The organism is Pseudoxanthomonas sp. LH2527 (assembly GCF_022539275.1).
Lineage (GTDB): Bacteria > Pseudomonadota > Gammaproteobacteria > Xanthomonadales > Xanthomonadaceae > Pseudoxanthomonas_A.
In genome coordinates, this window is the sequence record NZ_JAKZBW010000009.1 from 1 (window position 1) to 57,322 (window position 57,322).

A 57,322-nucleotide genomic window follows, 5' to 3' on the forward strand; every position below is an offset into this window, starting at 1 on the left:
GGGAGCGGACCGCTTCCCATTGCATCCCGCACTCCCGGACCCCATCCATGAAGCCGACGTCCTTCCTGCTTGCCGCCACTGTCCTGATGAGCACCCCGATCACCTCCGCGCTTGCCGCCAGCACCACCCCGCCCGACGTGGCGAAGAAGCCGCATGTCGTGAAGGCGCCGCACGGCGCCGAGCGCAACGACGAGTACTACTGGCTGCGCGACGACAAGCGCGAGAACAAGGAGATGCTCGCCTACCTCGAAGCCGAGAATAAGTACACCGATACGGTGATGGCGCCGCTGAAGCCGCTGGAGGACACGCTCTACAACGAGGTCGTCGCGCGCATCAAGCAGGACGACGCCAGCGTGCCGTACCGCGAGCGCGGCTGGTGGTACTACGCCCGCTTCGTGACCGGCAAGGACTACCCCGTGCACGCGCGCCGCAAGGACGGCCCGGGCGTGGATGCGGTCTCGATCCAGAAGGCCAACGAGGCCGGCGACTTCGCCGGCGAGCAGGTGCTGCTGGACGTCAACGCGCTGGGCGAAGGCAAGGACTACTACAGCGTCGGCGACTACGAGGTCAGCCAGGACAACCGCCTGCTCGCCTACGCCGACGACACCAACGGCCGTCGCCAGTACACGATCCGCTTCAAGAACCTGGACACCGGCGAGATGCTGCCGGACACGGTGACCAACGCCGAACCGAACCTGGTCTGGTCCAACGATGGCCGCACCCTGTTCTACGTGGACAAGGACCCGGAAACCCTGCTCAGCAAGCGGGTGAAGTCGCACGTGCTGGGCACCCCGGCCAGCCAGGACAAGCTCGTCTACGAAGAGGAAGACGACAGCTTCTACATGGGCATCGGCCGTACCCGCGACGATGAATTCATCTGCATCGGCGTGGAGAGCACGGTGTCCTCGGAGATGCGCTGCACGCCGGCCGCCGATCCGGGCGTGTTCACCGTGCTGGCGCCGCGCGAGCGCGACGTGGAATACCAGGCCGACCACCTGGGCGGCCGCTGGGTGATCCGCACCAATGCCGACGGCGCCACCAACTTCAAGGTCGTCACCGCGCCGACCGGTTCCACCTCGCGCAAGGACTGGAAGGACTGGATCGCACACCGCGACGACGTGTTCGTCGAGGGCGTCGAGCTGTTCGACGGCTTCAGCGTGGTGTCCGAGCGGGCCAACGCGCTGGAAAGCCTGCGCGTGATCAAGGCCGACGGCAGCAGCGACTACATCAAGGCCGACGAAGCCGCTTACTCGATGGGCCTCGCTGCCAATCCCGAAACCGGCACCGACTGGATCCGCTACAGCTACACGTCGATGACCACGCCGGCCACGACCTACGAGATCAATACGAAGACCGGCGAGCGTCGCACGCTGAAGCAGCAGCCCGTGCCGGGCTATGACGCGTCGAAGTACGTGACCGAACGCGTGTGGGCGCCGGCCCGCGACGGCAAGACGAAGATCCCGGTGACGCTGGTGTACCGCAAGGACGTGGCGCGCGACGGCAAGGCGCCGATGCTGCAGTACGCCTACGGCAGCTACGGCTCGTCGATGGACCCGAACTTCAGCATCACCAACATCAGCCTGCTCGACCGCGGCGTGGTGTATGCGCTCGCGCACATCCGCGGTGGCCAGGAAATGGGCCGCGCGTGGTATGACGACGGCAAGCTCTACAACAAGATCAACACCTTCACCGACTTCATCGACGTCACCGACTATCTGGTGAAGGAAGGCTATGCGGCGAAGGACCGCGTCGCCGCGATGGGCGGCAGCGCCGGCGGCCTGCTGATGGGCGCGGTGTCGAACATGGCGCCGGAGAAGTACAAGGTCATCCTGACCCTGGTGCCCTTCGTCGACGTGGTCACCACCATGCTCGACCCGACCATTCCGCTGACCACCAACGAATACGACGAGTGGGGCAATCCGGAAGAGAAGGGCTACTACGACTACATCCTCACGTACTCGCCCTACGACAACCTGCAGGCCAAGGCCTATCCGGCCATGTTCGTCGGCACCGGGCTGTGGGATTCGCAGGTGCAGTACTGGGAGCCGGCCAAGTACGTCGCCCGCCTGCGCGATCTGAACACCAGCAAGGAAACCGTCGTGTTCCGCACCAACATGGAAGCCGGCCACGGCGGCAAGTCGGGCCGCTTCCGCCAGTACCGCGAGCGTGCGGAGATGTATGCCTTCATGCTGGACCAGCTGGGCGTGGCGTCGAAGTAAGCGCGGCGTGTAGGGCATCGGAGAGCCGGGGAAACCCGGCTCTTTGCTTTTCCGGCGCCGTCCGGTGCATGCCACTTCAGGCAGGTGCCGCCATCGCCGATAACCCGGTGGGTGGTCGCGCGAGGATGAGGGGTCATGGCAGGGTGGGGCGCGGGTATCCGGTCGGCACAGCGGGTCTTTGCGCCGTCCACCACGGATTTGCGGTACAAGGTCGCCGTGCATGACACGTCTCCCCCGCCGCCGCGTGACCTGCCCGACGCGCGCCCGGTGCGCTTCCGCTGGGCGTGGTGGTTGCTGGCCTACGCCAGCCTGGGCATGGGCATCGTGGGCGTGTTCGTGCCCGGGTTGCCGACCACCGTCTTCATCCTGATCGCTGCCTATGCCGCGTCGCGGGGCTCCCAGCGGCTGCACCGTTATCTGCTCTCGCATCCGCGCTTCGGCCCGATGATCCACGACTGGCATCTGCATCGCGCGGTCTCGCGGCGCGCCAAGTGGGCGGCCACGTGGACGATGCTGGCCAGTGCGGTGATCCTGCTGGCGCTGATGCGGTGGACCGGTTCGCACCGCTGGTGGATGGTGGCGCTGCCGATCGCCTGCATGGCCGTGGTCGCCGCCTGGTTGTGGCGGCGCCCCGAACCGCCGCGTGCGGCGTAGACGGCCATCGCATTCATCCCGCTGTGGCTATACTCGCGGCATGAACCGGAACGCCCGTCTTGTCCTCGCTGCCGCCCTGATGGCGGTCCTGTCCGCCTGCGGTGCCAAGGGCCCGCTGTTCATGCCGGAGAAGCCGGTGGAAGAAGCGCCGGTGACGCCGGCCGAGCCGGCACCGCCGGCGACCGACAGCGTCCCCGCCGAGCCGCCGATCGATCCGGCCACGGTGCCGGCCACCGACGGGAATGGCTGAGTCTCCGCACGCGCGGTCCACGGTGATGCGTTTCAGCAAGATGCACGGGGCCGGCAACGATTTCGTCGTGCTGGACCTGCGCGATGGCACGCCGCCGCCGGATGCCACGCTGGCCGCCGCGCTGGCTGACCGGCATCGTGGCGTGGGCTGCGACCAGATCCTGACCATCGAGCCGCCGCGCAGTGCGGGCTCTGTCGCGGCGTACCGCATCTGGAATTCCGACGGCTCGCCCTCGCAGCAGTGCGGCAACGGCGCGCGCTGCGTGGCGGCCTGGCTGGTGCGGGACGGCGCCGCCCGCGGCGACACCTTCGTGGTCGACAGCCCGTTGGCCACGCATGCGGTGGAGCGCATCGGCGATGACCGCTACGCCATCGCCATGGGCGTGCCCGAGTTCGTGCCGGCCCGCATCCCGCTGCACGGCTTCGATCAGCCGCGCGGCGAGTACGACGCCGACGTGGACGAAGGCCTGCGGCTGCGCTTCGGTGCGGTGTCGATGGGCAATCCCCATGCCGTCATCGAAGTGCCCTCCGTCGAGGCGGCACCGGTCGCGCATTACGGCCCGCTGCTGCAGCGGGCGCGGCACTTCCCGGAATCGGTCAACGTCGGCTTTGCCGAAGTGGTCGCGCGTGACCGCGTGCGCCTGCGCGTGTACGAGCGCGGCGTGGGCGAGACGCTGGCCTGCGGCAGCGGTGCGTGTGCGGCCGCGGCCGTGCTGATCCGTCGTGGCCGGGTGGATCGCGACGTGACCATCGCGCTGCCCGGTGGCGAACTGCGCATCCGCTGGCCGTCCGACGACGCGCCGGTCATCATGTCCGGGCCGGCGGCATTCGTATTCGAAGGGGAATGGACAGCATGAGCGAGACAGCGGAAAAACTGGGTGCGCACGAGGTCGCGGCGTGGCTGCGGCGGCATCCGACCTTCCTGAAGCAGTTCCCGGACCTGGCGCTGAGCATGGTGGTGCCGCGCGACGAAGGCCCGACCGCATCGCTGGCCAGCTACCAGCTGGAAGTGCTGCGCGACAAGAACCGCGAACTCTCCAAGCGCCTGGGCGACCTGTTCGCCAATGCGCAGGAGAACGAGCGCCTGGCCGTGCGTACCCACCAGTTGGCGCTGACGCTGATGAAGCAGGGCACCGCCGCCGACACCGTGCGTGCGATGGCGGCCTCCCTGGCCGAGGACTTCAACGGCGACCGCGTCAGCATCGTGCTGCTGCAGCCGATCGCCGGCCTGGAGGAAGGCGAGTGGTTGCAGGTGGTGCCGGCGGATAATCCGCACATGGCGCCGTTCCGCGACTGCCTGCGCGACGGCGAGCCGATCTGCGGTCGCCTGCAGCCGGAAAAGCACGTGCTGCTGTACGGGTCGCGTGCCGAGGAAGTCGCATCGTCCGCGCTGTTGCCGCTGCCCGGCATCGGCCTGGTCGCCGTCGGCAGCCGTGACGGCAACCGTTTCTATCCCGGCATGGGCACGCTGTTCCTGCGCATGATGGGCGACACGCTGGTGACGGCGTTGAAGCGGTTCGATGGTTGAGCCGAGGCTCGCCTCTCCCGCCGTCATTCCGGCGAAAGCCGGAATCCATCTTGCCGTTGTCTCGACCTCGAACAGGCCAGCGCAACGTGGATCCCGGCTTTCGCCGGTTTGACGGGTCCTGGACATGTACGCCGTCGCCGACTTCCTCGCCCACCTCGAGGTCGAGCGCCGTGTCTCCGCGCACACGCTGGATGCGTATCGCCGTGATCTCGCCGCGCTGACGGCGTGGGCCCAGGCCCAGGACATCACCGACCTGGCGGACGTGCAGGCCGAGCAGCTGCGCGGCTTCGTGGCCAGCGAGCACCGGCGCGGCCTGTCGCCGAAGAGCCTGCAGCGTCGCCTGTCTGCCTGCCGCAGTTTCTACCAGTGGCTGCTCAAGCATGGCCGCATCGCCGCCAGTCCTGCCGCCGCACTGCGCGCCCCCAAGGCGCCACGCAAGCTGCCGCAGGTGCTGGATGCGGACGAAGCCGTCAGGCTGGTCGAGGTGCCGATCGATGCGCCGCTGGGCAGGCGCGACCGCGCCCTGCTGGAGCTGTTCTATTCCTCCGGCCTGCGCCTGAGCGAACTGTGCGCACTGCGCTGGCGCGATCTCGACATGGCCGGCGGCATGGTCACCGTGCTGGGCAAGGGCAACAAGGAGCGCAAGGTGCCGGTCGGTTCGCATGCGCGCAACGCATTGGTGGAATGGCGGCAGGAGCGGCCGTCGGGCAACGAGGCCTTCGTGTTTCCCGGCCGCGGCGACGGGCCGATCTCGCAGCGCGCCGTGCAGATCCGCATCAAGCAGCTGGCGCAGCGCCAGGGGCTGTTCAAGCACGTGCATCCGCACATGTTGCGGCACAGTTTCGCCAGCCACATCCTGGAATCCTCCGGCGACCTGCGCGGCGTGCAGGAACTGCTCGGCCACGCCGATATCGCCACCACCCAGATCTACACGCACCTCGATTTCCAGCACCTGGCCAAGGTCTACGACGCCGCGCACCCGCGGGCGAAGCGGAAGTCCTGATTGCTGTAGGAGCGACGTCAGTCGCGACCGCGATCCCGGCACACCGGGCGATACACCATCCGCGAGACCGCGCATGATGCGGCCGTCCTGCCTGGGTGGGTTCGGCGGTCGCGACTCACGTCGCTCCTACAACAGCGTCAAACGTCATGCTTGAACCGGGAGGCAGCGTCCCCACCTCTGTGGGAACACCCCGGAGGCCTCCATGGACCCCAGCCAGAATCCCAACGTCTTCCACGCCACCACCATCCTGTCCGTGCGCCGCAACGGCCATGTCGCCGTCGCCGGCGATGGCCAGGTGACGCTGGGCCATACGGTGATGAAGGGCAACGCGCGCAAGGTGCGCCGGCTCGGCCGCGATGGCCAGGTGCTGGCGGGCTTCGCCGGCGCGGCGGCCGATGCGTTCACCCTGTTCGAGCTGTTCGAGGCCAAGCTGGAAAAGCACGGCCAGCTGACCCGTGCCGCGGTCGAGCTGGCGAAGGACTGGCGCACCGAACGCCGTCTCGGCAAGCTCGAAGCGCTGCTGGCCGTCGCCGACAAGGAAACCTCCCTGATCATCAGCGGCACCGGCGACGTCATCGAGCCCGAGGACGGCATCATCGCCATCGGCTCCGGCGGCTCCTATGCGCTGTCCGCCGCGCGCGCGCTGCTGGCGCACACCGAGCTGGACGCGAAGTCCATCGCGGTGGAGTCGCTGAACATCGCCGGCGACATCTGCATCTACACCAACCGCAATGTGGTGGTTGAAGAGCTGTGAGAGAGGCCTTGATTGGCGATTCGTGATTCGCAAAAGCGAACGCCGCGCCGAAACCTCCCAGCTTTCCTTAATCCGCTCTTACGAATCCCGAATCCCCCATGACGAATCCCGGCTCTTCAACCATGACCCCGCGCGAGATCGTGCAGGAACTCGACCGCCACATCGTCGGCCAGCAGGCCGCCAAGCGCGCGGTCGCCATCGCGCTGCGCAACCGCTGGCGTCGCATGCAGCTCGATGACGGGCTGCGCAACGAGGTGATGCCGAAGAACATCCTGCTGATCGGCCCCACCGGCGTCGGCAAGACCGAGATCGCGCGCCGGCTGGCAACACTGGCCAACGCGCCGTTCGTGAAGGTCGAGGCCACACGCTTCACCGAAGTCGGCTACGTGGGCAAGGATGTCGAGCAGATCGTCCGCGACCTGGCCGACACGGCGGTGAAGATGTATCGCGAACAGGCCAAGGCGCGCATGCGCACCCAGGCCGAGGAGCGTGCGGAAGAACGGATCCTCGACGCCCTGCTGCCGCGCCGCGAGGCGGCCGGCGGCAACGGCTTCGGTTTCGGCGCCGCCACGACCACCGTCGACATCGGTGCCGAGCCGTCCTCGAAGGAATCCGAAACGCGGCAGAAGCTGCGCCGCCAGTTGCGCAACGGCGACCTGGACGAGCGCGAGATCGAACTGGAGCTGGCCGCCAACGTCGGCGTGGACATCATGACGCCGCCGGGCATGGAGGAAATGGGCCAGCAGCTGCGGCAGATGTTCTCGAACCTGGGCGGCGCCAAGACCCACAAGCGCACCGTGACCATCAAGGCCGCGCGCCCGCAGCTGATCGAGGAAGAGGCCGCCAAGCTGGTCAACGAGGACGACATCCGCGCCGCCGCCATCGAATCGTGCGAGCAGCATGGCATCGTCTTCATCGACGAGATCGACAAGGTCGCCAAGCGCAGCGGCACCATGAGCGGCGCCGACGTCAGCCGCGAGGGCGTGCAGCGCGACCTGCTGCCGCTGGTGGAAGGCAGCAACGTGTCGACCAAGTACGGCACGGTGAAGACCGACCACATCCTGTTCATCGCCTCGGGTGCGTTCCACCTGGCCAAGCCCAGCGACCTGATCCCCGAGCTGCAGGGCCGCTTCCCGATCCGCGTGGAGCTGTCCGCGCTGAGCAAGGAGGACTTCATCCGCATCCTCACCGAGCCGAAGGCTGCGCTGAGCAAGCAGTACGTGGAGCTGATGAAGACCGAAGGCGTGGCGCTGAGTTTCACCGACGACGCCATCGACCGCCTCGCCGAGATCGCCGCGCTGGTCAACGAACGCCAGGAGAACATCGGCGCCCGCCGCCTGCACACCGTGCTGGAACGGCTGCTGGATACGCTGAGCTACGAGGCCCCCGACCGCGACGGCCAGAGCGTCGTCATCGACCGCGCCTACGTCGATGCGCATCTCGGCGAACTGGTGCAGGACCCCGACCTGAGCCGCTACATCCTGTAGCGTGCGCCATGCGCACGACCGCATGGACCCATCAACACGCGGTCGTGCGCGCAGCGCACGCTACGACCGAGCCGGTACGTCCCGTAGCGTGCGCCATGCGCACGGCCGCATGAACCCATCAACACGTGATCGTGCGCGCAGCGCACGCTACGCATGCGACAATCGCGGCTGTATCCGCTTCCCGATCCGCCATGTCGACGCTGCCGCCGTGCCCCCAATGCCAGTCCGAGTACAGCTACGAGGACGGCGGCCAGCTGGTCTGCCCGGAGTGCGGCCATGAGTGGTCGGCCGATGCGCCGGCTGCCGGCGACGACGTGCGCATCATCAAGGACGCCAACGGCAACCTGCTGCAGGACGGCGACACCGTCACCGTCATCAAGGACCTGAAGGTCAAGGGCTCGTCGCTGGTGGTGAAGGTCGGCACCAAGGTCAAGAATATCCGCCTGGTCGACGGCGACCACGACATCGATTGCAGGATCGACGGCATCGGCGCGATGAAGCTCAAGTCTGAGTTCGTGCGCAAGGCCTGATCCTTGCGCGGTGGTGGGCTCAATCCTCGCCGATATCCTCGTTCCACACGTCGGGATTGGCGCGGATGTAGTCGCCGAGCAGGGTGATGCATTCCTGGCTCTGCAGGTCGATGACGTTGACGCCGGATTCGCGCAGCCACTCGATGCCGCCCTGGAAGGTCACCGATTCGCCGACCACCACGGTGCCGATGTTGAACTGGCGCACCAGGCCGCTGCAGTACCAGCACGGGGCCAGGGTGGTGACCATGATCGTGTCGCGGTAGCGGCGCTGGCGGCCGGCCTTGCGGAAGGCATCGGTTTCGCCATGCACGGAGGGATCGCCTTCCTGCACGCGGCGATTGTGGCCGCAGCCGAGCAGGCGCCCGTCCTGGTGGTACAGCGCCGCGCCGATCGGGATGCCGCCTTCGGCGAGGCCTTGCCGCGCTTCACTGATTGCGGTTTCCAGGAGGGCACGGTAATCGGGAGAAGTGCTCATGGCGGCCTGCATCGAGGGTGTACGGGGGGAACAGGATCATACAGGCGGGGAGTGTGATGCCACGCACGGCGCGCGGGCCGCATACCCGTTAGAACGCGAAGTGCGGTGCGCGGTGCGCGTTCAGGTCAGGGGAGTGGGGATCGTGAAAGGGAAGCTCAACAAGATGTCGCGCGGTGCGCGGATCACGGCGATGCTGGCCGTGGCCTGCGGACTGTCGTTCGCGACCGCGCTGCATGCGCAGACCATCGAGCAGGGCTTGCTGCAACTGGAGTGGGGCGATCCGCCGCCTGCGGCGGCCGGGCAAGCCCGTCTTTCGCCCCGTTTCAATGCCTCGCTGTTGAAGGATGACGGCAGCCGCATTCCGCTCGATCCCGCGCAGGCGAGGCTGGCGGCGGGCGATCTGTATGTGCTGGCCAATCGCCGCGTGGCGGTGGCATTCGCGCCGCCGGGGCGCGTCATGTCGTCCGCGCCCGCGATCCAGGCCATCGTGCCCGCCGATCGCGTCACCCAATCGGCGCCGGTGCATGCGGCCAACGCACGCGTGATGGCGGCTGCGCCGATCAACGGGGTCACCCGCTGGGTGACGCTGATGTGCAAGTTCAGCGATGCCGCGGACGAGCAGAAGGACCTGGCGTTCTTCCAGTCGCAGTACGGCGAAGGCGTCGGCCAACTGGGCCACTACTGGCGCGAGGTGTCGTACAACAAGATCAATCTGGCCGGCAGCACCGCGCACGGCTGGTACACGTTGCCGAGTCCCCGTTCGACCTACGTCACCAAGGTGGACGGCAAGGACAAGGCCGACCTCAACAAGCTGTTCGCCGATTGCGCCTCCGCCGCGCCGGACACCGTCGACCTGAATGCGCCGGTCGGCATCAACATGATGTTCAACGGCGATCTCGACGGGTTCGCCTGGGGCGGACAGAGCTGCGCCACCGTGCGCGGCGCGCGGCTGTGCAAGCGGGTGACGTGGAATCCGCCGTGGTCGTTCCGCAACCTCGCGCCGCTGGCGCACGAGATGGGGCATGGCTACGGGCTGCCGCATTCGGACAACTCCGATGGCGACAGCGATACCTACGACAACCCGTGGGACGTGATGAGCGACAGCTGGAACAACGCGGTGGGCGATGCCACGTATGGCACGCGGCCCAAGCACATCAACATCTTCCAGCGCCACCGCCTGAGCTGGGTGGATGCGGCGAGGCAGCGGGTCGTGCCGCTGGGCGACCTGGCCACGCGCGACATCGCCCTCGACTACGCGCATCTGACCGGCTCGGCCAATGCGCAGATGCTGGTGCTGTCGCTGTCGCCGCAGGCCGATCCGTATGCGACCGTGGTGTACACGCTGGAAGCACGCAAGCGCGAAGGCACCTACGAAGGCAACCTGGCCGGCAACGCGGTGATCATCCACAAGGTGGAGCGGTCGGGCACGGCCTACAGCATCGACGCCGATGTGCCGGCCGCCAACCGCTCCAACAACGAAGGTTCGATGTTCAAGGTGGGCGAACGCTGGGTCACCCCGGAAGCTTCGCACCTGGTGACGATCAAGGCGCAGACGGCGACCGGCTTCGTGCTGACGGTCGGTCCTCCGCGGGTGATGAGCAGTCCGCTGCCGGCGCTGGTGAGACCGGCGGCGGTAAGCGCGCCATCGTCTTCGATCGCCGTGCCCGCCACCTCGGCAACGAACACGGCAAGCGCTCCTCCGCGCCGCGCGACGCCCTCGCGATGCGGCACGCGACGCGATGGAAAGGCGGCGTCCTGCGCGCTTCGCGAGCGCTGATTGGTAGGGGTTTTTCCTACACGGTGCGGGTGAGCCCCACATCGCGCGATGGCGTGGTGTAGGGGGTAGAACGAATGGGGTTCGCAGGCGAATCCTGACCCGCATCCCAGTTCGCAACATCCGGGTGGAAAACGTGTCCTGTCACGTTCCTTGGCCCTCAAGGACTCACATTTGTAGCCGACACCCCCGATGACGGCGTCATTTCGACCCGTCCATCGTGAATGGGGTCGCGCGTGGTCAAGTACCGATCAGCCGACATGCGTCGCAGGGGCATGCGGGTGCTCCTTGCGGCGGTAATGTCGGTGGTGGCATGCGTCTTTCCGAATCTTCCGCTGAGGGCGGAGACGGTGATGCAGGGAACCTTGCAGTTGCAGTGGGCGGATCCGCCGCGGGCGTCGCCGGGCCGCGTGCAGGCGCCACCGCAGCTGGATGCGTGGCTGGACATGGGTCCCGGGCGGCGGGTCGCGCTGGACGTGACGCAGGCAAAGCGGGCAGCCGGTGACCTCTACGCATTGGCCAATCGGCGCGTCGCGGTGTCGTACGCGATGCGTGCGGACATCGCCGCGTCATCCAAGGTCATGTCGGCGGCCAGCGCGCTGCCGTCGATCAGCGCCATCGTGCCGACCGATCGCTTGCCCCAGCGCGCGCTGACGATGGGGGCCGATGGCCGCGTCATGGCCTCCGCACCGGTGCTGGGCGCGACGCGCTGGATCACGCTGATGTGCAAGTTCGCCGACATCACCGCCGAGCAGAAGCCGCGCAGCTTCTTCCAAGAACAGTATGGCAATGCGCCGGGCCAGTTGGGCCACTACTGGTCCGAGGTGTCGTACGGCCAGATCAATCTTGCCGGCAGTTCCGCGCATGGCTGGTACACGCTGCCGAAGCCGCGCGCGGCCTACCTGGCCGATGTCAACGGCAAGCAGAAGGCGCAGCTGTCGGAGCTGTTCGCCGACTGCGCCAACGCAGCCGATTCCGAGGTCGACTTCGCCGGCATCCAGGGCGTCAACCTGATGTTCAACGGCGAACTGGATGGCAATGCCTGGGGTGGCGGTGCCTGCACCACGCTTGATGGTGCCTACGTGTGCACGCGCGTGACCTGGAGCCCGCCGTGGTCGTTCGCCAATCTCGCCCCGCTGGCGCATGAGATGGGGCACGGCTACGGGTTGCCGCATTCCAACAACTCCGATGGCGATGGCGACACCTACGACAATCCGTGGGACGTGATGAGCGATGCCTGGCGCAACGCCACCAGCGACGCCGCTTACGGGCTGTTGCCCAAGCATCCGAACATGTACCAGCGCGAACGCCTGGGGTGGTTGCCCGCGTCGCGCAAGCGCGTGATCGACGCCGGCAACCGCGAGACGCACGAATTCGTGCTGGATGCGGGCAGCGTGCTGAAGACGTCCAATACGCAGCTGGTGGTGCTGGCGCTGCCGTCGCAGCCCGATCCCTACAAGACGGTGATCTATACGCTGGAAGCGCGCCGTCGTACCGGCACCTACGAGTCCAAGCTGGCCGGTGATGCGGTGATCATCCACAAGCTGGAAGACTACGGCATTGCTTACAGCGTCGATCGCGATACGCCGGCGGCGAACTTCTCCAGCAACGAGGGATCGATGCTGAAGGTCGGCGGGCGCTGGAACACGCCCGATGAACTGCACTGGGTGGAAGTCATGTCGGCGACGGAACAGGGCTTCGTGGTGCGGGTCGGGCCGCGGCCGCGCTCCATGAGTTCGCCCGCGCCAGCGCTGGTGCGTCCGGCGAGTGTCGCGGCCTCCTCGTCGCCAGGCGTGCGTCCGGCGGCGCCGACGCCCTCGGTTCCTCCGGCGCCCGTGATCCGCTCGGCAGCCAACCTGCATCGCCGCGCCTGTGGTGCCTTGCCTGTGTTGCTGCGGCGGGCACCGCTGTGTGCCCTGCTGGAACGTTGATCGCGCCATATTCCTGGCGCGCAGGGCGCCGCATCTGCGCACCGCGTCGCACTCGGGTGTGACAGCGACGGAAATTCAGGACACGACTGCATTCGTATTCGTCACGCTGGAGTGCGCAGCGCGACGCACGTGAACGACGACCTGCGTTCCAGAACACGAAACTGCCCGTCGCAAACGCACATCCGCTTGCCGCATTCGGCGTCGCGAGGCGATGTCGGAAGTAGTCGCGCAACAATGCGCGTTTTCGGAGAGTGGAATGTACCCGGGCCGATCGATTCGCGCCGTACGCGCGAACATGTCGCGTGTCGTCGCGTGCCTGTTGATGATGGCCGCGCCGGCGATGGAGGCGCGCGCGGACGAGATCGTGCAGGGTGTATTGCAGTTGCGGTGGGGCGACGCACCGCCGGCGGCACGCGGCACGCCGCGCGCGGCGCATTTTGAATCATGGCTCGATGCCGGACCGGACCGTCGCTACCGGCTCGATGCGGCACAGGCGCGCCGCGCTGCCGGTGATCTGTATGCGCTGGCCAATCGCCGCGTGGCGGTGGCGTACCGTGCGCCGGCACGGGTGAAGGCAGGGGCTGCGGCCACGGTGCCGGTGCAGTCGGCACCGGAGATCAGCGCGATCGTCGCGGCCGACCTTGCGCCGCCCAGGACGATGGCGCGCGGCGATGTGGTGGGTGCTCGCACCGTGACGCCGCAGACGGGCAGCACGCGCTGGGTCACGGTGATGTGCAAGTTCGCCGATGTGCCGACCGAACAGAAATCCCGCGCGTTCTTCCAGGCGCAGTACGGCGATGCGCCGGGACAGCTGGGCCACTACTGGTCCGACGTCTCCTACGGCCGCATCGACCTGGCCGGCAGCACGGCGCATGGCTGGTACACGCTGCCTCGCACGCGGGCCTCGTACCTGTCGGTGGTGAACGGCCGCACCAAGGCCGACCTGTCGCAGCTGTTCGCCGACTGCACGGCACTGGCCGATGCCGACGTGGATTTCCGCGGCGCGCAGGGCATCAACCTGATGTTCAACGCCGAGCTCGATGGCAGCGCATGGGGCGGCGGTGCCTGCGGCACCCTGGACGGCAGCTACCAGTGCACGCGCGCGACCTGGAATCCGCCGTGGGCGTTCAGCAACCTCGCACCGCTGGCGCACGAGATGGGGCATGGCTATGGCCTGCCGCATTCGGACAACACCGACGGCGATGGCGACACTTACGACAATCCCTGGGACCTGATGAGCGATGCATGGCGCAACGCCGTCAGCGATACCACGCATGGCCTGCTGCCCAAGCAGCTGAACATGGTGCAGCGCGACCGGCTGGGATGGGTGGGCGCGGCCAACAAGCGGATCATTGCCGCCGACAATGCGAGCACCCACGACGTGATGCTGGCCTGGGCCGGTGGCGCGGCCACCGACGCGACGCAGATGCTGGTGCTGTCGCTGTCGACGCAGCCCGATCCGTACCGCACCGTGGTGTACGTGCTCGAGGCGCGCCGCCGCCACGGCAGCTACGACGGCAAGCTGGCCGGCGATGCGGTGATCCTGCATGTGCTGGAGGACTACGGGATCGCGCGCAGCATCGACACCGACACGCCGGTGGCGGACCTGTCCAGCAACGAAGGCTCGATGCTGCGCGCCGGCGAGACCTGGCGGACGCCGGACGAGCGGCACTGGGTGGAGGTGGTGTCGATGACGGCCAGCGGTTTTCTGCTGCGCGTGGGGCCGCGCCCACGCGCGATGAGTACGCCGTCACAGGTACTGGTCCGGTCGAACGTGTCGGCAGCGCAGGCGGCCACGCCGTCGGTGAGGACGCCGGTCCCGCCGGCAGCGCCGAAGTCCGTGCGGCAGGCACGCGCACGGACCTGCGACGTGCTGCCGCGCGTGCTGCGCCTGCCCACCCTGTGCGCGGTGCTGGCGCGTTGAGGCATGGGCCATGTCCCTCCGTGCGCCCGCGACACGCTGCGCGCCTTCGACACTCCGCCTGGCGGGGATGCTGCTGGTGCTGGCCTGCCTGCCTGCGGGGGGTGCGGCTCAGCAGATCGTGCAGGGCGTCCTGCAGTTGCAGTGGGGGGATGCACGGCCGGTAGCGGCGGGCGAGCGGGCGGCGCCGCGTTTCGAGGCCTGGCTCGACGTCGGCTCGGGTATCCGCCTGCCCCTGGATACGGCGCAGTCGCGGCGCGCGGCCGGTGACCTGCACGCACTCGCCCATCGCCGGGTGGCGGTGTCGTATGCGTCGGGCCTCCACGGCGGGCTGATCGACGCCATCGTGCCGGTGGACGCGCCGTTCCCGCGCGACGCGGTCCGGCATGCCAGCGGCCGCGTGCTTGCGGCCGCAGCAGTGCAGGGCAGCACACGCTGGGTCACGCTGATGTGCCGGTTCGCCGATGTGGTGGCCGAGCCGAAGCCGCGTGCCTTCTTCCAGCAGCAGTACGGGGCCGAGCCCGGGCAGCTCGGGCATTACTGGTCGGAAGCATCGTATGGCCGGATCGACCTGACCGGCAGCACCGCCCATGGCTGGTACGCGCTGCCACGCGTGCGTGCCGCCTACGTCACCACGGTCAACGGCGTGGCCCGGGTCGATCTGAACGCGCTGTTCGCCGAGTGCACCGCGCAGGCTGACGCCGAGGTCGATTTCAGCGGCGTGCAGGGCATCAACCTGATGTTCAACGCGGAACTCGACGGCCGCGCCTGGGGCGGCGGCGCCTGCGCCACCCTGGATGGCACGTACCGCTGCCTGCGCACCACCTGGAACCCGCCCTGGGCCTTCGCCAACCTGGCGGGACTGGCGCACGAGATGGGGCATGGCTACGGACTGCCGCATTCGGACAACACCGACGGCGATGCCGACACCCACGACAATCCCTGGGACGTGATGAGCGACGCGTGGCGACATGCGACCCAGCATCCCGTGTACGGCCTGTTGCCCAAGCACCCGAGCATGGTCCAGCGCGACCGGCTGGGCTGGGTGCCGGCCGCGCGCAAGCGCGTGCTGCCCGTGGACAACCAGCAGGTGCACGAGATCCACCTGGACGCGGCGGGCCTGCACGATGCTGGTGGCGTGCAGATGATCGTGCTGGAAGGCGTCCCCCAGCCCGATCCCTACCGCACCGTCGTCCATGTCGTCGAGGCACGTCGGCGCGGTGGCCACTACGAAGCCGCGCTCGCCGGCGACGCGGTGATCATCCACGGGCTGCACGATTACGGCATCGCCCGCAGTGTCGATGCGGACGTGCCCGCGGCGGACCTGGCGGCCAACGAAGGCTCGATGTTCAAGCCGGGCGAGGCGTGGAGTACGCCCGATGGCCGGCATCACCTGCAGGTGCTGTCCGCCACCGGTACGGGCTTCGTCGTGCGCATCGGGCCGCGCCCCCGCGTGATGAGTGCGCCGATGCCGGCGCGCGAACGGTCCGTGCTGCCGGCGTCGGCGCCCGCCACGCCCTCATCCACGCAACGCATGCGCCTGCCGCCGCCCGCGGTTCCGCCGCGCATCTGCAGTGCGGAGAAAGGCTTCGCGCGGCCGCGCCCCTGCTTGCGGCAGGTGCGCTGAGCGGCGGGACGGGACCGGCTGGCCGGGGAGTGCGATAATCCGTCCATGAGCGAATCCCCCTACGAACGCGGCACCACCCACTTCGGCTTCCGCGATGTCGCCGCCAAGGACAAGCAGAAGCTGGTCGGCGAGGTCTTCACCTCGGTCGCCGGCAAGTACGACCTGATGAACGACCTGATGAGCCTGGGCATCCACCGGGTCTGGAAGCGCTACTTCGTCAGTACCTGCCAGGTGAAGCGCGGCGATCGCGTGCTCGACCTGGCCGGCGGCACCGGCGATATCGCCGCGTTGCTGAAGGGGCGCGTGGGCGAGACGGGCCAGATCGTGCTGGGCGACATCAACGCCGGCATGCTCTCGGTCGGCCGTGACCGCATGACCGACCGCGGCGTGGTGCAGGGCCTGGAATACGTGCAGTGCAACGCCGAAGCGCTGCCGTTCCCCGATGCCAGCTTCGACCTGGTGACCATTGCCTTCGGCCTGCGCAACGTCACCGACAAGGCCGCCGCGCTGCGCGAGATGCACCGCGTGCTGAAGGTCGGCGGGCAGGCGCGGGTGCTGGAGTTCTCGGAGGTGACCGTGGACTGGTTCAAGCCGGTCTACGACTTCCACTCGTTCAAGGTGCTGCCGAAGCTGGGCCAGCTGTTCGCGCAGGACGCCGGCAGCTACCAGTACCTGGCCGAGAGCATCCGCCAGCATCCGCCGCAGGCCGAACTGCAGGGCATGATGGACGAGGCCGGCTTCGCCCGGACCGGCTTCAAGAACCTGTCGGCCGGCATCGTGGCCATCCATACCGGTTACAAGGTCTGAAGAACGCATCCGGACCCCTGTAGGAGCGCCCTTGGGCGCGATGCTTTTCCATTACCGCCGACAAGAGCATCGCGGGCATGGCCCGCTCCTGCAAACGACCCCGGAACCGGCGCCGGAGGGTGCGGACAGGGCAGCCCTCGCCCGGCGCGGTAAACTGGCCACTTCCCCCGATCGCTGGAAGTCCCCTGATGCGTTCACTGGCTTTGCTGTTGTCCTGCGCCGCCGTGCTGGCGGCCGGTTGCTCCAAGGAACCCGACCCCGCTCCCGTGGCCACCACGCCCAAGCCTGCCGTCCAGGCGCCCGTCGACCGCGACGAGCACTCCTACGCCGAGCCGCAGAAGGTCGCCATCGACGATCTGGCGCTGGATATCGCCGTCGACTTCGACGCGAAGACCATCGGCGGTACCGCCACCTACACGCTGGACTGGAAGGACAAGGCCGCCACCCAGCTGGTGCTGGATACGCGCGACCTCACCATCGCCAAGGTCGAGGGCCTTCGACAGGCTCAGGCCGATCGGGCCGAAGAGTGGGCGCCGCTGCAGTACGCACTGGCCGCCAAGGACGCGGTGCTGGGCAGCAAGCTGACCATCGAGACGCCGGCGCGCAACGCCAAGGTCAGGGTCACCTACACCAGTTCGCCGGAGGCCTCCGGCCTGCAGTGGCTGACCCCGGCGATGACCGAAGGCAAGCAGCTGCCCTTCATGTTCAGCCAGTCGCAGCAGATCCATGCGCGCAGCTGGGTGCCGCTGCAGGACACGCCGCAGGTGCGCTACACCTACACCGCGCACGTGACCTCGCGCCCGGACGTGATGGTGCTGATGAGCGCCGACAACGACCCGGCTGCCGCGCGCGACGGCGACTACACGTTCAAGATGCCGCAGAAGATCCCCTCGTATCTGATGGCGATCGCCGCGGGCGACCTGGTGTTCAAGCCGATCTCCGCGCGCAGCGGCGTGTGGGCCGAGCCGGCGATGGTCGACAAGGCCACCAAGGAATTCGAAGACACCGAGAAGATGATCGTCGCCACCGAGCAGCTGTACGGCCCCTATCGCTGGGACCGCTACGACATGCTGGTGCTGCCGCCGTCGTTCCCGTACGGCGGCATGGAGAACCCGCGCCTGAGCTTCATCACGCCCACGGTGATCGTCGGCGACAAGACGCTGGTCTCGCTGATCGCGCATGAGCTGGCGCACAGCTGGTCGGGCAACCTGGTGACGTTCTCCAGCGCCAAGCACGGCTGGTTGAACGAGGGCTTCACCAGCTACGTGGAAAACCGCATCGTCGAGGCGCTGTACGGCAAGGAGCAGGCGAGCATGGAGTACGCGATCGCCCGCAACAGCCTGAAGAAGGAGATCGGCAGCATGCCGGAGGCGACCCAGTCGCTGGCGGTCAAGCCGGGCACGCAGCTGGACGCCGACGATGCGTTGAGCGCGGTGTCGTACGACAAGGGCGCGTGGTTCCTGCAGTTCCTGGAAGAGCGCTTCGGCCGGCAGGAGTTCGACGCCTTCCTGCGCGGTTACTTCGACCACTTCGCCTTCCAGAGCATCACCACCGAACAGTTCCTCGACTACGCCAGGAAGCACCTGTTCGACAAGCATCCCAACCTGGTCAGCGACGCCGAGATCCAGGCCTGGGTCTACGGTGCGGGCATCCCGGCCAATGCGCCCCAGGTGCAGTCGCGCGGCTTCTCCAACACCGACACTGCGCGCATCGCCTGGCAGGGCAGCGGCCAGTTGCCGAACAAGCAGCTGACCGACGCGTGGGTCACGCAGCAGTGGGTGCATTTCCTCGAAGGCATGGGCGACACGCTGACCGTCGAGCAGCTGAAGCAGCTCGACGACGCCTACCGCTTCACCGGTACCGCCAACGGCGAGATCGCGATGCGCTGGTATCCGCTGACCATCCGCAGCGGTTACGTGGACGCGCGCCCGGCGATCGCCACGTTCATCGAGCGCGTCGGCCGCCGCAAGCTGATCATGCCGATCTACGAGGAACTGGTGAAGACGCCGGAAGGCCTGGCGCTGGCGAAGGAGAGCTTCGAGCGCGCCAAGCCGGGCTACCACCCGATCACCACCGGCTCGGTCGAAGCCGTGCTGGCGAAGGCGCCGACGGCGCCGTAAGGCATGGCCGTTCGCCTGACCCGCACACGGACGGTCGCCCTGCTGGCGGCCGTTCTTGTTTGCGCGGGCGTGGCGGTGGGGATCTGGCGCGATCCGATGGCGCCGCTGCGCAACGGGTTGGCGCTGCAGGGCTGGTGGATCGGCCTGTCGGAACGGCACGTCGTGGTGGGTGACCATCGCTGGGTCTACGACGAAAGCGAGTCGGCTGATCCCGCTGCACCGACCGTGGTGATGGTGCACGGCTTCACCGGCGGCAAGGAAAACTGGTATCCGCTGGCCGAACGGTTGCGCGGCCGCTACCGGCTGGTGATCCCCGACCTGCCGGGCTGGGGTGAAAGCCAGCGCATCGCCGGCGCCGATTACGGTTTCAGGGCGCAGGCGGCAAGGCTGGCGGCGTTCCTGCGCGCGATCCGGCGCGACGGCAATGCCGTGGTGGTGCTCGGCCATTCGATGGGCGGCGGCATCGTCGCGCTCACGGCGGCGGAGCATCCGGACCTGGTCGCGCGCGTGGGCTTGATCGATGCGGCGGGCGTGCGGTTCGCCGACAACGCCTTCGGCCTGGAAGTGCTGGCCGGCCGCAATCCGTTCGGCGTGCACGACGCCGCATCGCTGCAGCGTTATCTCGACATCGTCTTCCACGACCGCGCCGCGCAGCCCGCGATTCCCTGGCCGGCGTCGAAAGCGGTGATCGACTGGCGCATCGCGCAGGCGCCGTTCGAGCAGCAGGTGCTGGACCGCATCGGCCGCAGCGAGGAGCGCTTCCTGCCCGGCGAGCGGGCCGCGGCGATCCGCCAGCCGGCGCTGCTGCTGTGGTGCCGGCAGGACCGCGTGATCGATCCCAGTGCGATGGCGCTTTATGCGCAGAAGATGCCGCAGGCGCTGCAGGTTTCACTGGACGGTTGCGGCCACATGTCCATCATGGAAAAACCCGACGACGTGGCGGCGGCGGTCGCCCTGTTGATCCAGCAAGGAAAACCCCGATGACGATGAAGAACACAACGCATTCCTTCGGACTGGCACTGGCGTGCGCGCTGGCCGTGTCCGCCTGCGGCGACCGCGAGGCCGAACGCGCCGCCGCCGCCGCGGCGCAGGCCGCCGCCATCGAGCAGCAGGCCGATGAGCTAGCGAAGAAGTACGACAGCGCGGTGGCCTCCAACGACTGGGACATGGCGCGCATCCACGGCATCGCCCTGGTCGACCAGTACCCGCAGAGCACGGCCGCGACGCGCATCGGTCCGTCGCTGGACGAGGTGAAAGGCAAGGCTGAGGGCGCACGCGAGCAGCGGCGGATGGAAGCGCTGTGGGCCTATGCGCAGGTGCCGGCGGACGGCGGTACGCAACGCTCGGCGATGATCTACAGCAAGGAACCGGTGGACGTGGACGGCAGCGGCGCCAAGCCGGTGCAGCTGGTGTTCCGAGACCATCCAAAGTGGAAGCGCAGCAGTTATCTGGTGCTGCAGGCCAGCGACTTCGCCAAGGCCTGCTACCGCCGTTGCCAGGTGACCCTGGTGGCCGACGGCGCCGCGCCGAAGCGCATGTCGGCCAACCGCCCGGATACCGATGAAGCCACCGCGATGTTCATCGACGACGAAAAAGCCCTGTGGCGGCTGGTCCGCAAGACGAAGGTGCTGGAAGTCGAGTTCCTGGTGAAGGACGGCAGCCCGCGCACGGCCGTGTTCGAGACCGGTGGGCTGGACGGCAGCCAGATGCCCGGATGGGACTGACGCCCGGATCGGTCGCCACTGCGCTGCCGGCGCTGCCGGCGCTGGCGGACCTGCGGCACTGGGTGTTCGACCTGGACGGCACGCTGACGGTGCCGGTGCACGACTTCGCACTGATCCGGCGCGCGCTGGACATCCCGGCGGACGCCGACATCCTGGGCCATCTTGCCGCGTTGCCGGTGCACGAGGCGCGACAGAAGCACGACTGGCTGATGCGGCACGAACGGACCCTGGCCGAAGCCGCCACGCCGGCCGTGGGCGCGGTGGCGCTGGTGCGCGCACTGCAGGGTCGGGGATTCCGGCTGGGCATCCTCACCCGCAATGCACGCGTGCTGGCCTCGGTGGCGTTGGCGGCCATCGGCCTGGATGGCGTGTTCGACCACGCCGACATCATCGGACGCGACGAGGCGGCGCCCAAGCCGGCACCGGACGGTCTGCACTACTTCGCGGGTCGCTGGAACGTGTCGCCGGCGCAGATGGTGATGGTCGGCGACTACCGTTTCGATATCGAATGCGGCCACGCCGCCGGCACGCACACCCTGCTGGTCAATGGCCACGATGATGCGTGGTCCGCACAGGCCACATGGTGCCTGGCGGATTGCGCAGCGGTCCTGGCCGAACTCGACGCCACGTCTGCGCCGCGCAGTCGACGCGAACGCGTGGAGTGAGGCGTGCGGCTGGCACCGGGCAACCCGATGCACGGCGGGCGTGCATCGGGTGCCCGCTAAGCGACCACCCGGTTCCGCCCCATCGCCTTGGCGCGATAGAGCGCCACATCCGCCTGGCTGAGCAGCTTCTCCAGCGCATCCGCGTGCATCGATGCGGGTGACGTCGCCACGCCCACGCTGACGGTGATGTCGAGCGTGCGGCCATCGTCGAGCGTGATCGGCTCGCTGGCCAGGTGGCGCAGCCGCTCGGCGACGCGCAGCGCTGCGTCGGCGTCCAGTCCGGGCAACAGCACCGCGAACTCCTCGCCGCCGAACCGCCCGAACAGTCCGTCCTCGCGCAGGTGCTCGCGCATGCGGGTGGCGAACGTCACCAGCACGGCGTCGCCGGCGGCATGGCCGTGGCGGTCGTTGACCGACTTGAAGTGGTCGATGTCGAGCATCATCGCGACCACCGTGCCGCCCGTGCGCTGCGCATGTTCGGCCAGTTCGCGACCGCGGCGCAGGAAGGCGCTGCGGTTCAGCGTGCCGGTCAGGGCGTCGTGGTCGGCGGCGTGGTTGAGCGTGGCCAGCAGCCGGTTGCGCGCCGCATTGACGCTGGCCACGGTCAGCGGCGCCACCGCCAGCAGCGCCATGCCCATGCGCAGCGAGATCACCGGCAGCGGGCCGTTGGCCTGCAGCTGCAGGTCGATCACGCCGGTGGCGATCGCCATCAATGTCCACACGCACAGCAGCAGGGTGACCAGCGCCGTGGTGAACAGGCGGTAGGCCAGCGCGCACCACAGCAGCGCGGGAACCGGGAAGGCGATGGCGCCCGGTCCGCCGATCGCCACGCCCAGCAGGATCGTCAGCAGCAGCGCCAGCAGCGGCATCACCGTCAGCGGGCGTCGCCGCAGCCGCACCAGGCGCTCGCGCAGCGCATGCCCCAGCGTGGCCGGCGCCGGTGCCAGCAACACCACCGGCAGGATGGCGACGTAGCAGACCAGCTCGGCCGAGAACCAGAAGCCGCTGGTGGCCAGGAAGCCGAGCTTCATCGACGAAGTCAGGCTGCCCGCCAGTCCGGCCGCCAGCGCGGCGGCGGCGGACACCGCCAGCACCGACAGCATCGACAGCGGATGCTGCAGCTGCCGGTCCTCGTGGCGGACGCGGCGGAACACCAGGAAGCCCGCCGCCACGCCGGCCAGGTTGGCGGTGGTCAGGCGCAGCGTGGTGAGCAGCGAGCTTCCGGTCAGCAGGTCGGCCGCGACATAACCCAGCGCGGCGGCGGCCCAGCCGGCCGGCGAGGCGAGGGCGGGGCGCCGGGCGAACAGGCCCAGCAGCAGCGCATTGGTGGGCCAGAACGCGGCCAACTGGTGCTCGGGCCGGGTCAGGATGCCCAGTCCGCTGGCAGCGAAGACGACGGCCACGACCAGCAGGGCCTGCAAGGCGAGCTGGCGGAACGTGACAACGGCGGAGGCAGGGACCGGGATGTCCTGCGAAGAAGGGTGCCGATGCTGCGCGACCATGCTGCTCCTGCCCATTGCCGACTGCGCGGGACAGCGCCCTCAGATCGCTCCCCTTGACTTCACCTTATGTCACAAAGAGGCGCGCGTGGCGATCACCGCGTGGCGGCCGGAACAGGCCCACCCCGGCCATGTCGAGTCACATTTGCGCCGCCTCGCCGCAGGTGGCGTGAGCGAGGCGCATGTCGCCGTCGCCGCGCGCGCCGAACAGAAGCAGGGGCGCACCTGGTGCACGCGCGCCGTCGCCACGGCAGCCGCCCCTCCGCCCGGCAGGCTTACTCGCTTAAAGCGCGTAACCGAACTGCTGCTTGAACTGTTCGTTGAACTCGTCGAAATCGAAGCGCTGGTTCTGCGTCCCCGGATGCTCGACCTTCAGCGCGCCCATCAGGTTGCCCATGCGGCCGATGGTCAGCCAGTCGTAGCCCTTCTCGATGCCGTAGATCAGGCCGGCGCGGAAGGCGTCGCCGCAGCCGGTGGGATCGGTCACGCGGCGCTCGTGCGCCGGCGGGATGTCGTAGGTCTTGTCGGGCGTGTGGATCTGCGAGCCGTGCGGGCCGCGCGTGGTGATGTAGGCCTTCACCCGCTTGACGATGTCGGCCTCGCTCCAGCCGGTGCGCTCCTGCAGCAGGTTGGACTCGTAGTCGTTGACGGTCACGTAGTCGGTCAGTTCGATGAAGTGGCGCAGTTCCTCGCCGTTGAACAGCGGCATGGCCTGGCCGGGATCGAAGATGAAGGGGATGCCGGCCGCGGCGAACTCGGCCGCGTTCTGGATCATGCCCTCGCGCCCGTCCGGGCTGACGATGCCGAAGCTCACGCCCGGCACGTCCTTCACGTGGTTCTCGTAGCTGCGCATCATCGCGCCCGGATGGAACGCGGTGATCTGGTTGTTGTCGTGGTCGGTGGTGATGAAGGCCTGCGGGGTGAACAGTTCGTCGATCACCTTGACCTGCGACAGGTTGATGCCCTGCTCGACGAAATGCTCGCGGTACGGGCCGAAGTCCTGGCCCACCGTCGCCATCGGGATCGGATCGCCGCCCAGCAGCTTGAGGTTGTAGGCGATGTTGCCGGCGCAGCCGCCGAACTCGCGGCGCATGCGCGGCACCAGGAACGACACGTTCAGGATGTGCACCTTGTCCGGCAGGATGTGGTTCTTGAACTGGTCCGGGAACACCATGATGGTGTCGTAGGCAAGGGAACCACAGATCAGTGCGGACATCGGCAGGCTCGGCTGGAAGCGGGTGCGGCCGTCCCGGGCCGCAGGAAAAGCGGGACGTGCGCCCCATTCCCGGCGCGCCGGTGCGAAGGTTACCGGCTGGGACCGGTGCCGACCAGCCTTGGTCCGGCGATGCCGGCGGCGGGAGCGCCCGGGGCACGCATGCGGGCGCATGCCGCGAACCGCGGTTTTCCCCGGGGATTCACGAGATTTTTCCTTGCCCGCACCATGCCGGATTGTTAGGCTAGCTGACTTCGTTTTTTGCCCAAAAAATCGCCACGTCAAGGCGATCCGCCCCCAGCAGGAACCCGTCCCCCGATGTTCAAGAAGCTCCGCGGCATGTTCTCCAACGACCTGTCCATCGACCTGGGCACGGCCAACACCCTGATCTACGTGCGCGGACAGGGCATCGTGCTGAACGAGCCTTCGGTCGTGGCGGTGCGCCAGGACCGTGCCATCGGCGGCTCGCGCTCGGTCGCGGCGGTCGGCGCGGAGGCCAAGCAGATGCTGGGCCGCACGCCGGGCCACATCACCACCATCCGCCCGATGAAGGACGGCGTGATCGCCGACTTCACCTACACCGAGGCGATGCTGAAGTACTTCATCAAGAAGGTGCACAAGTCGCGCTTCCTGCGCCCCAGCCCGCGCGTGCTGGTGTGCGTGCCGGCCGGCAGCACCCAGGTGGAGCGCCGCGCCATCAAGGAATCGGCCGAAGAGGCCGGCGCCCGCGACGTCTACCTGATCGAAGAGCCGATGGCCGCGGCGATCGGCGCCGGCATGCCGGTGACCGAGGCGCGCGGTTCCATGGTCATCGACATCGGCGGCGGCACCACCGAGGTGGCGGTGATCTCGCTGAACGGCATCGTCTACTCGCAGTCGGTCCGCATCGGCGGCGACCGCTTCGACGAGTTCATCACCAACTACGTGCGCCGCAACCACGGCATGCTGATCGGCGAGGCCACCGCCGAGCGCATCAAGCTGGAGATCGGCTGCGCCTATCCGCAGGCTGAGGTGCAGGAGATGGAGATCTCCGGCCGCAACCTGGCCGAGGGCGTGCCGAAGATGATCAAGATCAACTCCAACGAGGTGCTGGAAGCCCTGCACGAGCCGCTGTCCGGCATCGTCAGCGCGGTCAAGCTGGCACTGGAGCAGACCCCGCCGGAACTGTGCGCCGACGTCGCCGAGCGCGGCATCGTCCTGACCGGCGGCGGCGCCCTGCTGCGCGACCTGGACCGCCTGATCAGCGAGGAAACCGGCCTGCACGTGCAGGTCGCCGACGACCCGCTGACCTGCGTGGCCCGCGGTGGCGGCCGCGCGCTGGAACTGGTCGACATGCACGGCAACGAGTTTTTCGCGCCGGAATGATGAAGCTGGAACGAGCGGAGAGGAGTGAGAAGTGAGTGGAAGAGACTCGCCTGCCGCCGTTCGCTTCGTCCATCTCACTCCTCGCTTCTCACTCCTCCCCACTCGTCCCTAGCCCGTGCCCTCCTACGCCGGCCCGCCCGTCGCCTCCCGTCCCGGTGAAGTCGCCAGCACGTTGCGGCTGCTGGGCTATCTGGCGCTGACCATCGCCCTGGTGGTCATGGACCATCGCGGCGGCTGGCTGTCGCAGCTGCGCTCGCAGGTCAACGTGGTCGCGCAGCCGCTGTGGTGGGTCGCGGGCCTGCCGGGGCGCGTGACCACCCGGGTGCAGGACGATGCCGCCACCCGCACCGGCCTGATCGAAGAGAACGGGCGCCTGCGCAACGACCTGCTGGTGGCCAATGCCCGGCTGGCCCGGCTGCGGACCGCCGCCACCGACAACGCGCAGCTGCGCGCCCTGCTGGGCGTGAAGACCTCGCGCGGGCTGGACGTGCAGCTGGCCCCGATCCTCGACATCGACCTGGCACCGGGCCGCCAGCGGCTGGTGCTGGACGCGGGCAGCCGCGCCGGGGCGATGGTGGGCCAATCGGTCATCGACGCCGGCGGACTGATGGGCCAGATCATCGACACCACGCCGGCCCATGCCACCGTGCTGCTGCTCACCGACCCGGACCATGCGGTACCGGTCGTGGTCGCGCGCAACGGCGTGCGCCTGATCGTCTACGGCCGCGGCCGCAGCGACCTGCTGGAGCTGGCCGACGTGCCGCTCAACAGCGGTATCGAGGTCGGCGACGTGCTGGTGACGTCGGGCCTGGGGGGGCGCTTCCCGGCCGGGTTCCCGGTCGGCACGATTTCCGCCCTGCGTCCGGACGACAGCCACGCCTTCCTGGTGGGCGACGTCACCCCGGCCGCGCGCCTGGACCGCGGTCGCCATGTTCTGCTGCTGAAGTCCGCGCCGCCGCAGCCGTTGCCGGCACCGGATCCGTCGCGGTTCTTGCCGGAGGCGGCGTCGCCCGTCGAAGGCGCGACCCGTCCGGAAGACGTGCCGCCTTCCGCTGCGCCCGCGACGCTGAGCCCCTCTCCCGCCGGGAGAGGGGTTGGGGTGAGGGCCAACGAAGGCAGCGCCGGTGCGGCCGTGCAGAATGCACCCGCGCCCGCGACTACTTCCTCCCAAGCCGCGCGCCCTGCGAACGTCCCAACCCTCTCCCCAACCCCTCTCCCGGCGGGAGAGGGGCTCAACGGCCGCGCGCCCGCAACCGGCGAGGGACTCAACCGCGGCACTCCGCCTTCGCCCCGCCCGACATCGCAGGAGCCGCAGCGATGAGCCGCGCCCGCACCGGCTGGCTGCTGCCGTTGAGCATCATCGTGGCCCTGCTGCTGGGCCTGCTGCCGTTGCCCGACGTGCTGCAGCCGCTGCGCCCCTACTGGCTGGCGCTGATCGTCGCGTACTGGGTGATCGAGGCGCCGGACAGCGCCGGTCTCGGTTTCGCCGTCATCGTCGGCCTGGTCGCCGACCTGATGTTCGGCACGCTGCTGGGCGAACAGGCGCTGCGCCTGCTGATCATGGCCTTCATCCTGCAGCGCTTCCGCGCGCGGCTGCGTTTCTTCCCGATGTCGCAGCAGGCGCTGGCGATCGGCGGCCTGCTGCTCAACGACCGCATCGTCACCACCGTCGTGCACCTGACGCTGGGCGAACCGACGCTGCCCTGGCAGTACTGGTGGGCGCCGCTGCTGGGCATGCTGTTCTGGCCGCCGCTGTTCGTGTTGATGGACGCCCTGCGGCTGGGTCGCCGCAGGCGGGGCTGAGCGATGATCGGGGCCCGCCGGCGCGGCAAGAACCCGCATGCCGAAGCCGACCAGTTCCGCCGCCGCGCGGTCACCGGCTTCGTGGTGGTGGCGCTGTGCCTGCTGGGCCTGGGTGCCTGGTACTTCAAGCTGCAGGTGATCGAGCACGCCGACTACGCCACGCGTTCGGAGGCGAACCGCATCCGGCCGCGGCCGGTGGTGCCCGGGCGCGGCACCATCTACGACCGCAACGGCCTGCTGCTGGCGGAGAACGTGCCCGCGTTCCGGCTGGACGTGACGCCGGACAAGGTCAAGGAGCCGGCCAAGCTGATCGCCGACCTGGCGAAGATCATCGCGCTCTCGCCCGAGGACATCGAACGCTTCGAGGCCACGCGCAAGGCCACGCGCGGGTTCCGCCCGATCACGCTGAAGCTGCGCGTGGGCGAGGAGGAGATGGCGCGCTTCGCGGTGGACCGCTGGCGCTATCCCGGCGTGGAACTGGTGCCGTACCTGACCCGGCGCTATCCCTACGGCGAGCTGTTCGCGCATGTGGTGGGCTACGTCGGCCGCGTGGACGAGAAGGACCTGGAAACACTGGGCGAGATCAACTCGGCGCTGACCCATATCGGCAAGACCGGCCTGGAGCGCTATTACGACGAGCAGCTGCGCGGAAAGATCGGCTACGAGAAGGTCGAGACCAACGTGGAAGGCCGCGCGCTGCGCGTGGTCGGGCGTGTGCCGGCGCAGGCGGGCACCGACCTGCGCCTGAGCGTGGACGCGAAGCTGCAGCAGGCCATCGTCGATTCGTTCGGTGAACTGGAAGGGGCGGCCATCGCCGTCGATCCGCGCACTGGCGAGATCCTGGCGATGGTCAGCCTGCCGAGCTACGACCCCAACCTGTTCGTCAACGGCATCTCCAGCACGGATTTCAAACGGCTCAACGACAATCCCTCGCGTCCGCAGTTCAACCGCCTGGTGCTGGGCGGCGTGGCACCGGGGTCGACGCTCAAGCCGTTGATCGCCCTGGCCGGCCTGGACAGCGGCAAGCGCAAGCCGGAGGACACGGTGGTCTCCACCGGCATGTTCTACCTGCCCGGCACCAGCCGCGGCTGGGGCGATGCCAGCCGCCGCGGCCATGGCGTCACCGACCTGCGCAAGTCGATCTCGCAGTCGGTCAACACCTATTACTACCGGCTGGCGCTGGACCTGGGTATCGCGCAGTTCGACGACTACATGGAGCACTACGGCTTCGGCCAGCCCACCGGCATCGACCTGCGCGGCGAGATCGGCGGCATCCTGCCCTCGCCGCAGGCCAAGCTGAAGGCGCGCAAGGAGCGGTGGTATCCCGGCGACACGGTCAACGTCGCCATCGGCCAGGGCGACTGGAAAGTCACGCCGCTGCAACTGGTGCGCGCCACCGCCGGCATCGCCGACGGGCAGATGCGGCGGCCGCATCTGGTGCGCGAGACGCGCGTCGGCTTCGACCGGCCGTGGGAGCCCACGCCGCAGCCCGCGCCCATCGCGATCAGTCCGAACCCGGCGAACGTGGAGGTGGTGCGGCTCGGCATGCAGGACACCATGCAGTCCGGCGGCACCGGCTGGCGCGTCGCGCAGGGAGCCTCCTACCTGATGGCCGGCAAGACCGGCACCGCGCAGGTGATCAGCCGCCGCGGCACGGCCGCCGTGGATCCGCGCAGCCTGCCGATGCACCTGCGCCATCGCTCGCTGTTCGTCGGCTTCGCCCCGGCCGACAACCCGACCATCGCCATCGCCATCGCGGTGGAAGGCGGCGGTTACGGCGGCAGCACCGCAGGCCCGATGGCGCGCAAGATCTTCGATGCGTATCTGCTGGGGAAGATGCCGGAGAAGGAGGGCGAGGAGGCGGCGCCCGCCGACGTGCCGCCCGCGGCACCGGCATCCGCACCCGCGTCGCCCGCAGCGGCGCCTTCCCCGCCGGCGAATCCGGGCGCCTCTCCCTCCGGGGGAGCGCCCGTTCAAAGCTCCTCTCCGTCCGGACGAGCGCCTGCTCAAAGCCCCTCTCCCTCCGGTAGGGCGCCCGCTCAAAGCCCCTCTCCCGCCGGGAGAGGGGTTGGGGTGAGGGTTGGCGAAGCGGGAATGGGCGGAGGTGTTCATGGCGTGGCCGCGCTCGCGCCTTTGCGCTCGAACATGCCGACCATCGCGCCTGTCCCTACCCTCACCCCAACCCCTCTCCCGCAGGGAGAGGGGCTTGAAGCCGCCTCTGCGTCGAGGGCTTCGGCATGACCGACCTCCTGCGCTGGGGCTTCGACCTGCTGCGGCATCTGCTGCGCACGCTGGACTGGTGGCTGCTGGGCGCACTGCTGGCGCTGATGGCGATCGGTCTGGCGGTGCTGTACAGCGCCGGCGGCGACGCCCTGGGTGAGCGGCTGGTGCTGGCGCAGGGCGTGCGTTTCGGCGTGGGCCTGGTGGCGATGTGGGCGCTCTCGCGGGTGACGCCCGTGCGGTTGCGCGCGTGGACGCCGGGGGTGTTCGCGGTGGCGTTGCTGCCGCTGGTGCTGGTGCTGTTCATCGGTACCGGCAAGCACGGCGCGCACTGGATCGACCTGAAGTTCTTCTACCTGCAGCCGTCGGAACTGCTGAAGATCGCGTTGCCGATGATGCTGGCGTGGTACCTGCACCGCGAGCCGCTGCCGCCGGGCTGGCGCACCACGATCGTCTCGGCGCTGCTGATCGGCCTGCCGACCGGGCTGATCCTGCTGCAGCCGGATTTCGGCACGGCGATGCTGGTCGCGGCGAGCGGCGTGTTCGGCCTGTACCTGGCCGGGCTGTCGTGGTGGTGGTTCATCACCGCCGGCGTGCTCGGCGGCACCGCGGTGGGGCTGGTGATGTTCGCGCCGATCTCGTGGTTCTCGTTCCTGCGCGAATACCAGCAGAACCGCATCCTGACGTTCCGCGACCCCGAGAACGATCCGCTCGGCGCGGGCTGGAACATCCTGCAGTCGAAGATCGCCATCGGCGGCGGCGGCTGGACCGGCAAGGGCTGGGGCGAGGGCTCGCAGTCGCACCTGGACTACCTGCCCGAACACACCACCGACTTCATCTTCTCGGTGCTGTCGGAAGAGTTCGGCTGGATGGGCGTGATGATCGCGCTGATGCTGTACCTGTTCGTCGTCGGCCGCTGCCTGTGGATCGCGATGGACGCGCGCGACACGTATTCACGGCTGCTCGCGGGCACGCTGGGCATGGCGCTGTTCGTCTACGTCATCGTCAACGGCGGCATGGTGTCCGGCCTGCTGCCGGTCGTCGGCGTGCCGATGCCGTTGCTGAGTTACGGCGGCACGTCCGCGGTGTCGCTGCTCGCGGGCCTGGGCCTGGTGATGGCCGTGCGTGCGCATCGGCCTGTGCATGGGTATTGAGGAGTGAGGGGAGAGGAGTGAGGAGTGAGGAGTGAGGAGTGAGGAGTGAGGAGTGAGTAGAAGCGGGCCTTGCTGTTCCTCACTCCTCACTCCTCTCCACTCACTCCTGCCCCCCACGTTCACGATTTCCCGCACCCTGCGTGCTACCCTCGCGCCGATGATGCGACACGCACTTTCCTGTCTGCTGGTACTGGGCCTGGCGTCCTGTGCCACCCCGCAACCGCCGCCGCCCGCTGCGTCGGCGACGCCTCCCGCTCCTGCTGCCGCGACGCCCGCCGAAACTTCGGTCGAGCGCGTGGCCGAGGTGCCGCCGGAAGCGTTGAAACCGGTCGATTTCCCCACCGCGCGTGCGCAGTTCGTGCAGGACACGGCGGCGAAGTACGGTATCGCCCCGGCCGAGATCGAAGCCACGCTCGCGAAAGCGCAGTTCCTCGACAGCGTGGTCGCGGCCATGTCGCGGCCCGCCGAACGGGTGAAGCCGTGGAGCGAGTACCGCGTCGGTTTCCTCACGCAGGCGCGCATCGACGGCGGCCGCAAGTTCATCGCCCAACATCGCGACGAACTGACCCGCGTCGAGCAGCAGTACGGCGTGCCCGCCGAGGTGATCGTCTCGATCATCGGCGTGGAAACCAACTATGGCGGCTTCACCGGTCGCCACAAGGTGCTGGATGCGCTGTACACGCTGGCGTTCCGCTATCCGCGTACCGGCAATCCCGAGCGTGCCGCCTACGAGCACCGCCGCGAGCAGTTCTTCCGCGACGAACTGGCGCAGCTGTTCGCGCTGGGCCGCGAAGAGAAGCTCGACATCGCCTCGCTGACCGGCAGCTATGCCGGCGCGATGGGGCTGGGCCAGTTCATGCCATCCAGCTACCGCGAGTTCGCGGTGGACGGGAACGGCGACGGTCGTCGCGACCTGTTCACCACGTATCCGGACATCTTCGCCTCGATCGCCAACTACTTCCGCAAGAAGGGCGGCGAGCGCGGTGGCTGGGTGCCGGGCGGCGCGGTGGTCGCGCGTGCGCAGCTGCAGGACGGCTTCGCCGAGTTCAATCCGGAAACCTGGACGCCGGACTACACGCTGGCGCAGCTGGCCGAGAAGGGCTACCGCCCGATCGATCCGGTCGCCCCCGACGCCACCGCCACGCTGGTGCAGCTGGACGGCGCCGACGGCAAGCAGTACTGGTTGGGCTTCCAGAACTACTACGCCATCACCCGTTACAACAATTCCAAGATGTACGCGATGGCGGTGCACCAGTTGTCGCAGGCCATCGCCGGCCGCGAGATCCCGCCGGCATGAAGTGGCTGGCCCTGCCGCTGATGGCGGTGGCGTTGGCCGCGTGCAGCACGGCGCCGAAGAAGTCGCCCTCGGCATCCCCGTTGCCGGGAACCGCGACCCGGCCCTCGCCGGCGACGCCGTCGCCGGGCATCGCCGGCAAGGATTGCTCGCGTTACGCACCCGCGCAGGAAGACCTGTCCACGCGCGGCAACTACACCTCCGGCGGGCTCTACAAGCCGGGCGTCTCCGACACCACGCCGGACCATGTGCCCGACCTGGACTGCATCCGCGAGCCGGTCGTCACCGCCGAAGCGCGTTCGCGCGTGGGCAACAAGTCGCCCTATTCGGTGCTGGGCAAGCAGTACCGCGTGCTCGACCGCGTCGACGGTTATGTCGAACAGGGCACGGCGTCGTACTACGGCAACAAGTTCCATGGCCGTCGCACCTCCAACCAGGAGGTCTACGACATGTACGCCTACAGCGCCGCGCACAAGTCGCTGCCGCTGCCCAGCTTCGCGCGGGTCACCAACCTGGACAACGGCAAGTCGGTGGTGGTGCGGGTGAACGACCGCGGGCCGTTCCACGAAGGCCGCGTGATCGACCTCAGCTATGCCGCGGCGGTTCGCCTGGGCATCACCCAGCGCGGCACCGGGCGGGTCGAAGTGCGTGCGTTGACCCCGGACGGCAACACGTTGGCCGCCGCGCCCGCGCCTTCGTCGTCGGCGATGGACCAGCTGGTCGGGCAGTTGCCGAAGGACGCGGCGCGTTACCACGCGTCCGCCAAGCCGGGCGATGTGCCCAGCGCGGCCGGCTTCGATGCGTGGATGAAGGCCAATGGCGTGCGCGTGGCATCCGGCAAGCCCGGCACGCCGGTAGCGTCCCCCGCTGCCGCCGTCACGAGCACCGCGTCGCCTGCCGCTGCAGTAACGGCGTCGCCCGTGCCGGCCACCACGCCGCTCCCGGCCGCCCTGCAGCTGCAGGTCGCCAGCTTCTCCAGCCGCGACAACGCCGACCGTGCGCTGGCGCGGTTGACCGCCGCCGGCATTGCCGATGCGCGGCTCAGCGACGTGCCCGGCGCCGACCGCCCGCTGTGGCGTCTGCGCGTGGGCGCGGCGGACACCGCCTCGGCGGAGGCGCTGGCGGGCAGGATCGCGAGCCTGGGCTTCGGGCGCCCGCAGATCGTCCGCGAGTAGATCGGGCCGCCCGCCGGTTTTTACGTCTTTCCAACCCACGCCGCGGCGGGTCTCCCTACAATGTTCGTCTTGAACCGACAGGCCCACGGCCTTGCCAGGAGTTTTCCGCCGATGAAGTTCCGTTTCGCCCTCGCCGCGCTCGCGACCACCGCCATGGGCCTGGCCATCGCCCAGACCCCCGCGCCGACACCGGCGCCCGCTGCACCGGCCGCTGCGGCCGTCGAGATCCCGCCGCCGCCCACGCCCACCGCCACCGCCTGGGTGCTGATGGACTACATCACCGGCCAGGTGCTGGCCGGCGAGAACTACAACGAGCGCGTCGAACCGGCCAGCATCACCAAGGTCATGACCTCGTATGCGCTGGCGGCCGAGCAGAAGAACGGCAAGATCAAGCCGACCGACCAGGTGATGATGAGCGAGCGCGCCTGGCGCGAAGGCGGCGCCGGCACCGACGGCAGCTACAGCGGTTTCGCGGTCAACAAGACTGCCCCGCTGCTGGACATGGAAACCGGCATGGCCGTGCAGTCGGGCAACGACGCCGCCATCGCGCTGGCCGAGCACGCCGCCGGCAGCCAGGAAGCCTTCGCCGCGCTGATGAACAACTACGCCGCGCAGATCGGCATGAAGGGCTCGCACTTCGTCAACGCGCATGGCCTGTCGGCGCCGGAGCACTATTCCACGGCCTACGACCTGGCGCTGCTGGGTCGGGCCTTCATCCGCGAGTATCCAGAGCAGTACGCCTTCAACAAGATCAAGGAATTCACGGTCGGCACCATCACCCAGCCGAACCGCAACCTGCTGCTGTGGCGCGATCCCAGCGTGGACGGCATCAAGACCGGCCATCACTCCGGTGCGGGCTACTGCCTGATGAGCTCGGCCAAGCGCGGCGACCAGCGCCTGATCGCGGTGGTGATGGGGTCGACCTCCGAGAAGCAGCGCGCCGACGACAGCCTGGCGCTGTTGAACTGGGGCTTCCGCTTCTACGAAACGCACCGCCTGTACGAGCCGGGCAAGGCCATCGCCACCCAGCGCGTGTGGAAGGGCAAGGCCAAGGAAGTACAGCTGGGCGTCGCGCAGCCGATGCTGGTCAGCGTGCCGCGTGGCCGCTACGAGCAGCTGAAGCCGACGATGGACGTGCCGAAGACGCTGGTGGCGCCGATCACCGCCGGCCAGGCCATCGGCACGGTCAAGGTCACGCTGGACGGCAAAGTCGTCGCCGAGTCGCCGCTGGTGGCGATCACGCCGATCGAAGAGGCCGGCTTCTTCAAGCGTTTGTGGGATGCGTTCTGGATGTGGTGGGAGTCGGAGTGATCCGTCGCAGCCTCCGCTGAGAGAAAAGGCCGGCGCATGCCGGCCTTTTTCATCTCCGCCGCGGCTTACAGGCCGGCGGCGATCAGGGCGATGGCGGCGATCGCCAGCGGAATCGCCAGCAGGTTGATGCGGCTCAGCCGTTCGCGGAACAGCAGCATGCCGGCCAGCGTGCCCAGCACCACCACGCCGATGTTCATGGTGGAGAACACCACCGCCGGGTTGTCCGGCAGTGCGCGGTGCGCCTTCACGTAGAACAGGATGTTGCCGAAGTTCAGCGCGCCCAGCAGCAGGCCTGCGCCGAGGGCCGGCAGTGTCAGCACCGGGCCGCCGCGCGCGCGGCGTGCCAGCTGTACTCCCATCATCACCACGAACGCGGCGACGAAGGCGACCTGCAGCGACGCCGCGAACGGCGTGCCTGCCGCTGAGAGGTGCTTCAGCAGCACGTCCACGCTGGCGTAACCCACCAGGACCACCAGTGGCAGCGCCCAACCCGTCCAGCCGTCGCGGGCCTGCGTGGCGTCGGCGCGCGGCCGCAGCACCAGCAGCACGATCGCCAGCAGGCCCAGCGCCAGGCCGGCCAGGCGTTGCGCGTCGGCCTGTTCGCCGAACCACAGGAACGCCGCCAACAGCGACAGCACCAGCGACATCCGCTGGGCGATGTCGGTGCGCACGATGCCCGCCGACCGCACCGAGGCCGACAGCGCCAGGAAGATGCCGGGCAGCAGCACCGCCAGCAGGGCCAGGGCGGGCCAGGGCGCCTGCGGCTCGGTGAGCGACGCCAGCGGCGGGTCCAGCAGCGCGAAGCACAGCAGCGACGCGGCAAGGTAGTTCCAGGCGATGCCTTGGGCGGTGTCGATACCGCGCCGCTGCATGAGCTTGAGCAGCACCGACACCAGCACGCTGCAGACCACGCTGGAGAGCAGGTAGGGCACGGCGAACCTCGCGGAAAGGGCGGGCATTATCGCTGTATCGCCGCTCCCGCCCGCACCCGGTGGCCTTCGACTGTCACTCTTCGCGTTGAAGCGGTGCACGACCGCATTCTTCGCCTATCATCGGGGCCGGGCGTACCGGCACGCAACAGCAGGCCACGCCCGCATTGGAAGGTCCGCGGGGTGCGGGCACCATCATTCTCAAGGAGATGCACGAGTGAACAGGGGAACTGGCAAGAAGGTAACGATGACGGCATGCCTGCTGATGGCCGCCGCCGCAACGGCGCCCGCGTGGGCGCAGCGCCAGAGCGCGCAGGACCAGCGCAAGCAGCAGATGGCCGAGATCCCGACCTGCAGCAAGCCGCTGGGCTCGATCTCGGTGATCGAACCGGAGGACGGCGTGAACTGGTGGAGCGGCCAGCAGCTGCCGGCGCCGTCCAAGCTGATCAAGGTGTTCGTCAACAAGTCGCGCTGCTTCACCCTGGTCGACCGTGGCGTCGGCATGGGCGCGGCGATGGCCGAGCGCGACCTGGCCGCCAGCGGCGAGCTGCGCAACCGCTCCAACATCGGCAAGGGCCAGATCCGCGCCGCCGACTACGTGCTGGTGCCGGACCTGATCTCGCAGAACAGCAACGCCGGCGGCAACGCCATCAGCGGCCTGCTCGGTGGCCTGGTCGGCGGCAACCTGGGTCGTGTCGTGGGCGGGCTCGATTTCAAGAGGAAGACCGCCGACGTGGTGCTGACGGTCACCGACGTGCGCTCGTCCGAACAGGTCGCCATGTCCGAAGGCAGCGCCAAGAAGACCGACATCGGCTGGGGTGCGGGTGGTGGCCTGTTCACCGGCAGCCACTGGGGCGGCGGCGGTGCCAGCGGTTACGCCAACACCGAGATCGGCCAGGTCATCACGCTCGCCTACCTGCAGGCCTACACCAACCTGGTGAGCGAGCTGGGCGGCCTGTCCGGCAACGCGTCCGCCTCCAACGCCCAGCAGGCGGTGGAAATGACCAAGCCGGGCCGCCTGTTCGCCAATCCCAAGGGCACCGGCAAGGCCGTGCGCGACCTGGATCCGGGCATGATGCTGTACCCCACCGGCAACAAGGACGGCGTCATGTGGGAAGTCGAGGACGAACTCGGCAACAAGGGCTGGGTCTCGTCCAGCCTGGTGCAGCTGGCGCGCTGAGCGCCCGCGCTGCAGCAACGGAGGGCCGCGCAAGCGGCCCTTCGTCGTTCCGGGACCCTGCGGCTTGGCTTTCGCCGCCGCCATCCCAATAATCCGGGCATGGAAATCAAATCCGACAACCCCGAACACGGCTTCCAGTTCCCCGGCACCTTCGAGCTCAGCGCGATGGGCACGGCCGGCACCGGCCTGGAGACCGAACTGCCCCGCCTGCTGGAAGCCTCCGGCGTGCCGGTGGTGCATGAGGACATCACCTGGAAGCACTCGGCCAACGGCAAGTACGTGTCCGTGCGCATCCGCTTCCAGGCCAATGACCGGGCACAGTACGACGCCGCCCATGAAGCGTTGCGCGAGCATCCCGAAGTGAAGTGGACGCTGTGACAGCGACCTGCGTCGTCCGCGAGCTGGGGCGGCAGCCCTACGAACCGGTCTGGCGCGCCATGCAGCGCTTCACCGATGCGCGCACCGACGCCGCCGGCGACGAGCTGTGGCTGGTCGAACACGATCCGGTGTTCACCCTTGGCCAGGCCGGCAAGCCCGAGCATGTGCTGGCGGCGGGCGACATCCCGGTGATCCACGTCGATCGCGGTGGGCAGGTGACCTACCACGGTCCCGGCCAGATCGTCGCGTATCCGCTGTTCGACCTGAAGCGGCTGAAGGTCGGCGTGCGCGACTACGTCTGCAGGATCGAGCAGGCGATGATCGATACGCTGGCCGAATGGAACATCGAGGCCGTGCGCAAGGACGGCGCGCCCGGCGTGTACGTGGCCGGCGCCAAGATCGGCGCGCTCGGCATCCGCGTGCGCCGCGGCTGCACCTTCCATGGCCTGGCGTTCAACATCGCGATGGACCTGGAGCCGTTCCACCGCATCAATCCCTGCGGCTACCAGGGCCTGCAGGTGGTGTCGCTGGCCGACCTCGGCGGGCCCACCGGCATGGACCAGGTCAAGCCGGTGCTGCTGAAGCACATGGCGGAGCAGTTCGGCCTGTCGCTGCAGTACGAAGCCGCGTTGCCGGATCTTTCCGAAGCCGCGTAGCGCGGGCCGGTTGTGCAGGTGTGGGAGCGACGTCAGTCGCGATGGCGTTCCCGGGGACACCGCCGCGAGGGCGCATACGAGGTTCTCGTTGGCAGACGCACATCGTGCGTGGAGGTCTCGCGCGTGATGCCCGCGTCGCGACTGACGTCGCTCCCACATTGACGATGGTGGCGCGCGTGTCGCGTGGCCCATGCCACAATCGCTCGCCATGAACGATGCGACCCTGTCCCTCGACACCGCACGCGACGCCCTGATCGAACGCGGCCTGGCGCGGCTGCGCAGCGCGTCGGCTGATGCGGATATCCTGCTCGCCGACGCACGCTACGCCGATCGCGTGTCGCGCGTGATCGCTGCCAGCGACTTCGCCCTCGAAACGCTGCGCCGGCAACCCGACCTGCTGGTGGCCTTGCTGCACGACGACGGTGCTGCGCCGTGGCCGGCCCCCCCGCTGACGAGCGACAACGCCACGCAGTGGCCCGAACGGCTGCGCCGCTACCGTGCCGCCGAATCGACGCGCCTGGTGTGGCGCGATGTGCATGGCCTGGACACGGTCGATGACACCTTGGCCGGTACCACGCGCCTGGCGGAGGTCTGCCTGCAGACCGCGCTGGAAGCCCTGGAGGCCGAATTCGCACAGCGGCATGGCGTGGTCCGCGCCGCCGATGGCAGCGTGCAGCGGCTGGTGGTGTTCGGCCTGGGCAAGCTGGGCGGCGGCGAACTGAACTTCTCCTCGGACATCGACCTGGTCTATGCCTATCCGCAAGGCGGCGAGTCCGACGGCGCGCGACCGCTCGCGGCCGAGGATTACTTCATGCGGTTGGGCCAGCGGCTGGCGAAACTGCTGGACGAGCCGACGGTCGATGGCTTCTGCCATCGTGTCGACCTGCGCCTGCGTCCGTTCGGCAATGCCGGCCGCGTGGCGCTGTCGTTTGCCGGCATGGACCAGTACTTCCAGCGCGAGGGTCGCGACTGGGAACGCTATGCGTGGCTGAAGGCGCGCGCGGTGGCGGGCGACATCGAGGCCGGCGAAGGTTGGCTGGAATCGCTGCGACCGTTCGTCTATCGCCGCTACCTGGACTACACGGCACTCGATGGCCTGCGCGAGATGAAGGCGGCCATCGCCGCCGAAGTCGCGCGGCGCGAACTGGCCGACGATATCAAGCGCGGGCCGGGCGGGATCCGCGAGATCGAATTCCTGGTGCAGGCGCTGCAGCTGATCCGCGGCGGGCGCGAGGCGGCCCTGCGCGAGCGCCGCCTGCGCGTGGCGCTGCCGGCACTGGTCGCCGCGCGGCAGATGTCGGCGGAGGAAGGCGATGCGCTGGCCGCTGCCTATCGCTTCCTGCGCCGGCTGGAGAACCGCCTGCAGATGTTGCGCGACGCACAGACGCATGCGCTGCCGGAGGATGCGCTGGACCGCCATCGCATCGCGGTGGGTCTCGACTATCCGGACTGGGATGCCCTGCGTGCCGCGCTGGAGGTACAACGCGCGCGGGTGTCGGCCGAGTTCGCCGAACTGCTGGCACCGCGCCAGCGCGATGCCGTACCCGGCGCGCTGGCGCTGTACTGGCGCGCGCTGCCGGAAGGTGGCGACATGGACACGTTGGCCGCGTCGGGTTTCCAGGAGGCGGCCAGCGCCGACGGCGCGCTGCGCGAGTTCGCGCAGTTCAGCGGTGTGCGTGCGCTGTCGGATGCGTCGCGCGCGCGGCTGGACCGCGTGGTGCCGGCGCTGCTGGAGGCCTGCGCGCAGTCGTCGCAGCCCGACGCCGCACTGCGTCGCGTGCTCTCGCTGCTGCAGGCCATCCTGCGCCGTGCCAGCTATCTCGCGCTGCTGGACGAGCAGCCCAGCGCGCTGGGCCGGCTGGTCGACGTGCTGGCGCGCAGCGCGCTGCTGTCCGAGCGGCTGGCGCACTACCCGTTGCTGCTGGACGAGCTGCTCGACACGCGCGTGTCGGGACCCATGCCGGATCGCCCGGAGTTGCGCGGCGAGTGCGAGGCCGCGCTGGTCGAGGACGATCCGGAGACCTGCCTGCGGGTGTTGAACGAGCGCCGGCTCGCGCTCAGCTTCCGGGTGGCGCTGGCCGCGCTCGATGGCCGCCAGTCGGCGCGCGACAGTGTCCGCCAGCTGGCGTGGCTGGCCGACGAGGTGGTCCGCATCGTCGTGCAGGTCGCCACGCGCGATGTCGCCGCCTCGCATGGCGTCGTCGCGGAGGGGCGGTTCGCGGTGATCGGCTATGGCAGCATGGGGGGTGAAGAGCTTGGCTTCGGTTCCGATCTCGACCTGGTGTTCCTGTTCGATGCGCCGGCAGGGGCGGAGTCGGACGGCACGCGGCCGCTGGAGGCCGGCCGCTGGTATGCGCGGCTGGCGCAGAAGATCGTCGCGCTGCTGGGCGCGGTAACGGCGGCTGGGCGGCTCTACGACGTGGACGTGCGGCTGCGGCCGGATGGCGCAAAAGGCCTGCTGGTGTCGTCGCTGGCCAGCTTCAGCGAATACCAGCGCGAACGCGCGTGGACATGGGAACACCAGGCGCTGGTGCGTGCGCGCGGCGTCGCCGGTGACGACAGCCTGCTGCAGGCCTTTGAAGACATCCGGACGGCCACGCTGGCACGGCCGCGCGAGGCCGGCGCGCTGCGTGACGAAGTCAACAGGATGCGTACGCGCATGCGTACCGAGCTCGACCGAAGCGACATTGCGCGCTTCGACCTGAAGCAGGGTGCCGGTGGGCTGGTCGACCTGGAGTTCCTGATCCAGTACCTGGTGCTGCGCGACGCGGCGGCGCAGCCCGCCCTGCTGTCGCCGCGCGCCACGCCCGGCCTGATCGCCGCGCTGGCGACCGAAGGCGCGTTGTCGGCGGAGCAGGCGAGTGCGCTGGAGGCCGTGCATGCGACCTTCGTCGCCGAGGGATTGGCCTGCACGCTGGACCGGCGGCCGCGGCTGGTGGTCGAGAACGCGGCGCTGGCCACGGCGCGCGCCGTGGTGATGCGCACGACCGCCGCGCACGGACTGGCTTTCGATGCCATGTAGGAGCGGGCCATGCCCGCGATGCTGTTGCTCCGGATACCGAATCAAGAGTGCATCGCGGGCATGGCCCGCGCCTACACGGGCGCAAGCCCCAGGCGCGACCGCACTTCCGCCGCGATGCGGGCGGTCTCGCGCAACGGCTCGCCATCGAAGGGCGTCGGCCCGTCGGCGAGATCGACGATGCGGCCGCGCTGACGCAAGGCGTCGAGGAAGCGGCGCGGACGTCCGCTGACGCGATCCGGCTCGAACACCTGCACCGGCACGCGCGTGCCGCAGGCTTCCGACACCATGTTCACCGATTCGGGTGTGCACACGATGCGGTCGGCCCAGGCGAGCAGGCCGGCATACGGATTCGGTCCATCGGCGGGGCCGCACCAGAGCACGGTGTCGGCGCGCTCCGACCATCGCATGCGAAGCGCATCGCTCACCTCGCGTGGCGTGCGGCGCGAGGTGGTGACCAGCAGGCTGCCCGCGGTCGACGCGTCATCGAGAAGCGCCGCCAGGCGGCCGAACGCGGCGGCGTCGAAACGGTAGTGCGCGCTGTCGCCGCCGAGCAGTACCGCGGTGCGCGGCGAGGGCAGGTGTGCGAACGCAGGGAATGCGGTGCGCGCATCGGCCAGCCACGCGTCATCGACCGGATTCAGGCTGCCGAGCAGCGTCAGCACGTTCGCGCCAGCGAGGCCGTCGTGTTCCGGCGCGATGACGAGGTCCCAGTGCGCCGGATCGAGGCGCGGGTCTAGGATCTGGATGGTCCGGCTGCCGCGCGCGCGCAACAGGCGTGTCGCCAGCGCGGCCTGGCGGCCGCAGCCGATCGCGACGGCGGGGGCCTGCATCTGCAGCGCATGGAATGTCGTACCGAAGGCGTGCTTCGCCCCGGGCAACATCCGCGGTGCGCTCCAGCGCCACGGTGCGCGTGGTGCCAGCACCATCTCCCGCGCCGCCACGCCGAGTGCACGCGCCAGCGACTGGGCCTGGCGTACGTTGCCGGCGTGGCCGTCGGTCAGTGTGCAGAGGTCGGGGGAATCGGCGTGGACGGGGCTGGTTTGTTCCACTGGTTAAAACAATCCGTTCCGGGTCGATTGGATGTTGCCATAGTCAGGACACTCTACACTGCCCCTCCGCGCCGCCGGCCACGCCGCTGCGGCTGTTCCCACCTCGCGACAGGTACCTCATGTCCCACGCCCTCGACGCCGCCTCGCTCGACCAGCTGTTCCGCACCGCCCGCACCTACAACGCCTTCACCGGCGAGGTCAGCGACGACACCCTGCGCCAGCTGTACGACCTGGTGAAGTTCGGCCCCACCCAGGCCAACACCACGCCGGCGCGGTTCGTGTTCGTGAAGTCGGCCGAGGCCAAGGCCAAGCTGGGTCCGACCCTGTCCGAGGGCAACTACGAGAAGACGATGGCCGCGCCGGTCACCGTCATCATCGGCCGCGACGAGGACTTCCACGAGAAGCTGCCGTTCCTGTTTCCGCACACCGATGCCAAGGCCTGGTTCGACGGCCCGCGCGAGAACCGCAGCAAGCCGTCGCTGCGCAACATGAGCCTGCAGGCGGCCTACCTGATCATCGCCGCGCGCGCGCTGGGCCTGGATGCCGGCCCGATGACCGGCTTCGACGCCGACAAGGTCGACGAAGCCTTCTTCGCCGGCACCGCCATCAAGTCCGACATCCTGGTCAATCTGGGCCACGGCGACCCGTCCAGCATTTTCCCCCGTTCCCCGCGCCTGGGCTTCGACGAAGCCGCACGCATCCTCTGACACCCCACCACCCGGAGTTATCCCATGCGCAAGACCCTGCTCGTCGCCGCCCTGTTCGCCTTCGCCGGTTCCGCGTTCGCCGCCCCGGTCACCTACAAGATCGATCCCGGCCACACCAACGTGCTGGCCAGCTGGAACCATTTCGGTTTCTCCAACCCCAGCGCCAATTTCGGCCAGGCCGATGGCACGCTGGTGTACGACGTCGACAACGTGTCCGCCTCCAGCGTCCAGGTCACCCTGCCGCTGACCGGCCTGAGCGCGCTGGCCGACCAGTTCTATGACCACCTGACCAGCGACAAGTGGTTCGACGCCGCCAAGTACCCGGCCGCCACCTTCAAGAGCACCAAGGTCGAAGCCGCCGGCGAAGGCAAGCTGAAGGTCACCGGTGACCTGACCATCAAGGGCATCACCAAGCCGGTGGTGCTGGACGTGAGCCTCAACAAGGCCGGCGAGCACCCGATGAAGAAGGTGCCGGCAATCGGTTTCGACGCCAGCGCCACCGTCAAGCGCAGCGACTTCGGTGTGGGCGCGTATGCGCCGATGGTCAGCGACGAGGTCACCCTGAAGATCACCACCGAAGCCACCGCCGACGCCAAGAAGTAATGCCCCTGCGGTCCGGCGCGTCGTCGCGCCGGACATCGCCGAAGGACGCGCCGCCCCGTTCACGCCGGGCGGCGTTTTTCGTTGTGCTGGCCGGTTGCGTGGGCGCCCGCGGCGTCGGCTGGTAGACTGGCCGCCTTGTTCCAGACCGACCGCATCGCCATGAGCCAGACCGCCACCGCGCCCGCCAACGCCGAGAAGCGCTACACCGTGTCGCGCGCGGACCTGCCGCTGAGCTGCCCGCTGCCGTCGATGGCGTTGTGGAATTCGCACCCGCGCGTCTACCTGCCCATCGAGGACGCGCCCGACGGCGACGTGCAGTGCCCGTACTGCGGCGCGCACTTCGTCCTGGCCGACTGACCGGCTGATGCGGGCCACGCGCACGGCCCATCGCCCATGCGCCGCCTGACCGTCGTCCAGCTGCTGCCGGCGCTGGAATCCGGCGGCGTCGAACGTTCCACCCTCGAGATCGCCGACGCGCTGGTGCGTGCCGGTCACCGCGCCGTGGTCGTGTCCGCAGGCGGCCGGCTGGAACCGGCGCTGCGCGCGACCGGTGCGGAGCACGTCACCCTCGACGTCGGGCGGAAGTCGCTGCTGACGCTGCGCCACGTCGGCGCATTGCGACGGTTGTTCGCCGAGGTCGGCGCCGACCTCGTGCATGCGCGTTCGCGGCTGCCGGCCTGGCTCGGCCTGTGGGCGCTGCGTGGCCTGCCGGCCGCAGCGCGCCCCCGCTTCGTCACCACCATGCACGGGCTCAATTCGCCGGGTCGCTACAGCGCGGTGATGACGTATGGCGAGCGCGTGATCTGCGTGTCGGACACGGTGCGTGCGTATCTGCTGCGGCACTACCCGCAGACCGATCCTTCCAGGCTGGCGGTGATTCCACGCGGCATCGATCCGGCCCAGTTCCCGCGTGCCGCGCATCCCGATCGCGAGGCGCGTGCGTGGGCGGCGACGCAACATGCTGCGCTGGCCGGCGAAGGCCCCCTGCTGCTGCTGCCGGGACGCGGCACGCGCTTGAAGGGCCATCACGATGCGATCGTGCTGCTGGGCCGCCTGCGCCGGGCGGGCGTCGACGCGCGCCTCTGGATGCCGGGCGCACGCGAAGCCGGACGTGAGCAGTACATTCTCGATCTCGAAGCGGACGCCATGCGGGGCGGGTGTGCGGAGGCGCTGGCCATCACGCCACCCACCGCGGCGATCGCGCGTGCCTACGCCGCCAGCGACCTGGTGCTGCAGCTGTCGCACAAGCCGGAAGCCTTCGGTCGCACGGTGATCGAGGCCTTGTCGGTAGGCCGTCCGGTCGCCGGTTGGGCGAAGGGGGGTGTCGGCGAACTGCTGGCCGAGATGCAGCCGTGCGGCGCGGTAGCACCGTTCGACGAGGACCGTCTGTTCGCTACCGCGAAGGCGATGCTTGCCCATCCGCCGCCGCCATTGGCTACGATGGACGCTTACACCCTGCGCGCGATGCAGGACGCCACGCTCGCCCTCTACCACGATCTCGCCGATGACCGCCGACTCGCCCACGATCCCTGACACGTCCACGCGCCGCGCGCCGCACGGCTGGCGCTGGGCGCCGGCGTGGGTGCTGACGTTCGTCGCCCTGTGGCCGGCGCCGGGCTACGCCGAGGCGGTGATGGTGCTGGGCGCACTGGCGGCGATCGCGCGCCTGCTGCTGGACCGCTTCCGCGACGGCGCCCGCTTGCTGAGCAGTGGCGCCTGGGCGCTGACCAGTGCGCTGTTCGCGGCCTACTGGTTGCCGCAGGCGATCTCGGCGGTGGATGCAGTCGATACGACGCGCGCTTTGCGCGAGGCGGCCGTCGACCTGCGTTACCTGCCGTTCCTGTGGCTGGTGGCGGCATCGGTGGCGAACGCGCCGGCACGACGCACGACCTTCAACGGCCTGGCCATCATCGTGGCGATCTGGACGCTGGACGCGCTGGCGCAGGTGGTCTTCGGCACCAGTCCGCTGTTCTGGGGACTGGACCAGCTCAAGCAGGCGATCAGCGGGCGGCCGATGTGCACGGCGGAACAGATGGCCGGCATCGATCGGCTCAGCGGCTTTCTCGGTCCTTGCAATCGCAAGTTGGGCGTGGTGATGGCCAGCCTGTCGCCGTTCCTGCTGTTCGTGGCTGCGCGACGCATGCAGGTCGCGGGCTGGTTGCTGGCGTCCGCCGCGATCGGCGTGGTGGTGCTGCTGGCCGGTGCACGCGCGGCGTGGATCACCTACGCACTGGTGCTGGTGTTCTCCGGCTGGAAGCTGCTCGGCTGGAAAAGGCTGGCGGGGGTGTTCGCATTCGGCGCCTTGTTGCTGGCGGTGCTGACGGTCGCATCGCCGCAGGTGCGCGAGCGCATGCGGCTCACCACGCATGCGCTGACCGCCAACGAGGCGGGCGTGGACACGGCTTTGTCGGGTCGGGGACAGATCTGGTCCGCGGCCGGTTGCATGATCGTGCGCCATCCGGTCAACGGTGTCGGCGCACGCGGTTTCCGTGAAGCCTTCCCGGCCTGCGATGCCAGTGCCGAGGGGCGGCCCGCCTGGGGCCAGGGACCGGCCTTCCACGCCCACCAGATCATCCTCGAAATCCTCAGCGAAACCGGCGTCATCGGCCTGCTGCTGTGGCTGGCCGGCGCCGCGCTGGCGTGGCGCGCGTGGCGCTATGCCACGCCGCAGGCGAAGGACCGCGCACGACCGGCGATGCTGGCGCTGGCGGTCACGGTATTTCCGCTGAACACGCACCTGGCGTTCTATTCCACGTTCTGGGGCGGGCTCACCCTGATGCTGGCGGCGCTGTACGCGGGCAGCCTGCTGGCGCGCGATGACGAGTGAGCGCGCGTCGGGCGTGCGTTGCGGGTTCGTAGCGCCCGCCCACCTGCTGGCATCGGGCATCGCGCGCCTGCCGCAGGCCTGGGTGCTTGCGCTCGGACGCATCGCCACGGCCGTGCTGTGGCCGCTGCTGGGCAAGCGCCGGCGGCATGCGGCGACCAATCTGGCGCTGTGTTTCCCCGAACTGGACGAACGCGCGCGCGCGCGCCTGTTGCGCGCCACCGTGCGCGCTACCGTGACCGGCGTGTTCGAGCTCCTCCGCGGATGGTACGCGCCTGCACGCGCGCTGCACGGGCTGGCCGACGTGCAGGGACTGGACCATGTGCGCGCCGCGCAGGCACAGGGACGCGGCATCCTGCTGTTCGGCGGCCACATCCCGCATTCGGAACTGTGCGCGCGCCTGCTGGGTGACGCCTTGGGCGAGCGCCTGACCATCGTCGCGCGTCGCAACAACAACCCCTGCATCGAGCGCCTGATGGACGAGGCGCGGCGCCGCGTGTTCGCCGACGTCATCGGCAAGAAGGACGTGCGTGGCCTGCTGCGCGCGCTGTCGCGCGGCGGCATCGTGGCATATTCGGCCGACCAGGACTTCAACTACCAGCATGCCTTCGTGCCGTTTTTCGGCGTGCCGGCCGCCACGCTGACGGCCACGCCGGATCTCGCGCGCCGTGGCAATGCGGTGGTGCTGCCGTTCTGGTTCCATCGCGATGAGGACGGACGCTACCAGCTGCGGGTCGAGCCGACCTGGAGCGGATGGCCGAGCGGCGATCCGGCACACGATGCCGCACGCTACATGGCGGAGCTGGAAGCGGTCGTCCGCCGCCATCCCGAGCAGTACCTGTGGGTGCACCGCCGGTTCAAGACACGGCCGCCCGGCGAACCGGATCTCTATCGGTAGAGTTCGCCGCGCCCGTCGGGCTGGCGCTTGAAGCGCCGGTGGATCCACAGGTATTGCGTGGGCGCGTCACGGACCATCGTCTCGATCGCGGCGATCACCCGCGCGGTGTCGGCAGTGGCATCGGAGGAGGGGAAGTCGTCGAACGCGGGCGATAACCGCAGCGTATAGCCGCCGTCTTCGCGACGCACATGCGAGAACGCCATCACCGCCGCGCCCGAGAGCCGCGCCAGCTGGTGCGTCGAGGTCAGGCTGTAGGCGGGATGGCCGAAGAACGGCACGAACACGCTGTCGCCACGGCGCGTGTCCTGGTCCGGCGCGAACCACAGCAGGCCACCCTGCTTGAGGTGCTTCAAGGCGGGGCGCAGTTCCTCGCGGGTGAACATCGCGCTGGCGTAGCGCAGCCGGCCGCGCTTGACCGCCCACTCCATCGCGCCCTGGTTGTGCGGACGGTACATGCCGGCCAGCGGCGCGTAATCGCACATCAGGCGTGCCGAGATTTCCAGCGTGGTGAAGTGGCCCGACACCACGATCACGCCACGGCCACCGGCACGGGCGGCCGCCAGGTGTTCCAGCCCTTCCACCTGCAGGCCTTTGCGCATGGGATCGACACTGCCCCACCAGGCGCGCGCGAACTCGAACAGGCCGATGCCCAGCTCGCCGAAACTGGCGCGTGCCAGCGCCTCCTGGCGCGACGCATCCAGTTCCGGGAAACACAGCGCGATGTTGCGCCGGGCCACGTGCCGGCGGTCGCGCAGCAGGCGGTACAGTAGCGCGCCCACGCCGCGTCCGAGCGGGCGCTGCAGGCGCCACGGCACGCGGGCGACCAGCCATGCCAGGCCGATGCCCAGCCATGACGGCCACTGCCGCAGGCCCGTGGGCGGACGTTCGCCCGCGTCGGAGGATCGCTTCTCGGAGTCGGCCATGGCCCATTGTAACGGCGGCCCCGGGTATCCTTGTCGCCCATGTCGAACCGCACCGCCGAACGCCTGTTGCGCATCCTCTATTCGGTGGTGCTGTACCTGCTGACGCCGGTCACCGTGTACCACCTGATCTGGCGCGGTTTCCGGTATCCCGAGTATTTCCTGCGCTGGAGCGAGCGCTACGGCAGCTACGACACGCCGTCGCGCCCGGTCGACGTCTGGCTGCATGCGGTGTCGGTGGGTGAGGTCAACGCCGCCGCGCCGGTCGTCGACGCCTTGTTGAAGCGGCATCGCGGGCTGCGCCTGCTGATCACCACGATCACGCCGACGGGATCGCAGCGCGTGCAGGCGCTGTGGGGCGAGCGCGTGCTGCACGTGTATTCGCCTTACGACCTGCCCGGTGCGGTCGCGCGCTTCCTTGCGCAGTTCCCGCCGCGGCTGGCGCTGATCATGGAAACCGAACTGTGGCCCAGCCTGCTGTTCGGCTGCCACGACCGCCGCGTGCCGGTGTACATCCTCAATGCGCGCCTGTCCGCACGCTCGCTGCGCGGCTACAGCGTGCTGCGGCCGCTGATCGCGCGCACGCTGCGCACCGTGCGCAAGGTGGCGGCGCAGTCCGGCGACGATGCCGCGCGCTTCGTGCAACTGGGCGCACTGCGCGGGCAGGTGCGCGATGTCGGCAACCTGAAGTTCGACATTCCCGTGCCGGCCAACGTGGCCGAGGTGGTCGCCGGCTTCCGCCAGCACCTGTCGACGGGGCGTCGTGTCTGGATCGCCGCCAGCACGCACGAGGAGGAGGAAGCGCCGGTGCTGGCCATTCACGCGCGCCTGCGCAAGCGCTGGCCCGACCTGCTGCTGCTGTGGGCGCCACGGCACCCCGAGCGCTTCCCCCGCGTGGCGGAATCGGCGCGTGCGGCGGGCTGGAATGTCGGCACGCGTCGCGGCGACCGCTGGCCGTCCACCGGCAACGATGTGTTCGTGCTCGACACGCTGGGCGAACTGATGGCGTTCTACGCCTGCGCGGACGTGGCCTTCGTTGGCGGCAGCCTGCAAGCCATCGGCGGACACAACCTGCTGGAGCCGGCCGCCGTCGGTACGCCGGCCGTCACCGGTCCGCACCTGCACAACTTCAGCGAGATTTCCCGCCGGCTGCAGGAAGCCGACGCACTGGTGATCGCGGCCGATACCGCCGGCGTGGGCGATGCCATCGAGACCTTGCTTGCCGATGACGCGCGACGGCGCGACGTGGCTGACCGCGGGCGCACGCTGGTCGAACACGGACGCGGCGCACTGGCGCGCACCTTGGCGATGATCGCCCCGCACCTGCCGGCACCGGTGGCATGAGCGTGGCGACGCCGCAGGCGTTGGCGGGTGTGCGCGTACTCGATCTGACCCGCGTGCTCGCCGGACCGTGGTGCACGCAGGTACTGGCCGACCTCGGCGCCGACGTCATCAAGGTGGAGCGCCCCGGCAGCGGCGACGACACGCGCGGCTGGGGACCACCGTTCCTGCGCGATGCCGACGGCGACGACACGGCGGAGTCCGCCTACTACCTGTGCGCGAACCGCAACAAGCGCTCGCTGACCGTCGATATCGCCACCGAGGAAGGGCAGGCCGTCATCCGCCGGCTCGCGCTGAGCAGCGATGTGCTGGTGGAGAACTTCAAGGTCGGCGACATGGCGCGCTACGGGCTGGATGCCGCGACGCTGCGTGCCGCCGATCCGCGGCTGGTGTACTGCTCGATCACCGGCTTCGGCCAGGACGGCCCGTATGCACAGCGTGCCGGCTACGACGTCGCGATCCAGGGCTTCGGCGGCCTGATGAGCGTCACCGGCGCGGCCGACGGCGAGCCGCAGAAGGTGGGCGTGGCCGTCACTGACCTGTTCACCGGCATGTATGCCACCGTCGCCATCCTCGCTGCCCTGCGCCACCGCGATGCAACCGGCGAAGGCCAGGTGATCGACATGGCGCTGCTGGATGCGCAGGTCGCGATGCTCGCCAACCTGGGCAGCCATTACCTGGTCGGCGGCGAGGTGCCGCCGCGGCAGGGCAACGCGCACGCCAATATCGTGCCGTACCAGGTCTTCGCCGTGGCCGATGGGCATATCGTCGTGGCGGTCGGCAATGACCGGCAGTTCGCGCGGCTGTGCGACGTGATCGGGCTTCCGGCGCTGGCCCAGGACGCACGCTACGCGACCAATGCCGCGCGTGTGCGCCATCGCGATGTGTTGGTGCCGCTCCTGCAGGCGGCGTTCCGTCAGCGGCAGCGGCAGGCGTGGCTGCAAGCGCTGGAAGACGCCGGCATTCCCTGCGGACCGGTCAACGACCTCGCCGACGTGTTCGCCGATCCGCAGGTACAGGCGCGGGGCATGGTGGCCGGGTTGCCGCATCCGCTGGCCGACGCGGTGCCGCTGGTGAACAGTCCCATCCGGCTGTCGGCCACCCCCGTCGCGCATCGGCATGCACCACCGCTGCTCGGGCAGCACACCAATGAGGTGCTGCGCGAAGTGGGCTATGACGACGACGGGATTGCCGCGTTGCGCGGAAGCGGCGCGATCTGAAGACTGCGCTGTAGGAGCGACGTCAGTCGCGACCTGGAATGTTTAGTGCAAGCCAAGCATCCGTTCTGATGTGAGCGTGCGGTCGCGACTGACGTCGCTCCTACAGGAGTACCCGCCGCCGTAAACGACAACGGCGGGCCGAAGCCCGCCGTCGTGATCGCGCATTTGGCACGAAGGTTTACTGCGAAAGCGGCTGCGACGACAGTCGCGATTCGGCATCGGCGGTCAGCAGGCGGTTGACGTCCTGCACATCGGCGCCGTCCAGCGTACCGGCGGCCTGTTCCAGCAGCAGGCGGTTCTGCAGGAAGTTGTAACGGGCCTGCGCGTACTCGACCTGCGCCTGGAACAGCGTGCGCTGGTTCTGCAGCACGTCCAGCACGGTGCGGGTACCGACTTCCAGGCCGACCTGCGAGGCGTCCAGAGCGCTCTGCGCGGAGAACACCGCCAGGCGGCGGGCTTCCACTTCGGTCACGCCGGCGACCAGCGCCTGGTAGGCGTTGCTGGTGTTGCGGATCAGCGCGCGGCGGGTCTGTTCCATGCCGTCGGCCGCACGGTCGCGCTGGGCCAGCGCCTGGCGCACGCCGGACTGGGTGGCGCCGCCGGAGAAGATCGGCACGGTCAGGGTCACGCCCCAGTTGTAGCCTTCGCCATCGCGCGACAGCGTGCCGGGCACGCTGTCCCAGTCGGTGCCGTTGGAGTAGCCGCCACGGAAGTTCAGCGTGGGGTAGTGGCCGGCGCGCGCGCTGGACACGCCATGCTGCGCGGACTCCAGCACGTATTCCGCCGACTTCAGGTCCGGGTTCTGCTCAAGGGCACGGTCCACCCACGCCTGCGCGTTCTGTTCCGGCGGCAGTTCCGGGCGGAAGTCATCCGGCAGGCCCTTCAGGCCGCTGATCGGCTGGCCGGTGATCTCGGCGAGGGCGCGGTAGCTGTCGTCCAGTGCGTTGCGCGCCAGGATGGTGTTGGCGCGCGCGCTGTCGTACTGCGCGCGGGCTTCGTGCACGTCGGTGATCGGCGCCAGGCCCACATCGAGGCGCTTCTGGGCGTAGTCGAACTGCTTCTTCGACGCGGCCTCGTTGGTTTCGGCGGCGGCCAGCGACTCGATGCCGATCAGCACGTTGAAGTAGGCGGCCGAGGTGCGCGTGATCAGCGTGTTGTTGGCCGAGGCCAGGTCGTAGTCGGCGGCCTGGCTGATGGCGCGCTGGCCGCGCAGGTTGGCGATGCGGCTCCAGTCGAAGATCGTCTGGCTAACCGACGCGCCGTAGGTGCGGCTTTTGCCGTCACCGGTGGGATCGCCCGGGCGGCTGCTGTGGGTGAGTTCGTAGCCGGCGCTGCCGCTGATCTGCGGCAGCAGCACGGCACGTGCCTGCACCGCGCCTTCCTTGTCGATCAGGCGGGTGGATTCGGCGATGGACAGCTGAGGGTCGCCGGTGCGCGCCAGCTCATAGGTCTGCATCAGGTCGGTGGCGCCAGCCGCGGACGGCAGGGCCAGGGCGAGCGCGAGTACGAGGGGGCGACGGCTCATGCGGGGTTCCTTGTTTAATCTTCAGAAGACGAACTGGGGCGCCGGTGCGGCGCCGACCAGATAGGGGAGGTCGGTTTCGAACAACGATTCGATGCGGGCGCCGTTGACATCGTCGATGTGCAGCACGCCTTCCATCACCGGCGAGGCGCCGCGCACGACGAACAGGCGGCCGCCCGGGCGCAGCCACTGCAGGAAGCGCGCCGGCACGGTGGCGACGGCACCGGTCACGCAGATCACGTCGAAGCGGCGGTCGGTGTCCCATGCCAGCGCATCGACGGTCTCGATGCGCACGTTGCTGCCCAGGCCGGTGGCGTCCAGGCGCGCACGCGCGGCGTCGGCCAGGCCGGGATGGATCTCGAGGCTGACCACCTCGCGCGCCAGGTGCGCCAGGCAGGCGGTCAGGTAGCCGCTGCCGGTGCCGATTTCCAGCACGTCTTCGTTGGCCTGCGGCTTGAGCGCCTGCAGGGTGCGGCCCTCGATCACGGGCTTGGCCATGAATTCGCCATGGCCCAGCGGCAGCGCCAGGTCCGCGTAGGCCAGCGCACGGTGCGCGTCGGCCACGAAGGCCTCGCGCGGCAACGCGGCCAGCGTGTCCAGCACGCGCGCATCCAGCACGTCCCAGGGACGTACCTGCTGCTCGACCATGTTTTCGCGGGCCTGGGAGTAATCGATCGTCATGGGGGTGGTCATCCGACGCGGAGGGCTGGGCCGGGCATTTTAGCGGGCTGGCCCCGTCCGCGCTGGGCAAGGATCGCGGCACGCGCGCCGATGGGCGCAGTGCCGGAAGTCACCGCAACCTCCGTCGCCCGGGGTCGCGCTTCAGTTTCAGCGGCGGCCATAGGCCCTCAGGAACATGTCCACCGTGGCCTCGACATGCTGGCGGGCATCCATCGGCCCGGGCCGGCTGCACAGGCCGCAGGTCATGCGCGCATGCACTTCGCCCTTGATCAGGGTGAAAAACTGCACCGAGGCCGTCGCCACGTCGGGGATGTCCAGCTCGCCCTTGGTCACCAGCGCCTGCAGCATCGCGGCGAAGGCGTCGTGCGTGCGCTGCGGGCCGGCTTGCCAGAAGGTCTGCTTGAGTTTGTCGTCGATGTTGCCCGGGACCATCATCATGCGGTGCGTGCTGATGGCCTCTTCGCTGGTGACCAGCGCGAAGAACGCCTGCGCGATGGCCTTGAGCTGGTCGCGCAGGCTGCCGGTCAGTTCCAGCTCGAACAGCGTGTCCGGCAGCATTTCCTCGCACTTGGCCTTCACCGCGGCGGCGAACAGCGCGTCCTTGTCGCCGAAGTGGCTGTACACCGTCAGCTTGGAAACGCCCGCCTCGGCGGCGATCTGGTCCATGCTGACGCCATTGAACCCCTCGCGCGCGAACAACTGCTTGGCGGCTTCGAGGATGGCGGCGCGCTTGCCCAGGTCCTTGGGCCGGCCGGGTCCGCTGCTGGCGGGCTTGGCGGGGGGCTTGGAGCGGTTGGCGGACGTGCGTGGGCTGGCCATCTCGTAATACTAGACTACTCGGTTCGATATTTATACTATACCGCCAAGTCCAATAATTGAAATCGCAACGGAGCGGTCATGCGCCAGACGCGCTGGAACGGAGTGTTCGGGATCCTGCTGATGGGATTGGCCGCCTGCAGTGCGGAGCAGCCTGCGGAAACGCCACGTCCCGCGCTGGTGGTGCAGCCCGGTGGTGGTGCCGAGGCGGCGCTGTCGGCGTATGCCGGTGAAGTGCGGGCCCGCGAGGAGAGTCCGCTGGCGTTCCGCGTCGGCGGCAATCTGGTCCGGCGCAATGTCGATGCCGGTGCGCGCGTGCAGAAGGGCGAAGTGCTGGCGCTGCTGGATGCCGGCGACTTCGCGCTGCAGGCGCAGGCCGCACAGGCGCAACTGGCGTCCGCCGAGGCCGACCTGGTCCGCGCGCGCGGCGACCGCGACCGCTACGCCCAACTGGTCGGCGACCAGCTGATCAGCCAGTCCGCGTACGACGCGCAGGTGGCCGCGTACAAGGCGGCCGAAGGCCAGGCGCGGGCGGCACGCGCGCAGATGGACGTGATGCGCAACCAGGAAGGCTATTCGCAGCTGCGCGCGCCGCGCGATGGCGTGATCGCCAGCCGCCAGGCCGAAGCCGGGCAGGTGGTCGCCGCCGGGCAGACCGTCTTCACCCTGGCGGCCGACGGGGGCCGCGAGGTCGCCATCGGCCTGCCGGAAAACCGCATCCGTCAGTTCCGCGTGGGCCAGCCGGTGATGGTCGAGTTGTGGAATGCGCCGGGCCAGCGCCTGCCCGGTGCGATCCGCGAGATCGCGCCGGCGGCGGATGCGCAGACCCGCACCTATGCGGCGCGCGTCAGTCTGGTGGGCGATGCACAGCAGCAGGTCGAACTGGGCCAGAGCGCGCGCGTCTACGTGCAGGAGAACGGCACCCAGGCGGCATTGAAGCTGCCGCTGTCGGCCATCCAGCGCGGCGACGACGGCAAGACCACGGTCTGGGTCGTCGATCCGGCGAACGGCAAGGTGCGCGCGCAGGCGGTGCAGCTCGGTGCCTACGGCGATGCCTCGGTGCCGGTGCTGGGCGGCGTGAAGGCGGGCGACTGGGTGGTCGCCGCCGGTGGCCACCTGTTGCGCGAAGGCCAGGTCGTCGCGCCGGTGGATCGCAGCAACCGGCCGCTGAAGCTCGCGGCGGGCGGCGGCACGGCCGCCATCGCCACGCGCCAGGAGTAAGGCCATGCGCCGCTTCAATCTTTCCGAGTGGGCGCTGACCAACCGCAGCCTGGTGCTGTTCGCGATGATCCTGCTGGGCCTGGTCGGTGCGTGGTCGTACCAGCACCTGGGCCAGTCCGAGGATCCGCCGTTCACCTTCAAGGCGATGGTGGTGCGCACGGTGTGGCCGGGCGCGACCGCCGAGGAAGTCTCCCAGCAGGTCACCGAGCGCGTCGAGAAGGCGCTGATGACCACCGGCAACTACGAATACATCCGCTCGTACTCGCGGCCGGGCGAGTCGCAGGTGATCTTCGCCGCGCGCGACAGCCTGAAGTCGCGCGACATGCCCGAGCTCTGGTACCAGGTGCGCAAGAAGGTCGGCGACATCCGCGCGACGTTGCCGGCGGGCGTGGTGGGTCCGTTCTTCAACGACGAGTTCGGCGACACCTTCGGCAACATCTATGCGCTGACCGGCGAAGGATTCGACTACGCGGTGATGAAGGACTACGCCGACCGCATCCAGCTGGAACTGCAGCGGGTGGACGACGTCGGCAAGGTGGAACTGGTCGGGCTGCAGGACGAGAAGATCTGGATCGAGCTGTCCAACACCAAGCTGGCCACGCTGGGCATTCCGCTCAACGCCGTGCAGCAGGCGCTGGAGGAACAGAATGCGGTGACGCCGGCCGGCTTCTTCGAGACGCCGACCGACCGCGTGCAGTTGCGGCTCAGCGGCGAGTTCACCTCGGTCGACGAGATCCGCGAGTTCCCGATCCGGGCCGGCGGCCGCACGGTCAAGCTGGGCGACATCGCCGAGATCACCCGGGGCTTCGCCGACCCGGCCGCGCCGCGCATGCGCTTCATGGGCCAGCCCGGCATCGGCATTGCGGTGGCCATGAAGGACGGCGGCGACATCCTCAAGCTCGGCGAGACGCTGGAGACCGAGTTCCAGCGCCTGCAGAAGACGCTGCCGCTGGGCATGGAACTGCGCAAGGTGTCCGACCAGCCGGCGGCGGTGGAGGCGTCGGTGGGCGAGTTCGTCCGCGTGCTCGCCGAGGCGGTGATCATCGTGTTGCTGGTCAGCTTCTTCTCGCTGGGCATGCGTACCGGCCTGGTGGTGGCGGTATCGATCCCGCTGGTGCTGGCGATGACGTTCGCGGTGATGCACTACTTCGGCATCGGCCTGCACAAGATTTCGCTGGGCGCGCTGGTGCTGGCGCTGGGGCTGCTGGTGGACGACGCGATCATCGCGGTGGAGATGATGGCCATCAAGATGGAGCAGGGCTTCGACCGGTTGAAGGCGGCCAGCTTCGCCTACGAATCCACGGCGTTCCCCATGCTCACCGGCACACTGGTAACGGCGGCCGGCTTCCTGCCGATCGCGACCGCCGCCTCCAGCACCGGCGAATACACGCGCTCGCTGTTCCAGGTGGTGACCATCGCGCTGGTGGTGTCGTGGGTGGCGGCGGTGCTGTTCATCCCGTACCTCGGCGACAAGATGCTGCCCGACCTGGGCAACCCGCAGCCGCCGAAGCCCGGCTCGCTGGCCGCGCGCTGGCAGGCATTCCGCGCCGGCCTGGCCGATCGCTGGCCGCAGTACGCCGGCATGCTGGCGCCGAAGCCGCACGACGCGCACGACCACAACCCGTACCACACGCCGTTCTACCAGCGCTTCCGCGGCTGGCTGGCGTTCTGCCTGCGTCGCCGCTGGCTGGTGATCGGCGTGACCGCGGCCGCCTTCGTCGCCTCGATCGCGCTGTTCCGGTTCGTGCCGCAGCAGTTCTTCCCGGACTCCGTGCGTCCCGAGCTGATGGTGGACCTGGAACTGGCCGAAGGCAGTTCGCTGAAGTCCACCGATGCGCAGGCGCGCAAGCTGGAGGCGCTGCTGGCCAAGCGCGACGGCATCCTCAACTACGTGGCCTACATCGGCACCGGCTCGCCGCGCTTCTACCTGCCGCTGGACCAGCAGCTGCCACAGGCGCACTTCTCGCAGTTCGTGGTGCTGACGCAGGACACCCAGGCGCGTGAATCCACCCGGCGCTGGCTGATCGACGAGGTGGCGCCGCAGTTCCCCGAGCTGCAGTTCCGCGTCACCCGCCTGGAGAACGGTCCGCCGGTCGGCTATCCGATCCAGTTCCGCGTGTCCGGCGAGCACATCGACCGTGTGCAGGCGATCGCGCGGCAGATGGCGGAGAAGGTGCGCGCCAATCCGCACGTCACCAATGTCAACCTGGACTGGAGCGAGCCGAGCAAGATCGTGCGGCTGCAGATCGACCAGGATCGCGCGCGCGCGCTCGGGGTCAGCACGGCGCAGGTGTCGCACTTCCTGTCGGGGTCGCTGTCGGGGCTGAGCGTCAGCACCTACCGCGAAGGTAACGAACTGGTGGAGATCCTGCTGCGCGGGCCGGAAGAGGAACGCACGCGGCTGGACCTGCTGGGCAGCCTGGCGGTGCCGACCAGCAACGGCGGCAGCGTGCCGCTGTCGCAGATCGCCAACCTCGAGTACGACTTCGAGGACGGCATCATCTGGCATCGCGATCGCCTGCCCACCGTCACCGTGCGCGCCGACCTCAACAGCGACGAGGTGACGGCACCGACCGTGGTGGCGCAGATTTCGCCCACGCTGGACGACATCCGTTCGACGCTGCCGCAGGGCTACCTGCTGGAAACCGGCGGCACGGTCGAGGACTCGGCGCGCGGACAGAAGTCGATCGCCGCCGGCATGCCGCTGTTCCTGCTCGCGGTGACCACGCTGCTGATGCTGCAGCTGCGCAGCTTCTCGCGGATGGCGCTGGTGCTGCTGACCGCACCGCTGGGGCTGATCGGCGTGACCCTGGCGCTGCTGGTGTTCCGGGTGCCGTTCGGCTTCGTCGCCAT

49 protein-coding genes (1 of these 49 cut by a window edge) are annotated in these 57,322 nt (G+C 69.1%); 40 read left to right on the top strand and 9 right to left on the bottom strand.

Annotated elements, in window-relative coordinates:
• Positions 1 to 47: 47 nt before the first annotated feature.
• The 9 genes from MMG85_RS06930 (at position 48) to MMG85_RS06970 (ending at position 8,424) form a co-directional block, all read left to right on the top strand.
• The gene (locus MMG85_RS06930) at positions 48 to 2,219 is read left to right on the top strand and encodes a S9 family peptidase (protein WP_241045382.1); all 2,172 of its coding nucleotides are present in this window, start codon (positions 48 to 50) and stop codon (positions 2,217 to 2,219) included.
• A gap of 249 nt (positions 2,220 to 2,468) precedes the next feature.
• The gene (locus MMG85_RS06935; RefSeq protein WP_277399773.1) at positions 2,469 to 2,873 is read left to right on the top strand and encodes a YbaN family protein; all 405 of its coding nucleotides are present in this window, start codon (positions 2,469 to 2,471) and stop codon (positions 2,871 to 2,873) included.
• A gap of 40 nt (positions 2,874 to 2,913) precedes the next feature.
• Entirely contained in the window at positions 2,914 to 3,123 is a 210-nt protein-coding gene (locus MMG85_RS06940; protein WP_241045383.1) for a lipoprotein, read from the top strand.
• The gene (gene dapF / locus MMG85_RS06945) at positions 3,116 to 3,979 is read left to right on the top strand and encodes a diaminopimelate epimerase (protein WP_241045384.1); all 864 of its coding nucleotides are present in this window, start codon (positions 3,116 to 3,118) and stop codon (positions 3,977 to 3,979) included. The genes MMG85_RS06940 and dapF overlap by 8 nt, the downstream gene beginning before the upstream one ends.
• Positions 3,976 to 4,650 (top strand): DUF484 family protein, encoded by a 675-nt coding sequence (locus MMG85_RS06950; protein ID WP_055940992.1) that lies wholly within the window; start codon positions 3,976 to 3,978, stop codon positions 4,648 to 4,650. Before dapF ends, MMG85_RS06950 begins: the two co-directional genes overlap by 4 nt.
• 124 nt (positions 4,651 to 4,774) lie before the next feature.
• Positions 4,775 to 5,653 carry a tyrosine recombinase XerC gene (xerC, locus tag MMG85_RS06955; protein WP_241045385.1) on the top strand — a complete coding sequence of 293 codons (879 nt, stop codon included), beginning with the start codon at positions 4,775 to 4,777 and terminating at the stop codon, positions 5,651 to 5,653.
• 202 nt (positions 5,654 to 5,855) lie between these two features.
• Positions 5,856 to 6,407: an ATP-dependent protease subunit HslV gene (hslV, locus tag MMG85_RS06960; RefSeq protein ID WP_056879246.1), complete on the top strand. Its 552-nt coding sequence runs from the start codon at positions 5,856 to 5,858 to the stop codon at positions 6,405 to 6,407.
• A 98-nt stretch (positions 6,408 to 6,505) separates the two neighbouring features.
• A complete protein-coding gene (hslU, locus tag MMG85_RS06965) occupies positions 6,506 to 7,894 on the top strand; it encodes an ATP-dependent protease ATPase subunit HslU (RefSeq protein WP_241045386.1) in 1,389 nt (462 codons plus the stop codon).
• A 191-nt stretch (positions 7,895 to 8,085) separates the two neighbouring features.
• Positions 8,086 to 8,424 carry a zinc ribbon domain-containing protein YjdM gene (locus MMG85_RS06970; protein WP_241045387.1) on the top strand — a complete coding sequence of 113 codons (339 nt, stop codon included), beginning with the start codon at positions 8,086 to 8,088 and terminating at the stop codon, positions 8,422 to 8,424.
• A 19-nt stretch (positions 8,425 to 8,443) separates the two neighbouring features.
• On the opposite strand, the gene MMG85_RS06975 is transcribed toward MMG85_RS06970, so the two are convergent.
• On the bottom strand, positions 8,444 to 8,899 hold the full coding sequence (locus MMG85_RS06975) for a nucleoside deaminase (protein ID WP_055940989.1): 456 nt from the start codon (positions 8,897 to 8,899) through the stop codon (positions 8,444 to 8,446).
• A 142-nt stretch (positions 8,900 to 9,041) separates the two neighbouring features.
• On the opposite strand from MMG85_RS06975, the gene MMG85_RS06980 reads away from it, so the two are divergent.
• From MMG85_RS06980 to MMG85_RS07020, 9 genes are all read left to right on the top strand, one after another.
• Positions 9,042 to 10,676 carry a hypothetical protein gene (locus tag MMG85_RS06980; protein ID WP_241045388.1) on the top strand — a complete coding sequence of 545 codons (1,635 nt, stop codon included), beginning with the start codon at positions 9,042 to 9,044 and terminating at the stop codon, positions 10,674 to 10,676.
• Between the two features lie 350 nt (positions 10,677 to 11,026).
• Positions 11,027 to 12,604, top strand: coding sequence for a hypothetical protein (locus tag MMG85_RS06985; protein ID WP_241045389.1), 1,578 nt, complete (start codon positions 11,027 to 11,029; stop codon positions 12,602 to 12,604).
• A gap of 295 nt (positions 12,605 to 12,899) precedes the next feature.
• Complete coding sequence (locus MMG85_RS06990) at positions 12,900 to 14,528, top strand: hypothetical protein (protein ID WP_241045390.1); 1,629 nt, start codon at positions 12,900 to 12,902, stop codon at positions 14,526 to 14,528.
• Positions 14,529 to 14,538: 10 nt separating this feature from the next.
• Entirely contained in the window at positions 14,539 to 16,152 is a 1,614-nt protein-coding gene (locus MMG85_RS06995) for a hypothetical protein (RefSeq protein ID WP_241045391.1), read from the top strand.
• A 45-nt stretch (positions 16,153 to 16,197) separates the two neighbouring features.
• Complete coding sequence (gene ubiE, locus MMG85_RS07000) at positions 16,198 to 16,959, top strand: bifunctional demethylmenaquinone methyltransferase/2-methoxy-6-polyprenyl-1,4-benzoquinol methylase UbiE (protein WP_241045392.1); 762 nt, start codon at positions 16,198 to 16,200, stop codon at positions 16,957 to 16,959.
• A 188-nt stretch (positions 16,960 to 17,147) separates the two neighbouring features.
• Positions 17,148 to 19,079: a M1 family metallopeptidase gene (locus MMG85_RS07005; protein ID WP_241045393.1), complete on the top strand. Its 1,932-nt coding sequence runs from the start codon at positions 17,148 to 17,150 to the stop codon at positions 19,077 to 19,079.
• Positions 19,080 to 19,082: 3 nt separating this feature from the next.
• A complete protein-coding gene (locus MMG85_RS07010; protein ID WP_241045394.1) occupies positions 19,083 to 20,063 on the top strand; it encodes an alpha/beta hydrolase in 981 nt (326 codons plus the stop codon).
• A 2-nt stretch (positions 20,064 to 20,065) separates the two neighbouring features.
• Positions 20,066 to 20,803, top strand: coding sequence for a hypothetical protein (locus tag MMG85_RS07015; protein ID WP_241045474.1), 738 nt, complete (start codon positions 20,066 to 20,068; stop codon positions 20,801 to 20,803).
• A complete protein-coding gene (locus tag MMG85_RS07020; protein WP_241045395.1) occupies positions 20,794 to 21,468 on the top strand; it encodes an HAD family hydrolase in 675 nt (224 codons plus the stop codon). The genes MMG85_RS07015 and MMG85_RS07020 overlap by 10 nt, the downstream gene beginning before the upstream one ends.
• A 56-nt stretch (positions 21,469 to 21,524) precedes the next feature.
• Here the strand turns inward: MMG85_RS07020 and MMG85_RS07025 are convergent, their stop codons facing one another.
• Together MMG85_RS07025 and MMG85_RS07030 are read right to left on the bottom strand one after the other, a co-directional pair.
• Positions 21,525 to 22,970, bottom strand: a complete 1,446-nt coding sequence (locus MMG85_RS07025; protein WP_241045396.1) for a diguanylate cyclase — start codon at positions 22,968 to 22,970, stop codon at positions 21,525 to 21,527.
• 280 nt (positions 22,971 to 23,250) lie between these two features.
• Positions 23,251 to 24,183 carry a carbohydrate kinase family protein gene (locus MMG85_RS07030; RefSeq protein WP_055937353.1) on the bottom strand — a complete coding sequence of 311 codons (933 nt, stop codon included), beginning with the start codon at positions 24,181 to 24,183 and terminating at the stop codon, positions 23,251 to 23,253.
• A gap of 315 nt (positions 24,184 to 24,498) precedes the next feature.
• On the opposite strand from MMG85_RS07030, the gene MMG85_RS07035 reads away from it, so the two are divergent.
• From MMG85_RS07035 to MMG85_RS07070, 8 genes are all read left to right on the top strand, one after another.
• Positions 24,499 to 25,545: a rod shape-determining protein gene (locus tag MMG85_RS07035; RefSeq protein ID WP_055937350.1), complete on the top strand. Its 1,047-nt coding sequence runs from the start codon at positions 24,499 to 24,501 to the stop codon at positions 25,543 to 25,545.
• Between the two features lie 115 nt (positions 25,546 to 25,660).
• Positions 25,661 to 26,866, top strand: coding sequence for a rod shape-determining protein MreC (gene mreC / locus MMG85_RS07040; RefSeq protein ID WP_241045397.1), 1,206 nt, complete (start codon positions 25,661 to 25,663; stop codon positions 26,864 to 26,866).
• Entirely contained in the window at positions 26,863 to 27,348 is a 486-nt protein-coding gene (gene mreD, locus MMG85_RS07045) for a rod shape-determining protein MreD (RefSeq protein ID WP_241045398.1), read from the top strand. The genes mreC and mreD overlap by 4 nt, the downstream gene beginning before the upstream one ends.
• Positions 27,349 to 27,351: 3 nt before the next feature.
• Positions 27,352 to 29,589, top strand: coding sequence for a penicillin-binding protein 2 (gene mrdA / locus MMG85_RS07050; protein WP_241045399.1), 2,238 nt, complete (start codon positions 27,352 to 27,354; stop codon positions 29,587 to 29,589).
• Complete coding sequence (gene rodA / locus MMG85_RS07055) at positions 29,586 to 30,722, top strand: rod shape-determining protein RodA (protein WP_241045400.1); 1,137 nt, start codon at positions 29,586 to 29,588, stop codon at positions 30,720 to 30,722. Before mrdA ends, rodA begins: the two co-directional genes overlap by 4 nt.
• 157 nt (positions 30,723 to 30,879) lie before the next feature.
• A complete protein-coding gene (gene mltB / locus MMG85_RS07060) occupies positions 30,880 to 32,019 on the top strand; it encodes a lytic murein transglycosylase B (protein WP_241045401.1) in 1,140 nt (379 codons plus the stop codon).
• Positions 32,016 to 33,191, top strand: coding sequence for a septal ring lytic transglycosylase RlpA family protein (locus MMG85_RS07065; protein ID WP_241045402.1), 1,176 nt, complete (start codon positions 32,016 to 32,018; stop codon positions 33,189 to 33,191). Before mltB ends, MMG85_RS07065 begins: the two co-directional genes overlap by 4 nt.
• 111 nt (positions 33,192 to 33,302) lie before the next feature.
• Complete coding sequence (locus MMG85_RS07070; RefSeq protein WP_241045403.1) at positions 33,303 to 34,502, top strand: D-alanyl-D-alanine carboxypeptidase family protein; 1,200 nt, start codon at positions 33,303 to 33,305, stop codon at positions 34,500 to 34,502.
• A 65-nt stretch (positions 34,503 to 34,567) separates the two neighbouring features.
• Here the strand turns inward: MMG85_RS07070 and MMG85_RS07075 are convergent, their stop codons facing one another.
• On the bottom strand, positions 34,568 to 35,434 hold the full coding sequence (locus tag MMG85_RS07075) for an EamA family transporter (RefSeq protein ID WP_241045475.1): 867 nt from the start codon (positions 35,432 to 35,434) through the stop codon (positions 34,568 to 34,570).
• Between the two features lie 244 nt (positions 35,435 to 35,678).
• On the opposite strand from MMG85_RS07075, the gene MMG85_RS07080 reads away from it, so the two are divergent.
• The 4 genes from MMG85_RS07080 to glnE all read left to right on the top strand — a co-directional run bounded on the left by MMG85_RS07080 (position 35,679) and on the right by glnE (position 40,667).
• Positions 35,679 to 36,611, top strand: a complete 933-nt coding sequence (locus MMG85_RS07080; RefSeq protein WP_241045476.1) for a CsgG/HfaB family protein — start codon at positions 35,679 to 35,681, stop codon at positions 36,609 to 36,611.
• Positions 36,612 to 36,710: 99 nt separating this feature from the next.
• Positions 36,711 to 36,989 carry a DUF493 family protein gene (locus MMG85_RS07085; protein WP_055937324.1) on the top strand — a complete coding sequence of 93 codons (279 nt, stop codon included), beginning with the start codon at positions 36,711 to 36,713 and terminating at the stop codon, positions 36,987 to 36,989.
• Positions 36,986 to 37,645 (top strand): lipoyl(octanoyl) transferase LipB, encoded by a 660-nt coding sequence (lipB, locus tag MMG85_RS07090; protein WP_241045404.1) that lies wholly within the window; start codon positions 36,986 to 36,988, stop codon positions 37,643 to 37,645. Before MMG85_RS07085 ends, lipB begins: the two co-directional genes overlap by 4 nt.
• 208 nt (positions 37,646 to 37,853) lie before the next feature.
• Positions 37,854 to 40,667, top strand: coding sequence for a bifunctional [glutamate--ammonia ligase]-adenylyl-L-tyrosine phosphorylase/[glutamate--ammonia-ligase] adenylyltransferase (gene glnE, locus MMG85_RS07095; RefSeq protein ID WP_241045405.1), 2,814 nt, complete (start codon positions 37,854 to 37,856; stop codon positions 40,665 to 40,667).
• 71 nt (positions 40,668 to 40,738) lie between these two features.
• On the opposite strand, the gene MMG85_RS07100 is transcribed toward glnE, so the two are convergent.
• Positions 40,739 to 41,716 (bottom strand): mitochondrial fission ELM1 family protein, encoded by a 978-nt coding sequence (locus MMG85_RS07100; RefSeq protein WP_241045406.1) that lies wholly within the window; start codon positions 41,714 to 41,716, stop codon positions 40,739 to 40,741.
• Between the two features lie 119 nt (positions 41,717 to 41,835).
• Between MMG85_RS07100 and MMG85_RS07105 the strand changes: the two genes are divergently transcribed.
• The 6 genes from MMG85_RS07105 (at position 41,836) to MMG85_RS07130 (ending at position 46,748) form a co-directional block, all read left to right on the top strand.
• Complete coding sequence (locus tag MMG85_RS07105) at positions 41,836 to 42,423, top strand: malonic semialdehyde reductase (protein WP_241045407.1); 588 nt, start codon at positions 41,836 to 41,838, stop codon at positions 42,421 to 42,423.
• Positions 42,424 to 42,447: 24 nt separating this feature from the next.
• Positions 42,448 to 43,026 carry a YceI family protein gene (locus MMG85_RS07110; protein ID WP_241045408.1) on the top strand — a complete coding sequence of 193 codons (579 nt, stop codon included), beginning with the start codon at positions 42,448 to 42,450 and terminating at the stop codon, positions 43,024 to 43,026.
• Between the two features lie 159 nt (positions 43,027 to 43,185).
• Positions 43,186 to 43,383 carry a zinc-finger domain-containing protein gene (locus MMG85_RS07115; protein WP_055940979.1) on the top strand — a complete coding sequence of 66 codons (198 nt, stop codon included), beginning with the start codon at positions 43,186 to 43,188 and terminating at the stop codon, positions 43,381 to 43,383.
• Positions 43,384 to 43,419: 36 nt separating this feature from the next.
• On the top strand, positions 43,420 to 44,559 hold the full coding sequence (locus tag MMG85_RS07120; RefSeq protein ID WP_241045409.1) for a glycosyltransferase: 1,140 nt from the start codon (positions 43,420 to 43,422) through the stop codon (positions 44,557 to 44,559).
• A complete protein-coding gene (locus tag MMG85_RS07125) occupies positions 44,531 to 45,853 on the top strand; it encodes an O-antigen ligase (RefSeq protein WP_241045410.1) in 1,323 nt (440 codons plus the stop codon). Before MMG85_RS07120 ends, MMG85_RS07125 begins: the two co-directional genes overlap by 29 nt.
• Entirely contained in the window at positions 45,843 to 46,748 is a 906-nt protein-coding gene (locus MMG85_RS07130; RefSeq protein ID WP_241045411.1) for a lipid A biosynthesis lauroyl acyltransferase, read from the top strand. The genes MMG85_RS07125 and MMG85_RS07130 overlap by 11 nt, the downstream gene beginning before the upstream one ends.
• On the opposite strand, the gene lpxL is transcribed toward MMG85_RS07130, so the two are convergent.
• Positions 46,739 to 47,671 (bottom strand): LpxL/LpxP family Kdo(2)-lipid IV(A) lauroyl/palmitoleoyl acyltransferase, encoded by a 933-nt coding sequence (lpxL, locus tag MMG85_RS07135; protein WP_241045412.1) that lies wholly within the window; start codon positions 47,669 to 47,671, stop codon positions 46,739 to 46,741. The genes MMG85_RS07130 and lpxL overlap by 10 nt on opposite strands.
• A gap of 39 nt (positions 47,672 to 47,710) precedes the next feature.
• On the opposite strand from lpxL, the gene waaA reads away from it, so the two are divergent.
• Together waaA and MMG85_RS07145 are read left to right on the top strand one after the other, a co-directional pair.
• Entirely contained in the window at positions 47,711 to 49,012 is a 1,302-nt protein-coding gene (waaA, locus tag MMG85_RS07140) for a lipid IV(A) 3-deoxy-D-manno-octulosonic acid transferase (protein ID WP_241045413.1), read from the top strand.
• Positions 49,009 to 50,229: a CaiB/BaiF CoA-transferase family protein gene (locus MMG85_RS07145; protein WP_241045414.1), complete on the top strand. Its 1,221-nt coding sequence runs from the start codon at positions 49,009 to 49,011 to the stop codon at positions 50,227 to 50,229. The genes waaA and MMG85_RS07145 overlap by 4 nt, the downstream gene beginning before the upstream one ends.
• A gap of 178 nt (positions 50,230 to 50,407) precedes the next feature.
• On the opposite strand, the gene MMG85_RS07150 is transcribed toward MMG85_RS07145, so the two are convergent.
• The 3 genes from MMG85_RS07150 to MMG85_RS07160 all read right to left on the bottom strand — a co-directional run bounded on the left by MMG85_RS07150 (position 50,408) and on the right by MMG85_RS07160 (position 53,251).
• Positions 50,408 to 51,754: a TolC family outer membrane protein gene (locus tag MMG85_RS07150; protein WP_055937293.1), complete on the bottom strand. Its 1,347-nt coding sequence runs from the start codon at positions 51,752 to 51,754 to the stop codon at positions 50,408 to 50,410.
• 21 nt (positions 51,755 to 51,775) lie between these two features.
• Complete coding sequence (locus tag MMG85_RS07155; protein WP_241045415.1) at positions 51,776 to 52,432, bottom strand: protein-L-isoaspartate O-methyltransferase; 657 nt, start codon at positions 52,430 to 52,432, stop codon at positions 51,776 to 51,778.
• 147 nt (positions 52,433 to 52,579) lie between these two features.
• A complete protein-coding gene (locus tag MMG85_RS07160) occupies positions 52,580 to 53,251 on the bottom strand; it encodes a TetR/AcrR family transcriptional regulator (RefSeq protein WP_241045416.1) in 672 nt (223 codons plus the stop codon).
• Between the two features lie 78 nt (positions 53,252 to 53,329).
• Between MMG85_RS07160 and MMG85_RS07165 the strand changes: the two genes are divergently transcribed.
• Entirely contained in the window at positions 53,330 to 54,469 is a 1,140-nt protein-coding gene (locus MMG85_RS07165; RefSeq protein ID WP_241045417.1) for an efflux RND transporter periplasmic adaptor subunit, read from the top strand.
• 4 nt (positions 54,470 to 54,473) lie between these two features.
• Positions 54,474 to 57,322 carry the 5' portion of an efflux RND transporter permease subunit gene (locus MMG85_RS07170; protein ID WP_241045418.1) on the top strand. 322 nt of this gene lie beyond the right edge of the window, so the window shows 2,849 of its 3,171 coding nt (coding positions 1-2,849); its start codon is at positions 54,474 to 54,476; its stop codon lies off the right edge, out of view.

Bases quoted from the DNA above. Each gene is read 5' to 3' on its own strand.
- MMG85_RS07105 (WP_241045407.1), top strand. From the start codon at position 41,836: ATGTCCCACGCCCTCGACGCCGCCTCGCTCGACCAGCTGTTCCGCACC.
- MMG85_RS06940 (WP_241045383.1), top strand. From the start codon at position 2,914: ATGAACCGGAACGCCCGTCTTGTCCTCGCTGCCGCCCTGATGGCGGTC.
- MMG85_RS06970 (WP_241045387.1), top strand. From the start codon at position 8,086: ATGTCGACGCTGCCGCCGTGCCCCCAATGCCAGTCCGAGTACAGCTAC.
- MMG85_RS07065 (WP_241045402.1), top strand. From the start codon at position 32,016: ATGAAGTGGCTGGCCCTGCCGCTGATGGCGGTGGCGTTGGCCGCGTGC.
- MMG85_RS06995 (WP_241045391.1), top strand. From the start codon at position 14,539: ATGTCCCTCCGTGCGCCCGCGACACGCTGCGCGCCTTCGACACTCCGC.
- MMG85_RS06950 (WP_055940992.1), top strand. From the start codon at position 3,976: ATGAGCGAGACAGCGGAAAAACTGGGTGCGCACGAGGTCGCGGCGTGG.
- MMG85_RS07115 (WP_055940979.1), top strand. From the start codon at position 43,186: ATGAGCCAGACCGCCACCGCGCCCGCCAACGCCGAGAAGCGCTACACC.
- hslU (WP_241045386.1), top strand. From the start codon at position 6,506: ATGACGAATCCCGGCTCTTCAACCATGACCCCGCGCGAGATCGTGCAG.
- hslV (WP_056879246.1), top strand. From the start codon at position 5,856: ATGGACCCCAGCCAGAATCCCAACGTCTTCCACGCCACCACCATCCTG.
- mltB (WP_241045401.1), top strand. From the start codon at position 30,880: ATGATGCGACACGCACTTTCCTGTCTGCTGGTACTGGGCCTGGCGTCC.
- dapF (WP_241045384.1), top strand. From the start codon at position 3,116: ATGGCTGAGTCTCCGCACGCGCGGTCCACGGTGATGCGTTTCAGCAAG.
- xerC (WP_241045385.1), top strand. From the start codon at position 4,775: ATGTACGCCGTCGCCGACTTCCTCGCCCACCTCGAGGTCGAGCGCCGT.
- MMG85_RS07005 (WP_241045393.1), top strand. From the start codon at position 17,148: ATGCGTTCACTGGCTTTGCTGTTGTCCTGCGCCGCCGTGCTGGCGGCC.
- glnE (WP_241045405.1), top strand. From the start codon at position 37,854: ATGAACGATGCGACCCTGTCCCTCGACACCGCACGCGACGCCCTGATC.
- MMG85_RS07025 (WP_241045396.1), bottom strand. From the start codon at position 22,970: ATGGTCGCGCAGCATCGGCACCCTTCTTCGCAGGACATCCCGGTCCCT.
- MMG85_RS07015 (WP_241045474.1), top strand. From the start codon at position 20,066: ATGAAGAACACAACGCATTCCTTCGGACTGGCACTGGCGTGCGCGCTG.
- MMG85_RS07085 (WP_055937324.1), top strand. From the start codon at position 36,711: ATGGAAATCAAATCCGACAACCCCGAACACGGCTTCCAGTTCCCCGGC.
- MMG85_RS07035 (WP_055937350.1), top strand. From the start codon at position 24,499: ATGTTCAAGAAGCTCCGCGGCATGTTCTCCAACGACCTGTCCATCGAC.
- MMG85_RS06930 (WP_241045382.1), top strand. From the start codon at position 48: ATGAAGCCGACGTCCTTCCTGCTTGCCGCCACTGTCCTGATGAGCACC.
- mreD (WP_241045398.1), top strand. From the start codon at position 26,863: ATGAGCCGCGCCCGCACCGGCTGGCTGCTGCCGTTGAGCATCATCGTG.
- lpxL (WP_241045412.1), bottom strand. From the start codon at position 47,671: ATGGCCGACTCCGAGAAGCGATCCTCCGACGCGGGCGAACGTCCGCCC.
- MMG85_RS07030 (WP_055937353.1), bottom strand. From the start codon at position 24,183: ATGTCCGCACTGATCTGTGGTTCCCTTGCCTACGACACCATCATGGTG.
- MMG85_RS07120 (WP_241045409.1), top strand. From the start codon at position 43,420: ATGCGCCGCCTGACCGTCGTCCAGCTGCTGCCGGCGCTGGAATCCGGC.
- MMG85_RS07125 (WP_241045410.1), top strand. From the start codon at position 44,531: ATGACCGCCGACTCGCCCACGATCCCTGACACGTCCACGCGCCGCGCG.
- rodA (WP_241045400.1), top strand. From the start codon at position 29,586: ATGACCGACCTCCTGCGCTGGGGCTTCGACCTGCTGCGGCATCTGCTG.
- MMG85_RS06990 (WP_241045390.1), top strand. From the start codon at position 12,900: ATGTCGCGTGTCGTCGCGTGCCTGTTGATGATGGCCGCGCCGGCGATG.
- MMG85_RS07130 (WP_241045411.1), top strand. From the start codon at position 45,843: ATGACGAGTGAGCGCGCGTCGGGCGTGCGTTGCGGGTTCGTAGCGCCC.
- MMG85_RS07150 (WP_055937293.1), bottom strand. From the start codon at position 51,754: ATGAGCCGTCGCCCCCTCGTACTCGCGCTCGCCCTGGCCCTGCCGTCC.
- mrdA (WP_241045399.1), top strand. From the start codon at position 27,352: ATGATCGGGGCCCGCCGGCGCGGCAAGAACCCGCATGCCGAAGCCGAC.
- MMG85_RS07020 (WP_241045395.1), top strand. From the start codon at position 20,794: ATGGGACTGACGCCCGGATCGGTCGCCACTGCGCTGCCGGCGCTGCCG.
- MMG85_RS07165 (WP_241045417.1), top strand. From the start codon at position 53,330: ATGCGCCAGACGCGCTGGAACGGAGTGTTCGGGATCCTGCTGATGGGA.
- MMG85_RS07155 (WP_241045415.1), bottom strand. From the start codon at position 52,432: ATGACGATCGATTACTCCCAGGCCCGCGAAAACATGGTCGAGCAGCAG.
- MMG85_RS07160 (WP_241045416.1), bottom strand. From the start codon at position 53,251: ATGGCCAGCCCACGCACGTCCGCCAACCGCTCCAAGCCCCCCGCCAAG.
- MMG85_RS07010 (WP_241045394.1), top strand. From the start codon at position 19,083: ATGGCCGTTCGCCTGACCCGCACACGGACGGTCGCCCTGCTGGCGGCC.
- MMG85_RS06985 (WP_241045389.1), top strand. From the start codon at position 11,027: ATGCAGGGAACCTTGCAGTTGCAGTGGGCGGATCCGCCGCGGGCGTCG.
- MMG85_RS07110 (WP_241045408.1), top strand. From the start codon at position 42,448: ATGCGCAAGACCCTGCTCGTCGCCGCCCTGTTCGCCTTCGCCGGTTCC.
- MMG85_RS07080 (WP_241045476.1), top strand. From the start codon at position 35,679: ATGACGGCATGCCTGCTGATGGCCGCCGCCGCAACGGCGCCCGCGTGG.
- MMG85_RS07070 (WP_241045403.1), top strand. From the start codon at position 33,303: ATGAAGTTCCGTTTCGCCCTCGCCGCGCTCGCGACCACCGCCATGGGC.
- ubiE (WP_241045392.1), top strand. From the start codon at position 16,198: ATGAGCGAATCCCCCTACGAACGCGGCACCACCCACTTCGGCTTCCGC.
- MMG85_RS07145 (WP_241045414.1), top strand. From the start codon at position 49,009: ATGAGCGTGGCGACGCCGCAGGCGTTGGCGGGTGTGCGCGTACTCGAT.
- MMG85_RS06975 (WP_055940989.1), bottom strand. From the start codon at position 8,899: ATGAGCACTTCTCCCGATTACCGTGCCCTCCTGGAAACCGCAATCAGT.
- waaA (WP_241045413.1), top strand. From the start codon at position 47,711: ATGTCGAACCGCACCGCCGAACGCCTGTTGCGCATCCTCTATTCGGTG.